Annotated in this window: 51 protein-coding genes (1 of these 51 only partly in view); 10 read left to right on the top strand and 41 right to left on the bottom strand. The window is 72.2% G+C overall.

Annotation, left to right across the window (positions count from 1 at the left end):
• The 4 genes from asnB to ACFY0I_RS33340 all read right to left on the bottom strand — a co-directional run.
• Positions 1-1,436 carry the 5' portion of an asparagine synthase (glutamine-hydrolyzing) gene (gene asnB, locus ACFY0I_RS33355; protein ID WP_388902760.1) on the bottom strand. 409 nt of this gene lie to the left of the window's left edge, so the window shows 1,436 of its 1,845 coding nt (coding positions 1-1,436); the start codon lies at positions 1,434-1,436; its stop codon lies off the left edge, out of view.
• 308 nt (positions 1,437-1,744) lie between these two features.
• A complete protein-coding gene (locus ACFY0I_RS33350; protein WP_388902757.1) occupies positions 1,745-3,301 on the bottom strand; it encodes a PH domain-containing protein in 1,557 nt (518 codons plus the stop codon).
• Positions 3,298-3,798, bottom strand: a complete 501-nt coding sequence (locus ACFY0I_RS33345) for a PH domain-containing protein (RefSeq protein ID WP_388902754.1) — start codon at positions 3,796-3,798, stop codon at positions 3,298-3,300. Before ACFY0I_RS33345 ends, ACFY0I_RS33350 begins: the two co-directional genes overlap by 4 nt.
• Before the next feature lie 4 nt (positions 3,799-3,802).
• Positions 3,803-4,351: a hypothetical protein gene (locus ACFY0I_RS33340; protein WP_388902752.1), complete on the bottom strand. Its 549-nt coding sequence runs from the start codon at positions 4,349-4,351 to the stop codon at positions 3,803-3,805.
• Positions 4,352-4,523: 172 nt separating this feature from the next.
• On the opposite strand from ACFY0I_RS33340, the gene ACFY0I_RS33335 reads away from it, so the two are divergent.
• A complete protein-coding gene (locus ACFY0I_RS33335; RefSeq protein WP_388902783.1) occupies positions 4,524-5,813 on the top strand; it encodes a sensor histidine kinase in 1,290 nt (429 codons plus the stop codon).
• Positions 5,806-6,438 carry a response regulator gene (locus ACFY0I_RS33330; protein WP_388902750.1) on the top strand — a complete coding sequence of 211 codons (633 nt, stop codon included), beginning with the start codon at positions 5,806-5,808 and terminating at the stop codon, positions 6,436-6,438. The genes ACFY0I_RS33335 and ACFY0I_RS33330 overlap by 8 nt, the downstream gene beginning before the upstream one ends.
• Before the next feature lie 201 nt (positions 6,439-6,639).
• On the opposite strand, the gene ACFY0I_RS33325 is transcribed toward ACFY0I_RS33330, so the two are convergent.
• The 5 genes from ACFY0I_RS33325 to ACFY0I_RS33305 form a co-directional block, all read right to left on the bottom strand.
• Positions 6,640-9,507 (bottom strand): AAA family ATPase, encoded by a 2,868-nt coding sequence (locus tag ACFY0I_RS33325; RefSeq protein ID WP_388902748.1) that lies wholly within the window; start codon positions 9,505-9,507, stop codon positions 6,640-6,642.
• A 217-nt stretch (positions 9,508-9,724) separates the two neighbouring features.
• A complete protein-coding gene (locus tag ACFY0I_RS33320) occupies positions 9,725-10,492 on the bottom strand; it encodes a thioesterase II family protein (protein WP_388902747.1) in 768 nt (255 codons plus the stop codon).
• A gap of 218 nt (positions 10,493-10,710) precedes the next feature.
• Complete coding sequence (locus ACFY0I_RS33315; RefSeq protein WP_388902781.1) at positions 10,711-11,109, bottom strand: hypothetical protein; 399 nt, start codon at positions 11,107-11,109, stop codon at positions 10,711-10,713.
• Positions 11,110-11,138: 29 nt separating this feature from the next.
• Complete coding sequence (locus ACFY0I_RS33310; RefSeq protein ID WP_388902745.1) at positions 11,139-11,750, bottom strand: RNA polymerase sigma factor; 612 nt, start codon at positions 11,748-11,750, stop codon at positions 11,139-11,141.
• Positions 11,751-12,070: 320 nt separating this feature from the next.
• Positions 12,071-14,008 carry an FHA domain-containing protein gene (locus ACFY0I_RS33305; RefSeq protein WP_388902743.1) on the bottom strand — a complete coding sequence of 646 codons (1,938 nt, stop codon included), beginning with the start codon at positions 14,006-14,008 and terminating at the stop codon, positions 12,071-12,073.
• Positions 14,009-14,178: 170 nt separating this feature from the next.
• On the opposite strand from ACFY0I_RS33305, the gene ACFY0I_RS33300 reads away from it, so the two are divergent.
• A complete protein-coding gene (locus tag ACFY0I_RS33300) occupies positions 14,179-15,798 on the top strand; it encodes a serine/threonine-protein kinase (protein ID WP_388902741.1) in 1,620 nt (539 codons plus the stop codon).
• Between the two features lie 19 nt (positions 15,799-15,817).
• Positions 15,818-16,279, top strand: a complete 462-nt coding sequence (locus tag ACFY0I_RS33295; RefSeq protein ID WP_388902738.1) for a hypothetical protein — start codon at positions 15,818-15,820, stop codon at positions 16,277-16,279.
• Here ACFY0I_RS33295 and ACFY0I_RS33290 read toward each other — a convergent pair.
• The 8 genes from ACFY0I_RS33290 to ACFY0I_RS33255 form a co-directional block, all read right to left on the bottom strand.
• On the bottom strand, positions 16,260-17,258 hold the full coding sequence (locus ACFY0I_RS33290; protein ID WP_388902737.1) for a TIGR03842 family LLM class F420-dependent oxidoreductase: 999 nt from the start codon (positions 17,256-17,258) through the stop codon (positions 16,260-16,262). The genes ACFY0I_RS33295 and ACFY0I_RS33290 overlap by 20 nt on opposite strands.
• 13 nt (positions 17,259-17,271) lie before the next feature.
• Positions 17,272-18,672, bottom strand: coding sequence for a dihydropyrimidinase (gene hydA, locus ACFY0I_RS33285; protein ID WP_388902735.1), 1,401 nt, complete (start codon positions 18,670-18,672; stop codon positions 17,272-17,274).
• 10 nt (positions 18,673-18,682) lie between these two features.
• Positions 18,683-19,936, bottom strand: coding sequence for an aspartate aminotransferase family protein (locus ACFY0I_RS33280; protein WP_388902779.1), 1,254 nt, complete (start codon positions 19,934-19,936; stop codon positions 18,683-18,685).
• Positions 19,937-19,974: 38 nt separating this feature from the next.
• Positions 19,975-20,817 carry a nitrilase-related carbon-nitrogen hydrolase gene (locus ACFY0I_RS33275; RefSeq protein WP_388902733.1) on the bottom strand — a complete coding sequence of 281 codons (843 nt, stop codon included), beginning with the start codon at positions 20,815-20,817 and terminating at the stop codon, positions 19,975-19,977.
• A gap of 167 nt (positions 20,818-20,984) precedes the next feature.
• The gene (locus ACFY0I_RS33270) at positions 20,985-22,742 is read right to left on the bottom strand and encodes a hypothetical protein (protein ID WP_388902731.1); all 1,758 of its coding nucleotides are present in this window, start codon (positions 22,740-22,742) and stop codon (positions 20,985-20,987) included.
• Between the two features lie 45 nt (positions 22,743-22,787).
• Positions 22,788-23,168, bottom strand: a complete 381-nt coding sequence (locus tag ACFY0I_RS33265; RefSeq protein ID WP_388902730.1) for a PPOX class F420-dependent oxidoreductase — start codon at positions 23,166-23,168, stop codon at positions 22,788-22,790.
• A gap of 204 nt (positions 23,169-23,372) precedes the next feature.
• Positions 23,373-23,744: a hypothetical protein gene (locus tag ACFY0I_RS33260; protein WP_388902728.1), complete on the bottom strand. Its 372-nt coding sequence runs from the start codon at positions 23,742-23,744 to the stop codon at positions 23,373-23,375.
• Positions 23,745-24,418: 674 nt separating this feature from the next.
• Complete coding sequence (locus ACFY0I_RS33255) at positions 24,419-24,670, bottom strand: helix-turn-helix domain-containing protein (protein WP_388902726.1); 252 nt, start codon at positions 24,668-24,670, stop codon at positions 24,419-24,421.
• Positions 24,671-24,735: 65 nt separating this feature from the next.
• Here ACFY0I_RS33255 and map point away from each other — a divergent pair, with 65 nt between their 5' ends.
• Positions 24,736-25,503 carry a type I methionyl aminopeptidase gene (gene map, locus ACFY0I_RS33250; protein WP_388902724.1) on the top strand — a complete coding sequence of 256 codons (768 nt, stop codon included), beginning with the start codon at positions 24,736-24,738 and terminating at the stop codon, positions 25,501-25,503.
• 21 nt (positions 25,504-25,524) lie between these two features.
• Here map and ggt read toward each other — a convergent pair whose 3' ends face one another.
• The 7 genes from ggt to murJ all read right to left on the bottom strand — a co-directional run bounded on the left by ggt (position 25,525) and on the right by murJ (position 34,078).
• Positions 25,525-27,324 (bottom strand): gamma-glutamyltransferase, encoded by a 1,800-nt coding sequence (gene ggt, locus ACFY0I_RS33245; protein ID WP_388902721.1) that lies wholly within the window; start codon positions 27,322-27,324, stop codon positions 25,525-25,527.
• Positions 27,325-27,441: 117 nt separating this feature from the next.
• Complete coding sequence (locus tag ACFY0I_RS33240) at positions 27,442-28,194, bottom strand: hypothetical protein (RefSeq protein ID WP_388902720.1); 753 nt, start codon at positions 28,192-28,194, stop codon at positions 27,442-27,444.
• 180 nt (positions 28,195-28,374) lie between these two features.
• Complete coding sequence (locus tag ACFY0I_RS33235) at positions 28,375-29,634, bottom strand: cytochrome P450 (protein WP_388902717.1); 1,260 nt, start codon at positions 29,632-29,634, stop codon at positions 28,375-28,377.
• Between the two features lie 71 nt (positions 29,635-29,705).
• Entirely contained in the window at positions 29,706-30,224 is a 519-nt protein-coding gene (locus tag ACFY0I_RS33230; protein ID WP_388902714.1) for a hypothetical protein, read from the bottom strand.
• The gene (locus ACFY0I_RS33225; protein ID WP_388902712.1) at positions 30,221-31,669 is read right to left on the bottom strand and encodes an ATP-binding protein; all 1,449 of its coding nucleotides are present in this window, start codon (positions 31,667-31,669) and stop codon (positions 30,221-30,223) included. Before ACFY0I_RS33225 ends, ACFY0I_RS33230 begins: the two co-directional genes overlap by 4 nt.
• 6 nt (positions 31,670-31,675) lie before the next feature.
• Positions 31,676-32,356, bottom strand: a complete 681-nt coding sequence (locus ACFY0I_RS33220; RefSeq protein ID WP_388902710.1) for a response regulator — start codon at positions 32,354-32,356, stop codon at positions 31,676-31,678.
• Positions 32,357-32,395: 39 nt separating this feature from the next.
• The gene (gene murJ / locus ACFY0I_RS33215; protein ID WP_388902778.1) at positions 32,396-34,078 is read right to left on the bottom strand and encodes a murein biosynthesis integral membrane protein MurJ; all 1,683 of its coding nucleotides are present in this window, start codon (positions 34,076-34,078) and stop codon (positions 32,396-32,398) included.
• A 300-nt stretch (positions 34,079-34,378) separates the two neighbouring features.
• Between murJ and ACFY0I_RS33210 the strand changes: the two genes are divergently transcribed.
• A complete protein-coding gene (locus ACFY0I_RS33210; protein WP_388902708.1) occupies positions 34,379-35,599 on the top strand; it encodes an Ig-like domain-containing protein in 1,221 nt (406 codons plus the stop codon).
• Positions 35,600-35,743: 144 nt separating this feature from the next.
• On the top strand, positions 35,744-37,333 hold the full coding sequence (locus ACFY0I_RS33205; RefSeq protein WP_388902706.1) for a CocE/NonD family hydrolase: 1,590 nt from the start codon (positions 35,744-35,746) through the stop codon (positions 37,331-37,333).
• 40 nt (positions 37,334-37,373) lie between these two features.
• On the opposite strand, the gene ACFY0I_RS33200 is transcribed toward ACFY0I_RS33205, so the two are convergent.
• The 12 genes from ACFY0I_RS33200 to ACFY0I_RS33145 form a co-directional block, all read right to left on the bottom strand.
• The gene (locus tag ACFY0I_RS33200) at positions 37,374-38,252 is read right to left on the bottom strand and encodes an amino acid ABC transporter permease (RefSeq protein ID WP_388902704.1); all 879 of its coding nucleotides are present in this window, start codon (positions 38,250-38,252) and stop codon (positions 37,374-37,376) included.
• Positions 38,249-38,893: an amino acid ABC transporter permease gene (locus tag ACFY0I_RS33195; protein ID WP_281204081.1), complete on the bottom strand. Its 645-nt coding sequence runs from the start codon at positions 38,891-38,893 to the stop codon at positions 38,249-38,251. The genes ACFY0I_RS33200 and ACFY0I_RS33195 overlap by 4 nt, the downstream gene beginning before the upstream one ends.
• A gap of 17 nt (positions 38,894-38,910) precedes the next feature.
• Positions 38,911-39,819, bottom strand: a complete 909-nt coding sequence (locus tag ACFY0I_RS33190; protein ID WP_388902701.1) for a glutamate ABC transporter substrate-binding protein — start codon at positions 39,817-39,819, stop codon at positions 38,911-38,913.
• An 11-nt stretch (positions 39,820-39,830) separates the two neighbouring features.
• Positions 39,831-40,574 (bottom strand): amino acid ABC transporter ATP-binding protein, encoded by a 744-nt coding sequence (locus tag ACFY0I_RS33185; RefSeq protein WP_388902698.1) that lies wholly within the window; start codon positions 40,572-40,574, stop codon positions 39,831-39,833.
• Between the two features lie 145 nt (positions 40,575-40,719).
• Positions 40,720-41,160 (bottom strand): DUF6278 family protein, encoded by a 441-nt coding sequence (locus ACFY0I_RS33180; RefSeq protein ID WP_388902695.1) that lies wholly within the window; start codon positions 41,158-41,160, stop codon positions 40,720-40,722.
• A gap of 124 nt (positions 41,161-41,284) precedes the next feature.
• Positions 41,285-42,064, bottom strand: a complete 780-nt coding sequence (locus ACFY0I_RS33175) for an exodeoxyribonuclease III (RefSeq protein WP_388902693.1) — start codon at positions 42,062-42,064, stop codon at positions 41,285-41,287.
• Positions 42,065-42,094: 30 nt separating this feature from the next.
• Positions 42,095-42,727, bottom strand: coding sequence for an MBL fold metallo-hydrolase (locus ACFY0I_RS33170; RefSeq protein ID WP_388902690.1), 633 nt, complete (start codon positions 42,725-42,727; stop codon positions 42,095-42,097).
• Positions 42,728-42,772: 45 nt separating this feature from the next.
• The gene (locus tag ACFY0I_RS33165) at positions 42,773-43,363 is read right to left on the bottom strand and encodes a hypothetical protein (protein WP_388902688.1); all 591 of its coding nucleotides are present in this window, start codon (positions 43,361-43,363) and stop codon (positions 42,773-42,775) included.
• Positions 43,360-44,556: an ROK family glucokinase gene (locus ACFY0I_RS33160; protein WP_388902686.1), complete on the bottom strand. Its 1,197-nt coding sequence runs from the start codon at positions 44,554-44,556 to the stop codon at positions 43,360-43,362. The genes ACFY0I_RS33165 and ACFY0I_RS33160 overlap by 4 nt, the downstream gene beginning before the upstream one ends.
• 16 nt (positions 44,557-44,572) lie before the next feature.
• A complete protein-coding gene (locus tag ACFY0I_RS33155) occupies positions 44,573-45,463 on the bottom strand; it encodes an ATP-binding cassette domain-containing protein (RefSeq protein WP_388902684.1) in 891 nt (296 codons plus the stop codon).
• Entirely contained in the window at positions 45,430-46,467 is a 1,038-nt protein-coding gene (locus tag ACFY0I_RS33150) for an ABC transporter permease (RefSeq protein WP_388902682.1), read from the bottom strand. The genes ACFY0I_RS33155 and ACFY0I_RS33150 overlap by 34 nt, the downstream gene beginning before the upstream one ends.
• Positions 46,464-47,471, bottom strand: a complete 1,008-nt coding sequence (locus ACFY0I_RS33145; protein ID WP_388902680.1) for a sugar ABC transporter substrate-binding protein — start codon at positions 47,469-47,471, stop codon at positions 46,464-46,466. The genes ACFY0I_RS33150 and ACFY0I_RS33145 overlap by 4 nt, the downstream gene beginning before the upstream one ends.
• Positions 47,472-47,613: 142 nt before the next feature.
• On the opposite strand from ACFY0I_RS33145, the gene ACFY0I_RS33140 reads away from it, so the two are divergent.
• Entirely contained in the window at positions 47,614-48,618 is a 1,005-nt protein-coding gene (locus tag ACFY0I_RS33140; RefSeq protein WP_388902678.1) for a Gfo/Idh/MocA family oxidoreductase, read from the top strand.
• Positions 48,619-48,652: 34 nt separating this feature from the next.
• On the opposite strand, the gene ACFY0I_RS33135 is transcribed toward ACFY0I_RS33140, so the two are convergent.
• From ACFY0I_RS33135 to ACFY0I_RS33125, 3 genes are all read right to left on the bottom strand, one after another.
• Entirely contained in the window at positions 48,653-49,837 is a 1,185-nt protein-coding gene (locus ACFY0I_RS33135; protein WP_388902675.1) for a cytochrome P450, read from the bottom strand.
• Between the two features lie 56 nt (positions 49,838-49,893).
• Positions 49,894-50,808, bottom strand: coding sequence for a DMT family transporter (locus ACFY0I_RS33130; RefSeq protein ID WP_388902673.1), 915 nt, complete (start codon positions 50,806-50,808; stop codon positions 49,894-49,896).
• A gap of 177 nt (positions 50,809-50,985) precedes the next feature.
• The gene (locus ACFY0I_RS33125; protein ID WP_388902670.1) at positions 50,986-51,603 is read right to left on the bottom strand and encodes a dihydrofolate reductase family protein; all 618 of its coding nucleotides are present in this window, start codon (positions 51,601-51,603) and stop codon (positions 50,986-50,988) included.
• A 195-nt stretch (positions 51,604-51,798) separates the two neighbouring features.
• On the opposite strand from ACFY0I_RS33125, the gene ACFY0I_RS33120 reads away from it, so the two are divergent.
• A complete protein-coding gene (locus ACFY0I_RS33120) occupies positions 51,799-52,536 on the top strand; it encodes an SDR family oxidoreductase (protein ID WP_388902668.1) in 738 nt (245 codons plus the stop codon).
• Positions 52,537-52,668: 132 nt separating this feature from the next.
• On the opposite strand, the gene alc is transcribed toward ACFY0I_RS33120, so the two are convergent.
• Together alc and allB are read right to left on the bottom strand one after the other, a co-directional pair.
• The gene (alc, locus tag ACFY0I_RS33115) at positions 52,669-53,787 is read right to left on the bottom strand and encodes an allantoicase (RefSeq protein WP_388902665.1); all 1,119 of its coding nucleotides are present in this window, start codon (positions 53,785-53,787) and stop codon (positions 52,669-52,671) included.
• A gap of 2 nt (positions 53,788-53,789) precedes the next feature.
• On the bottom strand, positions 53,790-55,133 hold the full coding sequence (allB, locus tag ACFY0I_RS33110; protein ID WP_388902663.1) for an allantoinase AllB: 1,344 nt from the start codon (positions 55,131-55,133) through the stop codon (positions 53,790-53,792).
• A gap of 327 nt (positions 55,134-55,460) precedes the next feature.
• On the opposite strand from allB, the gene ACFY0I_RS33105 reads away from it, so the two are divergent.
• A complete protein-coding gene (locus tag ACFY0I_RS33105; protein WP_388902662.1) occupies positions 55,461-56,264 on the top strand; it encodes an IclR family transcriptional regulator in 804 nt (267 codons plus the stop codon).
• Positions 56,265-56,317: the final 53 nt, after the last annotated feature.

Below are 56,317 nucleotides of genomic sequence, written 5' to 3'. Positions count from 1 at the left end.
TTGCGGTCGAGCATCATCCGCAGGAAGCGGGTGAGGTGCAGGTACGACATGACGCGCATGCGCTGTTCGTGCGGGCTCTCGGAGTCCACGCGGTCGATCTCGGCGAGGGCGGTGGCGTAGTTGTCGGCGACGGTTTCCAGCGGGTTCAGCGCGATGAGGGTGTCGAGGTTGTACATCTCGACGGGTTGGGTGTTGGGGGTGGCGCCGATCATGCCGGCGGTGATCCAGGGGAAGGTGTCGCTGTTCTGGACGGTGGGGTTGTGCAGCCAGCCGTAGCCGCCGAAGACCTCGTCGGCCGCTTCTCCTGACAGGGCGACGGTGGAGCGTTCGCGGATCGCCTTGAACAGGAGGTGGAGGGAGACGTCCATGTCGCCGAGGCCGGCCGGGCTGTCGCGGGCGATGACGACCTGGCGGCGCACCTCGGGGTCGGCGACGGAGGCCGGACCGAGGACGATGTCGGTGTGGTCGGTGCCGGCGTGGCGGGCCATGGCGGAGGCGAAGTCGGCGTCGTGGCTGCCGTGGACGCCGGTGGGGACGAAGTCGTCCGATGCCCCGCTGAAGTCCACGGCGAAGGTGTGCAGCGGCCGGCCCTCGGCGGCGCGGTGCTCGGCGGCGATCCCGGTGACGGCGCTGGAGTCGAGGCCGCCGGAGAGCAGGACGCAGGTGGGGACGTCGGCGACGAGTTGGCGGCCGACGCTGTCGTCGAGGAGGTCCCGGACGTGTTCGACGGTGGTGTCGAGGTCGTCGGTGTGTTCGCGGCTCTCCAGCCGCCAGTAGGTGTGGCTGCGGATGCCGGCGCGGTCGACGGTGACGACGGTGCCGGGGACCACCTCCCGCACGCCGTCCCAGATGGTTTCGCCGGGCGGCCGGTGGAGGGCGACGAACTCGCGCAGGCCGCGGGCGCTGACGACGGGCTTGGCCAGGGGGTTGGCGAAGATCGCCTTGGGTTCGGAGGCGAAGAGCACGCCGTCGGTGGTGGGGTGGTAGAAGAGCGGTTTGACGCCCATCCGGTCGCGGATCATGACGAGTTTGCGGGTGCGGGCGTCCCAGATCGCGAAGGCGTACATGCCGTTGAGTCGGGGGGCCATCGCCTCGCCCCACTCCAGGTAGGCGTTGAGTACGACCTCGGTGTCGCTGGACGTGCGGAAGTGGTGGCCGCGTCCGCGAAGTTCCTGGCGGAGCTCGACGAAGTTGTACACCTCTCCGCTGTAGGTCAGGGCGACGCGGCCGTCGGGGGTGGTGGTGTGCATCGGCTGGACGCCGCCGGCCAGGTCGATCACGGCGAGCCGGCGGTGGCCGAGTGCGGCGGGGCCCTCGATCCACCTGCCTCCGGCGTCGGGTCCGCGCCCGATCAGGGTGTGGACCATGCGGTCCAGGGTCGACGCCTCGTGGGCCAGGTCCCTGTCGTAGGCGATCCAGCCGGCGATGCCGCACATGTGGTGCTCCTCAGTGTCGCGGCGCTTCCTCCCGACGCCCGACGGACGCGCCTGTTCGGCCTCGACGCTAGGTCCGGACCGCGACGGCCCACATCCCCTACGAGCCCCTATCGCAAAGAACAAGGCAAGTCGAGGTAAAGGGAGTTCATGCCCTGAGGTGTGGAGGTAAAGCCGCAATAAAGGGAAGCCCGGGGCTGCCACAAGAAGGTATCCGCACGCAAAAGCGGAGGGGCGGTCACGAGGACCGCCCCTCCGCTCGCGGGGCCGACCACCGCCGGAACACCGCCTGTCGGGTCACCGCCGCGGTGCTACCCCCTGCCGGCTCCCGCCGGAACCCGCTCGATGAACGGGGCCAGCAGGCCGGGTACGGCGTCCTCCGCGAACGCGAGGCCGTCCGAGACGGCCACGTCGCGGACCTTGTACACGCCGCTGCCCGCCGCCGTCGCCGCACCCAGGGTGAGCAGGCCGGCCCGGCGCTGGAAGACGGAACGGGTGATGGACCAGCCGATGATCCCGTCGCGCTGGAGGGCCGCGGTGCGCCGGGTGAAGGTTCCGGCGCGGGTGACGAGATAGGGGCCGTGCAGGGCGTGACCGAGGTTGCGGTAGGCGTCGAAGGCGAAGGCCAACCCGACGGAGAACAGGACCAGGGCGGTGATCCAGCCGGTGTGCACGAGCACGGGGGTGAGCCACAGACCGAGCCCGACGAAGGGCACGGCGATCAGCACGGACCAGATCAGGGCGCGGTTGATCCTGCGCCGCAGGGCGGCGCGGGGATGCGGCGCGAGTTCCGCCTCGGTGGTCGGGGAGACGTCCTCGCCGAGGACGTCGGCGGCGATCCGGCGGGCCAGGGCCAGCGGCACGGGCGGAGTGAGCCGGCTGCGGCTGCTGTTCTCGTCCTCGTCGCCGAGGCCGCTGGCGACGGCCTTGAGGCGGGCCCCTCCGGCCCAGCGCAGCAGCAGCGGCTCGGCCACTTCGGCACCGCGCAGCCGCTGTTCCTCGATGCTGACGGAGCGGGTGATGAGCAGACCGCGGCGGACCCGGAGCATGCCCGTCTCGGGGCGGTCGAGGTGGTAGCCGCCCCAGCCCTCTATGAAGGTGGCCGTCGAGCCGGCGACGCCGGTCAGGACGATGATGGCGAAGGCGAGCAGCAGCCCGTACCAGAGCGGTACCGAGCCGAAGCGCTCCTCGATGTCCTTGACGATGCCGAGTTCGAGGGGGTCGACCTTCATCTCGTGCAGCGTGCGGTAGACGGTGCCGACGGCGATGAAGACACCGCCGACGCCCCACAGGGTGAGTGGCGCGTAGCGCAGCCACGCCCAGTCGAGCGCGGCGAGGGTGGCGTCGGTGTCGGGGTCGGCGGTCGCCAGGCCCTGGCGGGCGTGGCGGAGTTCGCTGAGCCGGCGGCGCAGTTCCTCGGCGTCGCGGGTGCTGAGGCCGTCCAGGGAGAGGCCGCCGCCGGAGGTGGCCTGGTCGCCGGTGGAGATCTTCAGGGAGGTGAGGCCGAAGATCCGGTGGAGGGGGTTGGCGGTCAGGTCGACGCTGCGGATGCGGTCGACGGGGACCGAGCGCTCGCTGCGGAAGAACCGCCCCTTGTGGAGTTCCACCCGGTCCTCGGTGATCCGGTACCGGGTGGTGAGCAGGCGCATCAGGCTGATGCCGGAGATGACCAGGCAGGTGATCAGGAACGAGGCGAAGGTGATCAGGACCTGGAGGGTGATCTCGCCGGTGATGACGGTGGTGGCGCCGAAGGTGGCCAGCGGTGTGGCGACGACGCTGAGGTTGACGAGGAACAGGCGCGGGTTGAGGCGCCCCCATCCGTCGCTCTCGGTGTGCTCCTGCTGTCGTACTGCGGTGTCCGGTGTCACGTGGCGTCTCCCGGTACGGCCTGGGTGGACGTGGTCAGCTGCTCGACGAGCTCGGTGGCGGTCCGGCGGTCGATGCCCTTGATCTTCACGGCGCCCGCGGAGGAGGCGCTGGTGACGGTGATCCCGGAGAGCCCGAACATCTGCTGGAGCGGGCCGCGGAGCATGTCGACGGTCTGGACCCGGGAGAGGGGAACGACGCGCCACCTCTGCCAGAGCCAGCCCGAGGCGGCGTAGACGGCTTCGTCGGTCATCTCCCAGCGGTGCACCCGGTAGCGCCAGATCGGCATGACGCCCATGTACAGCAGGCCGGGGACGAGCGCGACGAGGAAGAGCGGGCCGAACACGAAGCGTGCGGGCGTGATGGTGAGCCACAGCACGCCGAACACGAGCGGGAGCGGCAGGGCGAAGAGGGACGACTGGAGGGTCCACCAGCCGATGGCCCGGGTCTCGACCCGGTTGCGAGGAGGACGGAGCCTCAGTTCTTCGTTGTGCAGCACTGCGTCACCCTTGTTCCTGGAACGATGTCGATCGGTCGGTGTCCGTTGCCGTGGCGGCCCGTACGGCGCGCAGCCGGGACAGCAGGACCGCCGTCCGGGCCGCCACCGCCGACAGCGACATCAGCGCGAGCGAGCTCACGAGCACTTCGCTGCCGCTGAGTTGGTATGCGGTGGTCAGGCGGGCCGTCTGCGGGCCGAACCAGTGCTCGCAGCCGTACGCGAAGAGGAGCTGCACACCGGTGAGGAGGATCCAGACCGCGGCGTAGGCCGCGCCGCCGGTGCTGCGAATGTCTCCCGCGAGGGCCCGGTGGGCCGGGAGCAGGGCGCCTGCCGCGAGTCCGCAGATGGCTCCCACCCCGATGCCGGCGAGGTGCAGCGACGTGTCGTTGCCCGCCGTCGGAAAGGAGTGTACGCAGGCGCCGACGGCGAGGACGGCCACCAGTACGGGGCACGCGATCCTCACCCGGGTGACGCGCCGGCTGCCGCAGTCGGTCGCGAGGATGACGGTCAGGATCGCTCCGCAGGTCAGGAGTGCCGTCGTGAACTGGCCCACGTGTACAGCCCCGTCCTTCCCGATGTCCGTGACGACCCGTTGTCACGGATCCCTTCCGCTGCCTCCAACGTAGGGCGGGGCGCACGCGCCCGGTGCCGACCGATCGGTGGGAACGGCTGTCAACCGATCGACGGACACCGGCGGAGCTCGTGGTAGGACTGGTTCCGTGCACATGTACACGCAGCGGGAGGTTCCGCGGAACGTCCAGGGACGCGGGCTCGACTCGGGCGTCCGTTGGTTCGGTCTGTGGGACGGCTATTTCGCCGTTTCCTACCTCGTCACGGTCGTTCTGCTCTTCACCTCCGCCGAGGACCAGGTCCACCGGGCGTTCGCCATCGGCGCGCTGACGCTGATCGTGCCCTGGTACGCGGGGCTCGGTCGGAAACCGATGATCCGCCGGACGCACGGGCGGCGCAACCTCGTGTTCTCCGCCGGCCTGTTCCTGCTGTTCGCGTCCTCCAGCGCCCTGGACCTCGGCGGCTCCTTCGCGCTGTTCGCGGTGGTCCCGATGCTCATGATGAGTCTGCCGATGCCACCGGCGATCGTGTTGGTCGTCCTGGCCAACCTGTGGCCGGTGACGGTGGTGTGGTTGCGGGGCGGGCAGTTCGATCCGCACATCCTGTCGGTGCTGCCCATCTCGCTGCTGGGCACCGCCCTGTCGGTGCTGCTCGGGGTGTGGATCACCCGCGTGGTGCAGCAGAGTTCGGAACGGGCTGCGTTGATCGACGAGTTGCGGCTCAGCCGGGAACGGGAGGCTCACCTGTCCCACCAGGCCGGCATCTCGGCCGAGCGGGAGCGCCTGGCCCGGGAGATCCACGACACCCTGGCGCAGAGCCTGACGAGCATCATCAGTCTGGTGCAGGCGGCCGAGTCGGAGGTGGCGGTCAACCCCGAACGGGCGCGGTCCCGGCTCGGGCTGGCCGGGCGGGTGGCCCGGGACAGCCTGGACGAGGCCCGCGGCTTCGTCTCCAAGCTGACCCCGCCGCCCCTGCGGGAGAGCTCGCTGATGCAGGCCGTACGCCGACAGGCCGACCTGCTGATGGAGGAGACCGGCCTGGCGGTGCGGTGCACGGCCGGGGGCGAGGAGCAGCCACTGCCGATGGCCGTCAGCGTGGTGCTGCTGCGCTCGGCGCAGGAGGCGTTCGCCAACGTGCGCAAGCACGCCGGGAAGGCCCGTAGGGTGGACGTGACGGTGGCGTACGCGCCGGAGGCGGTACGCCTCGTGGTCCGCGACGACGGCGCCGGTTTCGACGCGCGGGCGTGGCTGGACGCACCGCCCGCCGCGACGGACGACGCGGGCGCCGGGAACGGCGCGCGGGGCGGTTTCGGGTTGCGCGGGATGCGCGCCCGGGTGAGGGAGATCGGCGGCATGGTGCGGGTCGACAGCAGCCCGGGAGCGGGCACGACCATCGAGATCACGGTGCCGCTGGGCCCGCTGGGAGAGGAGCCGGACGATGAGTGAGCCGACGCCGATCGGGGTGTTGCTCGCCGACGACCATCCCGTGGTCCGGGAGGGCCTGTCCGCCATGCTGGAACTCGACGAGGGCATCCGCGTCGTGGGCCAAGCCGGTTCGGGCGAGGAGGCGGTACTCCAGGCAGGGCGACTGAAGCCGGACATCGTCCTGCTCGACCTGCGGATGGGCGCGATGGACGGGGTGGCGGCGACGGGACACATCCTTCGGGAGTCACCGCGGACCAAGGTGGTCATCGTGACCACGTACGAGGACGACGCCGACATCCTGCGCGCGGTGGAGGCGGGAGCTGCGGGGTACCTGCTCAAGGGCAGTTCCCGGGACGAGCTGGTACAGGCGGTGAAGGCGGCGGCCCGTGGCGAGACGGTGCTGACGCCCTCGCTGGCGCCGAAGTTGTTCCGGGCGCGCGTGGCGGAGCCGCCGGTGCTGTCCGAGCGGGAGCGCGAGGTGCTGCAACTGGTCAGGCAGGGCCGGACCAACGCGGACATCGGGCGCCGGCTGTTCATCAGTGAGGCGACGGTCAAGACGCACCTGCTGCGGTCGTTCAAGAAGCTGTCGGTGTCGGACCGCACGGCGGCGGTGATGGCCGCCCTGGAACGCGGCCTGCTGTCCTGACGACCCCGCCCGCGGGCGATCCGTCCACGGGTGGTCCGGGGATGGGCGGGTGCCACGTCGACGGCGGGTGCCACGTCGACGGCCCGGCGCGGGGGCTGCGGACGGGGCGTGAGCGCGGCACGAGGGGCCGGGTGTCCGGGGTCGCACGGCCCCGGACACCCGGCCCCTCCCGTGTCGGGCCCCCCGCACGGGGCCCGGGCCTCAGGCGATGCCGGGCAGGCTCAGGTCCCACAGGCGGGCGGGCAGGTCCCGGCGCCGCTTGACCTGGAGCTTGCGGTAGATCCGGGTCAGGTGCTGCTCGACCGTGGAGACGGTCACGTACAGCTTGGTGGCGATCTCCCGGTTGGTGTGTCCGCGCGCCGCGAGGAGCGCCACCCGGGCCTCCGCCTCGGAGAGCACCTCGGCCTCGCTCGGCGCTTCGGCCTCGCGGCCGACCACGGGGGCGGGCTCGCCGTCGCCCTGCCCGGGGGTGAACTCCTGGCACAGGGGCTGCGCCCCGCAGGACTTGGCCACGTGCCAGGCCTTGCGCACGAGCATCCGGGCCCGGTTGAAGTCCCCGGCCGCCCGATAGGCACTGCCCAACTCGCCGAGGCTGCGGGCCAGTTGGAGCCTGTCCTCGCCCTGTTCCAGGATTTCCACGGCTTCGGTGAGCCGCTTGAGGCGGTAGCCGAGGTCGCCGCTGGTGCGGGCGAGCGCGAACAACAGGGGTCCCCGCGGTCGGCTGCCGGCCGGCCCCGTCTCGCGTTGCCGCTGCGCTTCGACGTACTCGCGGGCCCGCGGCACGTTCCCGATGGCCAGCCACGCCTCGGCGGCGTCCAACCGCCACGGCACCGGCTCCGCGGCTTCCATCTCCCAGGCCTGCATCAGTTCGCCGCAGGTCAGGAAGTCGCGCAGGGCCGCGTGGTAGCGGCCGGTGGCGAGGTGACAGCGGCCTCGGGCGCGCAGGTAGTGCAGCCCCGTCCGCGTTTCCAACATGGTCTCGGGCACCGGCTGTTCGAGCAGGCCCATGGCCTCTTCGAGGTTGCCCATCCGGGTCTCGGCCTCGATGAGGACGCCCAGCGGCAGGGCGATGCCCACGCCCCAACACGGCACGGATATCAGGGACATGGCCTGGCGGGCCTGGGCGGCGGCGCCCGGCAGATCGCCCTGGCGCAGCGCCACCTCGGCCCTGACCGCGCCGAGGACGGCCTGCCAGGTCGGCGCGTTGCTGGTGGAGCATTCGCCGAGCAGCCGGTCGATCCAGGTCAGGGCCAGGTCGAGGCGGCCCGCGTAGACGAGGGCCAGTACGGCGAGGACGAGGGAGGTCAGGGTGCGGTCGCTGAGGTGGTAGCGCTGCAGGACCCGGGTGGCCTCGGCGACGGCCGCCTCGCCCTGACCGCCGCGCAGCGCGGTCCGCATCGCCTCGGCGGCCGGGACGTGGGCGTCGTCGGGCATGTCGTGCGCGGCGGGCCGGCCGGCGGCGGGCGCGCGCGGATCGGGCGTGGTGGTGTCGGGTGTCTCGGAGGAGGTGAACACGTCCCGCACCGGGGGGCTGATCAAGGACAGCCAGTTCCGCGCGGCGGCGAGGGTGGCGGGTTCGTAGGCGAAGGGCCGGCCGGTGGTGCGGGCCTGGTCGGCGGCGGCCTGCAGGCCGTGTATCGCCTCGGCGGCCTGTCGGGCCTCCCCCATCCAGGCCAGGCAGGACACGGCGTGCAGGAGGTCGCGGTCGGTGAGCCGGCCGGCGCAGAACTCCCGTGACAGCTGCCGCAGGTGGCCTTCGGCGGCGGCCGGGCTGCTGCGCCAGACGATGCTGACGAGGCGGGACTTCAGGGCGGTGCGGCGGGACCCCTCCGGGCAGGAGTCGACGGCCAGTTCCCCGCAGCGCAGGGCCAGTTGGGGGTCGTCCTCGACGAGTGCGTACTCGGCGGCGTCCTGCAGGACGGGGATCGCCCACTCCGCCACCGGTTTGCGGGCGGCGAGGAGGTGGCGGGCGACGTCGAGGGCCGCCGCTCCTTCCTGGTGCAGGATTCGCGCGGCGCGCTGGTGGAGCGCGGACAGCGCTCCGGGCGGGGTCGCGGTCAGGACGGCGGCGCGGGTCGCGGGCCGGCGGAACGCTCCGTCGCGCAGGATCCCGCACCGGCCGAGGTCCTGGAGGGCCAGTTCGGCCGTCTTGACGTGGACGTCGGTGATGCGGCTCAGCAGGGCGGGCGGGCAGGCGTCGCCGAGGACGGCGATGCCGCGGGCGATGGCCGGCATCTCGGGGTCACCGCGGTGGAGGCAGTCGAGCACCGCACGCTCGAAGGTCTCGGCGGGCACGAACGGCTGGAACGGCTCGCTGTCGCCCAGGGTGGCCAGTCCGTCCTCCAGCAGTGCCTTGACCAGCAGCGGGTTTCCGCCGGTGGCCTCCTGGCAGTCGGCGGAGAGGCGTTGGGCGGCGGCGGTGGAGAAGTGCCCGGCCAGCAGGCGGCCGGTGCCGTCCGCGCTGAGCAGCGGCAGTCGGATGCTGGTGCAGTTGGGCTGGCGCTTCAGTTCCGCGTGGAAGTCGAGCTGGGCGGGCAGCAGCCGGACGGCCTCGGTCAGCACGATGAGGACGCCGGCCTGCCGGACCCGGCGGGCCAGGCACAGCAGGAAGGCGCGGGAGAGGGCGTCGCCGTGGTGGACGTCGTCGACGGCGATGACGACGGTCCGGCCCCGGGCGATCCGCAGCAGCGAGGCGCACACGTGGGGCAGGACCCGCATGCCGGCTTCGACGGCGCCCGTCGCGTCATCGGCACGCGTCGCCTCGGCGCTCACACCGTCGAGCAGAGCGGTGGCCTCGGCGTGGACGGCGGGGTCCAGTGGCGCGGCGCTGTCGAGGATCCGACGCAGGATCCCGAAGGGGAGGTAGCGCTCGGCTCGGGAGCCGGCCGCCTCCAGGACCAACGCCCCTTCGGAAAGCGCTTGTTCGGTGAAACACTCCAGCAGGGTCGTCTTCCCGCCGGCGATGGGCCCACTGATGACGGCGACGCGTCCGCGGCCCCGGCGGGCGCTGCCGAGCAGGTCGTTCAGCGTCTCCCACTCGTGTTCGCGCTCGACCAGCCTTGCCGCCACGGCCTCGTTCCCTTCCCCCGGACCACCTGAGCTTGCCCTGCACTGCACTGCGTCGTGCCTCCTCGCACCCCCGCCGGGCGGGCGGGGTGGTTTCCTGGCACCGCGGGCGGATCGGCCGGCCCTCCGTGCGGGGAGGGCTGCCGACCCGGACCCGGGTCCCGTTCGTCCGTAAGCCGCCGGGTGGGCCGCTGGTCACGCGGCCTGCTCGGCGTGCGGCTCAACCCTTCCGGACGGGGGCCGCTGCGAGCTCGTCGGAAACAATCTTCAAGATCCGCGCCTGTTGTCCGGCGAGATAGAAATGGCCGCCGGGAAAACGGTGGATGTCGAATTTCCCGGTGGTGTGGCCTTCCCAGGCGTCCGCTTCCTCGGCGCTGGTGCGCGGGTCGGACTCGCCGGTCAGCACGGTGATGGGGGTGTTCACCGTTTCCCGGGGGTCGGCGCGGTAGTTCTCGATCGCCGTGTAGTCGCTCCGAATGGCGGGGAGCACCATGCGAAGGATCTCCTCGTCGCCGAGAATCGCGGAGTTGGTTCCACTGAGCTCTCGCATTTCGGCCACGATGCCGTCGTCATCACGCAGGTGAACGGTTTCCTGGCGGAAACTAGACGGTGAGCGGCGGCCCGAGGCGAAGATGCGGACGGGGCTCACCCCGTGGTCGCGTTCCAGCCGGCGCGTCACCTCGAAGGCCAGGACGGCGCCCATGCTGTGGCCGAACAGCGCCACCGGCCGGTCCAGCCAGGGCAGGAGTGCGCTGGTCAGGGCGTCGGCATAGACGCCGATGTCAGTGATCCCCGGCTCGTGCCGGCGGTCCTGACGCCCGGGGTACTGGACGCTGAGGACGTCCACCGCCGGGGCCAGGGCCTGGGACATGGGGAAGTAGAAGGAGGCGGACCCACCGGCGTGCGGAAGGCAAACCAATCGGATCGGGCTTTCGTCCGCGGCATGATAGCGGCGGATCCAGCCGTCGGCATTCTGCTTGTCGATCAAGGGATGAAAACTCCGTGTTCCAGTCCGTAAGCAGCACATGAACTCGACGATCCGAGTCTCTTTGCGACTTCCGCACACGCGTTCCGTTGCTCTATGTCTAGCAGAGCGACAATCTCGCCAGTACCCCTAGGTTTGGAACCCCCCGAACCCCTATGGCGGCCGAAAATCGCCTCCTGCACGCACCGTTCGGCCGAAACCGTTCGTAATTCAACTGTTGATCACGGAATGACCTGCCCGCGCGGCGCCGGTTGCGCCTTCGTGAGGGTGCATATGCCGACGCCGCCGCCGTCGCCTTCCGGACATTGCCGTTTCAGCCGGCCGCGGGAAATGGTCTGCACCAAGCCGACCATCCAGCAGGTGGGGCAACCGCGGAAGGCGATCAGGGCCAACGGCGCCGCGAGCAGGGAGACCGGGCCGACGACGGGCACCAAGGCGATCGACCCGCCGATCAACCCGAAGCCGATCGCGCCGCGCAGCAGGTGGCGCGGCACGGACCTGCTGGCGAAATTCGTCCCGGAGGCCGGGACAGCGGTGGTGGTCGGGACGGGGACACCGGTGGTGGTCGGGACCGGGGCACCGGTGGTGGCCGGGGCCGGCGCGGACGGCGCGGGCTTCATGATGTTCACGGTCGGCTCTCTCCTTCGTCCTACGGGTTGTTCGCTCGATCGGGTTGCCGGCCGGTGGTCCCACCGCCCGGCCGGCCGGGGACCTGGTCGGCCGCCGCCAGCGAGTGACGCACCGTCGCGCGCGCCCGGTGCAGCCGCGACTTCATCGCGGCGCTGCTCAGGCCGAGCGCGTGCGCGACGGTCCTGCCGGGCAGGCCCTGCACGTCCCGCATGATCAGGACCTGCCGCTGGTCGTGGGGCAGGGCGCCGACCGCGGCCGCGATCCGCGCCACCTCCAGTCCGTGCAGCACCGCGTCCTCGGCGGACGGTCCGACGGACGCCTCCGAACCGGCCGACGCCTCCGCCCCGCGCGGGACGAGCAGACGTACCTGCCGGAGGCATTCGTTGCGCACGATCCGGAACATCCACGAGGCGAGCGCGCCCGTGGCCCGCAGGGTGCCGATCCTCCGGTACAGGATGATCAGGGCCTCCTGGGCCGCGTCCTCGGCATCCTGCCGCGAGGCGCACAGGGACAGGGCGAACCTGCGCACGTGGGGCTGGGACTCCCTGACCACACTGGTGAGCGACGTGACGTCACCGTCCTGGGCGGCCCTGATCAGCCGCTCGTCCGGCCAACGGAAACGCTGGTTCATGTACTCCTCACATCCACCGGATGCCGCAGCGCGCGGGCGCGGCTCAGGCTCGGCTCCGGTAGCGCCGCAGCAGGTGCCAAGCGCACGCGCCCATGAGCAGGACTCCGACCCCTACGACAGCGGTGATCATCATTGACGTTCCTCCCGGTTCCGCCGGCCCGTTCGACCGGCACACACACAAGAGGTGAGAAGAGGCGAAGAGGATTCACTTCCGGCCGAACTTTTTTCGCACCGGGTCCGGACGGGCGCGCGGGAAGGGGCCGGCCCGCCGGTACCCGAAGGCGTGGGGTACCGGCGGGCTCCCGTGGGCCGGAGACGGCCTATGCGCCGATCGGGGAGGGACTCCGGGGGTCGGCCGGGCGGGGCACGAAGACCGGGGAGTCCGACTGGTAGAACAGGTCGATGTCGGCCTCCTCGCCACCGACGATCAAGGTGTCCCAGGCGCCGCTCTCCCGCAGGGTGCGCAGGGTCGCGGGGGCGATCGCGGCCAGGTGGGAACGCAGCTCCCCGTCCGTCGGCAGGCCCGGCATCCGCGGGGCCAGTCGTCCCCGGATCTCGCCCATCCGCTCCAGCAACGCCTCCAGGTCGCTCCCGTCCGCGCCGTCGCCCGGAGCCCCGCCCGGGCCGCCGGGCACGGCAGCGCCGGCGGCCTGCGCGCCGCGCGCGATGATGTCCCTGATGGCGCGGGTGACACCCTGCTCGTCCGTGGTGACCATGGCGTTCCAGGCCCGGCTCTTGTGCCGGTACTGGAGCATGGACATCGCCGCCTCGTGGCGGATGAAGTCGGCGTCGCGCAGCGGCTTGCCCTGCCAGGCGCGACTGAGTGAGCGGGCGAGCGAAGTGGCCGACGCCAGACCGCTGTTGAGGCCCCGGCCCGGCCAGAAGTGGATGGCGTTGGCGGCGTCGCCCAGCAGGAATCCGTACGTGCCGGGGCTGGTTGCCGTCGGTCGGTGCAACTGCGCGGTGAAGCGAGGGCGTTGCACCATGTCCAGTCGGAACGAGGTGATCGCGGACAGGTCGTCCTCGGCCACCCCGAACAACCTCAGGCCCTGCCGGATCTCCTTCCACAGCGGGGAACCGCGCAGCAGGGCGGGCAGGAAGAGGGTGCCGTGGGTGGGGCAGCGGAACTCGTTGTCCTCCTCCTGCCGGCTCATCAGGCAGGGTCGGGCGGCTATGCACTCCTCGAAGACGTGACGCACCGGGTCGATGCCGATGACGTTCCTGGCCTCCTCCCGGGTGAGCCGCATGTTCAGGAAGCCCTCGCCGCGCAGCGAGTTGAGCAGGAAGCGGTTCTGCGACACGGTGAGCAGCACGCTCATCGGGTCCGGCAGCTTCGACTTGACGCGCAGCCCCAGGACGACGTCCTGGAGGTGCTCGCCGTCGAGGGAGTAGATGGAGGCGTCGGCCGCGCCGAAGCGGTCGGCGTAGTGCTCACGGGTGCGGGAGCGACCGCCCTCGCAGACCACCAGGACGTGCTCCTGTGTGAGCCGGTTCTGCTGCTCCGCCACGTCGAACCGCTTGGGTACGAGTCGGATCGACGGTTTCCGGTTGGCCAGGTCCAGCAGCCGGTCCTCGATGTGGGCGATCCGGATGTTGCGGGGCGGGCGACCGTCGACCGAGTCCGGGCCGACGGGCCACATCTCGGAGTACTGCCCCTCGTCGTCGAACAGTGCGGAGAGCACCTCGTCGGGCAGGGCGAGGTACTGCCGGCTCTGGACGGTCACCACCTGCTGCCGACGGAAGTTGCCCTGGGTCTCGTCCTTCCAGACGACCTCGGAACCCTTCCTGGTCCAGCGCCCGTCGAAGAGGGTGATGGCCGTGCGCCCGGGCAGCATCCCGTCCAGCGCCAGGGCGAAGGCGAGGCCCACCGGGCCGCCGCCCGTGATGGTGACCCGTAGCGTTCCGGGGTCTGCCGTGCTCGCCCGGGGGACGTCCAGGAGGGAGAGGTCCATGACCGTCTCCAGGGCGTCCTGGGCCTCGTAGAGGAACGTTTCGTCACCGATCCGGATGCAGTCGCTCGGCCGCAGTACGTGCCGCTGGACGCGCTGGTCGTTGACGAACGTGCCGTTGCGGCTGTCCCGGTCGTAGAGGACGAACCCGGCGTCCTCCGTGATGACCTCGGCGTGCAACCGGGAGGCACTGGGGCTGACGATCACGACGCTGTTGTCGCTCTTGCGCCCGAAGCTGAGGGGCTCGCCGCCCAGCACCACGCTCTGCCCGGCGAAGGGACCCGTGCGCCCAACGATGACCGATGGCACTCCACACTCCTTGAAGAAGACGCCTGCTGACCTCGTACGACAGCAACACGCCCACCCGAAGGTGTTCGGTTCAACCATTTCTTGAATTTCTTTGCGCCCCGGTGAACCGGAAGGCCCGGTCCGTACGTGATGTTTCGCGTCGGCCGGCGACCAAAGGGAGAACTGCCCCCATGCACAACGATGATTCCGAGACCGCGACCGTGACGGAGACCGCGCTCGCGGCCACCACCACGGCATCCCCATCGGGCACGGAGGGCACGAACACGACGGCCGGCACCAGGGCCACCGGGGCCACGGTGAACCCGGCGCAAACGGCGCGGACGGCGGCCACCGCCGGGGCCGCACCGGCCGGGGAGCGGCTCATCGCGGGTCGCTACCGGCTGCTGTCCCGGCTCGGCGAGGGCGGCATGGGCACCGTGTGGCGCGCCCGTGACGAGACCCTGCACCGGGAGGTCGCCGTCAAGGAGGTCCGGGCGCCGGCCGGTCTGTTGGCCGATGCCATCGCGCGGATGTACAGCCGGTTGGAGCGGGAGGCGTGGGCGGCCGCCCGAATACCCGACCGCAACGTGGTGACGGTCCACGACGTGGTCATGGAGGACGACCGGCCCTGGATCGTGATGGAACTGGTCCGTGGGCAGTCACTGGCCGATCTGCTGCGCGCCGAGGGGCCGCTCACGCCGCGGCACGCCGCGCACATCGGCGCGGAGGTCCTGAACGCGCTCCGCGCCGCGCACGCCGTCGGCGTCGAGCACCGGGACGTCAAGCCGGCCAACGTGCTGCTCGCCGACGACGGGCGGGTCGTGCTCAGCGACTTCGGCATCGCGGTGGTCGAGGGCAGCACCGCCCTGACCATGACGGGCGAGGTGGTCGGCTCCCCCGAGTACCTGCCGCCGGAGCGGGCGCTCGGCCGTCCCTCCGGCCCCGAGTCGGACCTGTGGTCCCTCGGAGTGATGCTGTACACGGCCGTGGAGGGGGTCTCCCCGTTCCGGCAGGACACCGCGCTGAGCACCCTGCGGGCCGTCGTGGACGAGGAACCGCCGGCGCCGACCCGGGCCGGCCCGCTCGCGCCCGTCATCGCCGGGCTGCTCCGCAAGGAGCCCGCCGAGCGGACCCCCGCCGCCCAGGTCACCGAGTCGCTGCGGGAGATCGCGCACGAACCGGACGCCACCACGACCGCCGCCCGCGTCCTGGCGACACCGGTCGCCGCGCCCCCGGAGGCCGCTCCGGAGCCCGCGCCGGAGCCGGCGACGGAACCCACGACGACGGCCGCGCCGACCGCCGAAGCCACCGCGACGACACCGGCAACGCCCGCGACGCCCGCGACCACGCTCTCGCCCCCGCCCCGCAAGACCCGTACGGCGGTCCTCGTCGCGGCCGGCGCCGCCGTCTGCGCACTGATCGCCGGCGGGGTTGCCCTGGCGCTGACCCTCGGCGACGGGGACGCCGCCACCGGTTCCGGCGTACGGATGTCGGTGGCGGGCGCGAACACCACCTACACCGGCAGCTGCCCCACCCCCGAGAACCGGGCCCCGGCCTTCACCGCGACGTTCACCGCCTCCGAGCCGACCCTGATCTCCTACCGATGGGTGTCCGGTGACGGCTCCGTGGTGGATCCCCACTGGCGCACCATGTCGATCGGGTCGAAGGACAACCCGACGGGCCACGACACCGTGCGCCTGACGACGTGGGCGAAGGCGGGCAACCTGACCACCGGAATGGCCGTGGAACTCCAAAGCCCCACCCGAACCACCTCCAACCCGGTCCCCTTCTCCATCACCTGCACGGGCTGACGCGGTGTCGGATGCGGTCATGGGCGTACTGCTGCTCTTCAGTGTGCTGACCGCCGCCGGCATGGCGGTGTTCGGCGTGGCGATGAACCACCCGTCTCCCACCGCGTTCAGGTTCTGCGCGGTCCTCCCTCTGGTCCTCGCTCCCTCGGCGGGGGCCGTGTACTGCGGTGGCCTGCTCTTCGTCCGCTTCGGAGGCCCGTTCCCGGAACGGTGCGAGGACCGGAGCGGCGCCGGCGCCGAGTTGACGACCGTCCGCCATGCGAAGTGGCCCCTCAGTGACGCCTGCGTCTACTCCGACGGCTCGATCGTGGAGCACGTCCCCACAGCGATCAACGTGCTCGTCAGCGTGTTGGCAGGCCTTGCGCTCGTCCTGATCGCCGCCGCGACGGTCCTGCGCCGGCGAACCCGAAAGGCCGCCGACGAAACGGTGGTCGGCCTCTCGGGAACCGGCGACGAACGCGTCAGCCGAGCGCCGGGATGATGTCGGAGCCGTACGCGTCGATGGTGGCCTCCCGGGCGTCGTGCATGTCGTAGACGGCGAACTGGTCCACGCCCAGGGCGCGCAGGGCGCGGAGCTTCTCGATGTGCGCCTCGGCGGGGCCCAGCAGGCAGAAGCGGTCCACGATCTCGTCGGGGACGAAGTCGGCCGACGGGTTCCCGGTGCGGCCGTGGTGGCTGTAGTCGTACCCCTGACGGGCCTTGACGTACTCGGTGAGCTCGTCCGGGACCATCGAGGAGTGCTCGCCGTAACGGGAGACCAGGTCGGCGACGTGGTTGCCGACCATGCCGCCGAACCACCGGCACTGGTCACGGGCGTGGGCGAGATCGTCCCCCACGTACGCCGGGGCCGCCACACAGATGCTGATCGAATCGGGGTCGCGGCCGGCCTCCACGGCGGCCTCGCGGACCGACTTCACCATCCACTCGGTGAGATAGGGGTCGGCGAGCTGGAGGATGAAACCGTCCGCCTTCTGCCCGGCCAGCGCCAGCGCCTTCGGCCCGTACGCCGCCATCCAGACGGGCAGCCGCCCGTCCTTGATCCACGGGATCCGCAGCGGCTTGCCGTCGACCTGCGCCTCGCGTCCTTCGGCGAGGTCGCGGATGACGTCGATGGCCTCCCCCAGCCGGGCCAGGGTGTTGGGCGCGCGACCGGCGACCCGCATCGCCGAGTCGCCGCGGCCGATCCCGCAGACGGTGCGGTTGCCGTACATGTCGTTGAGGGTGGCGAAGGTGGAGGCGGTCACCTCCCAGGTACGGGTGCCCGGGTTGGTGACCATCGGGCCGATGGTCATCCGCTGGGTGTTCGCCAGGATCTGGCTGTAGATGACGAACGGTTCCTGCCACAGCACGGCCGAGTCGAAGGTCCAGCCGTAGCGGAACCCGTTGCGCTCGGCGCGCTTCATCAGGCTGACGACCTGGGAGGCGGGCGGGTCGGTTTGCAGGACGAGGCCGAAGTCCATGGCAGGACTCTCCTTACAGGTACTGGCAGGTGGAGCGGTGGACGAAGGCCCCGTGACCGGTCCGGCCGGTGTACTCCCGCCGGTCGATGACGAGTTCGCCGCGCGAGAGGACCGTTTCGACGCGTCCGGTGATCCGCCTGCCCTCGTACGCCGAGTAGTCCACGTTCATGTGGTGCGTCTCGGCGGAGATGACCTGCTCGGCGTGCGGATCGTAGAGGACGATGTCGGCGTCGGAACCCGGCGCGATGGTGCCCTTCTGCGGGTAGAGGCCGAACATCCGGGCCGGGGTCGCGCAGGCGATCTCGATCCAGCGGCGGCGGCTGATGTGCCCGTCCAGGACGGCCTGGTGGAGGAGGTCCATGCGGTTCTCCACCCCCGGCAACCCGTTGGGGATCTTCGAGAAGTCCCCGCGGCCCAGCTCCTTCTGGCCGCGGAAGCAGAACGGGCAGTGGTCGGTGGAGACCACCTGGAGGTCGTTGGTGCGCAGCCCCCGCCACAGCGCGGCCTGGTGCTCGCGCGGGCGCAGCGGGGTGGAGCACACGTACTTGGCGCCCTGGAAGTCGGGCTCCGCGAGGTTGTCGGTGGACAGGAAGAGGTACTGCGGGCAGGTCTCCCCGAAGACCGGCAGGCCCTTGTCGCGGGCCGCGGCCAACTCCGCCACCGCCTCCTGCGCGGAGACGTGCACCACGTACAGCGGGGAGCCGGCCACGCGGGCGAGCTGGATGGCGCGGTGGGTGGCCTCGGCTTCGAGGAGGACCTTGCGGACCTCGCCGTGGTGGCGGGGGTCGGTCTCGCCCCGCGCCAGGGCCTGTTCGACGAGGACGTCGATGGCGATGCCGTTCTCGGCGTGCATCATGATCAGCCCGCCGTTGCCCGACGCGCGCTGCATGGCGCGCAGGATCTGGCCGTCGTCGGAGTAGAAGACGCCGGGGTAGGCCATGAACAGCTTGAACGAGCTGACGCCCTCCTCGACGAGGAGGTCCATTTCCTTGAGGGTGCCCTCGTTGACGTCCGAGAGGATCATGTGGAAGGCGTAGTCGATCGCGCAGTTGCCGTCGGCCTTGGCGTACCAGGTGTCGAGGCCCTCGCGCAGGGAGCGGCCCACGCTCTGCACGGCGAAGTCGACGATGGTGGTGGTGCCGCCCCAGGCCGCCGCGCGGGTGCCGGTCTCGAAGGTGTCCGAGGCCGCGGTGCCGCCGAAGGGGAGTTCCATGTGGGTGTGCGCGTCGACGCCGCCCGGGATGACGTACTTGCCCGAAGCGTCGATGGTGCGGTCGGCCGTCCAGGCCCGGGCGGCGTCCGAGCCGTGTGCGGCGAGCGCCGCCACCCGGCCGTCCTCGATGAGGACGTCCGCGTGGAGCTCGTCGGCGGCGGTGACGACCAGCCCGCCGCGGATCAGGGTGCGGATGCTCATGTGAATCCCCCTACGTGATGCTGCGGAGCGCCTGTTCGAGGATGGCGGCGCCCTCTTCCGCCTCGGCGACGGTGAGGGACAGCGGCGGCGCGATGCGCAGCACGCTGGTGTCGTGGCCGCCGCCCTTGCCGAGCAGCAGGCCGGCCGCGCGGGCTGCCTCCAGGACGGCGGCGGCGGCCTCCGGGGCGGCCCGGTCGGTGCCGGGTTCGGTGAGTTCCAGTCCGGCCATCAGGCCCCGGCCGCGGACCTCCCGTACGGCGGGCACGTGGGCGGCGATGGCGCGCAGCCGTTCCAGGAGCAGGCCGCCGACGCGGCGGGCGTTGCCCTGGAGGTCGTGTTCCAGCAGGTAGGAGAGGTTGGCGAGGCCGGCGGCCATGGTGATCGGGGAGCCGCCGAAGGTGGAGATCGAGTTGGCGTCGAGGCAGTTCATCACCTCGGCGCGGGCGACGACGCCGCCGATGGACATGCCGTTGCCGATGCCCTTGGCGAAGGTGAGGATGTCCGGCGGGCCGTTCTGGCCGTGGGCCTGCCAGCCCCAGAAGTGTTCGCCGGTGCGGCCCCAACCGGTCTGCACCTCGTCGCTGATCCACAGGATGCCGTGCCGGTCGAGGACCTCGCGGAACGCCCCGTACAGTCCGTCGGGCGGGGAAGTGAAGCCGCCGACGCCCTGGATGGGTTCGGCGATGAGCGCGGCCACTCCCCCGCGGGCCTGTCCGAGCACGTCCTCCAGGTCGGCGACGGCCGCGGCGGTGAACTCGGCGTCGGGGAGCGCCGCGAAGGGGCCGCGGGAGCGGACGGCGCCGTGCACCCAGTACGTCTGGAGCGGCGAGAGGCTCGTCGGGGACCAGCCGCGGTTGCCGGTGATGGAGACGGTGGAGAAGGACCGGCCGTGGTAGCTGTTGCGCATGGCCAGGATCTGGTTGGAGCGGCGGTACGTCGTCGCGAGCAGCAGGGCGGCGTCGTTGGCCTCGGTGCCGGAGGTGGTGAAGAAGACCCGGGCGTCGGGGATGCCGGACAGTGCGGCGACCCGTTCGGCCAGCTCGATCATCGGCCGGTTCAGGTAGAGGGTCGAGGAGTGGATGATCCGGCCGGCCTGTTCGGAGACGGCCTTGGTCACCTCGGGCAGGGCGTGCGCGGTCATCGTGGTGAGGATGCCGCCGAAGAAGTCGAGGTAGCGGTTGCCGTCGGCGTCCCAGACGTGGCGGCCCTCGCCGTGCGTGAGCTCGATGGGGCGGTCGTAGTAGAGCGCGAGCCAGTCGGGCATGACGGTGCGGTGGCGGCTGTGCAGGGGAATGGGGTTGGTCACGGCTGTACGAGCCCTCCGTAGGCGTCGGGGCGGCGGTCGCGGTAGAAGGCCCACTGGTCGCGGACCTCCTTGATCAGGTCGAAGTCCAGGTCGCGGACGAGGAGTTCCTCCTCCTTGTCGCTGGCGACGTCGCCGACGAACTTGCCCCGCGGGTCGACGAAGTAGCTGGTCCCGTAGAAGTCGTTGTCGCCGTACTCCTCGCGGCCGACGCGGTTGATCGCGGCGATGAAGTACTCGTTGGCGACGGCGGAGGCGGGTTGCTCCAGCTGCCACAGGTGCGCGGAGAGGCCGCGGTGGGTGGCGGACGGGTTGTATACCAACTGGGCTCCTGCCAGACCCAGTTCGCGCCATCCCTCGGGGAAGTGGCGGTCGTAGCAGATGTAGACGCCGATCCGGCCGACGGCCGTGTCGAAGACGGGCCAGCCGAGGTTCCCCGGACGGAAGTAGTACTTCTCCCAGAAGCCCTTGACCTGGGGAATGTGGTGCTTGCGGTACTTGCCGAGGTAGCTGCCGTCGGCGTCGATGACGGCGGCGGTGTTGTAGTAGAAGCCCTCGGACTCCAACTCGAAGACCGGTACGACGATCACCATGCCGGTCTCGCGGGCCAACTCCTGCATCCGGCGGACGGTGGGGCCGTCGGGGACGGCCTCGGCCCAGCGGTAGTGCTCGGGCTCCTGCACCTGGCAGAAGTAGGGGGCGTTGAACACTTCCTGGAAGCCGATGATCCGCGCACCCTGGGCAGCCGCCGCGCGGGCGTGCTCCTCGTGCTTGGCGATCATCGACTCGGTGTCACCGGTCCAGGTGGCCTGGACGAGTGCGGCGCGGACGACTTGGGCCATGAGCTGCTCCTCGCGACGGGAACGCCGACTTCTACGCACGTAGACGGGGTGCGTAGGGAGTCGAAGGTAGGCCGCGTCCCAGCCCGGGGCAAGACCGCCGTGCGCAGTTGGAGTAGTCGATCAAGTTACGTCGCCACACGGTCGTTTACGGTCGGCAGGCGGGCGATTCAGGTGCCCGGCAGCCCGGCCACCCTCAGGGCGTGCGCCAGGTCCCGGTGTCGGGTCCCTTGCAGGGACCGGGCCTCGTGGAGCAGCCTCGGCACGAACCAGCCGGGGTCCCGGCGGGCGAGGGCGGCGGCTTCCTCCGCGGTGCGCAGTCCCACGAAGGCCCCGAGCAGGGCGTGGGCCTCGCGCTCCCGGCCGGCGGCCCCCAGGGCGAGCGCGGCGTCGGCCACCTCGGCGGCGGGGCGGGCGACGCCCTGGCGCAGCAGCCGGCCGCAGTCGGTGTCGCGGCCCGCGTCCCCGAGCGCGGCCGCGACCTCGGCGAGCCGGACGGGCGGCAGCGAGGCCGCCTCCCACAGCAGGGTCGCCCAGTCGGAGGCGAGGCCGGCCCGGCCGAGCCCGGCGGCGAGGGCGGGCAGCAGCGCGGCGGGCCAACCGGCGGCCTCGCACAACAGGGCGTGCGCCTCACCGCCCAGGCCGCGTGCGCGCAGGTCGAGGAGCCGCGCCACGAAGCCCCCGACCGACGCCTCCCCCGCGCCGGGGGCGGGCGCGGCGTAGGGGGCCGGGGGCCGGGCGGTGTCCCCGTACGGAGCCGGGGACCCGGGGGCGGGGGCGTCCGTGTACGGGGACTGGGGGCCGGGGGCGTGGCGAACCGGGGCATCGGGTCCGGAGGCGTCCGCGTACGGAGCCGGCGCACCGGGGCCCGCGGTGCGGGGGTTCCGGGAACCGGGGTCCGGAGCGGGCGCGTCCGGGGCGTCGGATGCGGCGGCGCGGGGGTCCGGCGCGTCGGTGGCGGCGTTCCGGATGCCGAAGCGCGCCCCGCGGGGCGCCGGGAGCACCCCGCCCGGGGCGGGCGCGTCCGGATCCGCCTGCCCCGGCGGCGGGGCGAAGGGCAGGGGCTGCGCGTTCGCGGCGCCCGCGTACCGGGCGCCACCGGACCGCCGCGCCCCACCGCGCAGCCACCGCCCCTCGGCCCGCCCCACCGGCACCCCGGCGGAGGCGTCGGATTCCTCCGGGGGCGGCTCCGCTGCGGAGAACGCCGCGGGGTGCGGGCGGGCCTCCCGCTGGCGGGGCACGGCGGGCAGCGGCTCACCGGCAGCGCCCCGGCCGGGCGCCTCACCCCCACCGGGGCCCGCAGCCCCGTCGAACCCGTACGCCCCACCGGGCCCCACGGCCCGGCCCGGGCCCCCCGCGCCGCCGGCCCTCGGCGCCGCGGTCGGTGTCGGGGCAGGTCGGGTCGGGTGGGGCCCGGGGGCCGACGTGCGCAGGCGGGCCGTCAGGTCGGTGTGCCGCGAAGCCGCGCGGGCGGCGTCGTCCCGGCTCCAGGACAGCTCCCGCTCGAGCGCGGCCGTTTCCGCCGGGTCACCGCCCGCCGAGCCGAGCCGCCCGGTCAGGATCCGTACCGCCGCCTCCGACACGGCCCGCTGCTCGGCGGCGGCCGCGAAGAGCGCGGGCAGCTCCCGCGCCCCGTCCGGGGTGGCGTCCCGGGCGGCGACCGCCGCGGCCCGCAGCCCGGCGGCGTACTGCGCTTCGCGCGCCACCGACCCGGCGCCCGCCGCCCCCGCGCGGTCGGCGAGGTCGGCGAGCAGGGAGTCCAGTACGTCCCACGGCGGCACCGCGACGCCCTCCAGACAGGCCCGCATCCCCTCGGGATCCCGCCTCAGGAACTCCCCGTACCAGCCTGCCCCGGGATCCAGCCTCTGGGTCAACCCCCGCAACCAGTTGGCGAGTTGCCCGATCACCAGTGAAGTCGGCGTCTCCATGACCGCATTGCATCCCACCCGTGTTACGGGCGGGCTACGGGAATCTCAAAGCTTGACGGCGATCCCGGTGTGCGGACGCTTCCCGCCCCGCGCCAGGGCCGCGGGTACGTCCAACATCCAGAACTGCCACGTGTACTTGCGCATCATCAGCCGGCGCACCCGCTTGAGCCCCTCCCCGTCCAGGAGTCGCGCGTGGCCCTCCAGCACGGGGGCTCCTTCCACGACGCGCCCGCGCACGTCACAGGCGACGACGGTGACCTTCCCGTTGTTGCGGATGCGCTTGACCTTCCAGGAGTCGCTGCGCGTCCACACGTACAGCTCGGCGCCGTCGGCGACGGCCCAGACGGGGGTGGCGACGGGGGTGCCGTCCTTGCGGAAGGTGGTGAGGCTCACGTACCGGGCTCGGCCCAGCTGTTCAAGGGACATGGGGGGAGCCTAAGGGGTGTCGCCGGACCGGGCCGGGAGAGCGTCGAGCCACCCGGCTCCCCGGCCGCCGAACCTGGCCGTCGCCCGGCCGTCGACAGCGGAGCCCCGCCACCCTCGGGGGCGGTACCGTCCGACCACCGGAGCGGGTGGAGACCCGGCGGGCGTGCCGCACACCGCCGGGCGCGCGCCGACGTCGGCCCGCGGCTACTTCCGCGTCCCGCCCTGGTGCGGGAGGACCACGTCGCCCGGGTCGGGGGCGGGGGGCCGGTCGTCGGGGACGGAACAGGCGGCGAGGAGCAGTCCGCCCGCGAGGAGGGCGCCGAGCAGCCCGAGGCCGAGCCGTTTCGACGCGTTGGCCGCGCCGGGCGCGTTGAGGTGGTGGACGGGTACGGACCCGGGTACGGGTACGGCCGCATCGAGCTCCGCCGCCCTCACGCTCCGGGCCGCCGTGCCGGTCGTGGGCGCCGCGGAGATGCTTCCTGCCGCCGCGGTGGAGCCGCCCGCCGCGGAGCGTGTGCTGGCTGCGTTCGTTGCGTTGGCGGCGTGCGTTGCCTTCGTTGCGTTCGTTGCTGACACGCCTTCACGCTTCCCCCGAGTTCCGGCGCTCCCCCACCGATTGGGCTGATCGGCCGCCGGACTCTCCCCGGGCGGCGGCCCGGGACCGCGCCCTGTCGGATCATCGCACCGGGGGCGTACGGTGGCCGGGCGCGGTGCCCGCTCCCCCACCCGCCGGGGTCGGCGTTCCGCCGGAAGGAGTGCCCGATGGCCGGCGGCCGGGCCGCGCACGTGTGTGGCGACTGCGCTCACGAGCGGGGGGTTCACGTCCCCTCGCTGGGCCGGTGTCTGGGCGTCGCGGACGAAGCTCCCTGCGCCTGCCGACTGTTCCGCCGCGCGGGCGCCCCGGAGCCCGCCGGGTGGGAGAGCGCCGAGCCGGGGCCGACGGAACCGCCGTGCCCGGAGTGTCGGTCGCCGTTCGGCGCGTGCCGGTGCGAGTCCTGGTGGGAGCGGCAGCGGTCGCCGTTCGCGCCGTGCGGGGGCTGAGCCGGTGACGGCGGCGGCCCGGTGAGCGGGGGCGACTGGTTCCTGTTGGGCCGGGCTCCGGGCGCGGACATCGACGTGGCGTCAGGCGCGAGGCGCGAGGCCTGAGGCCTGGGGCCTGAGGCATCAAGCGTCAGCCGCCAGGCATCAGCCCCCGGCCCCCCGGACGGGCCCGGCCGCCGGCGCCGGACACCGGCGCACGGCGTCGCGCCTCAGACCGGTACGAAGGCGCAGCGGCGCATCACGTCGTCCAGGGACAGCCCCAGGGCGCCCGCGAGCGCGGCCACCGTGAAGAAGGCGGGCGTCGGGGCCCGGCCGGTCTCGATCTTGCGGAGGGTTTCGGCCGAGAGCCCGGCCCCCGCCGCGACCTCGACCATGCTGCGGGCGCCGCGGGCCTCGCGCAGCAGGGCGCCCAGGCGCTCGCCGCGTTCACGCTCTTCGGGTGTCAACGGGGTACGGACCATGCGGCCAGCATACCCCCGACCCCCCATTACTATCCCGGTAAAGTTATACCGGTATAGTTATTGGCATGGTGAATTTGAAGACGGACCGTGAGATCGACGAGATGCGCGAAGCCGGCCGGGTCGTCGCGCACGCCCTGGCCGCCGTGCGGGCCGCGGCCGCCGTCGGGGTGTCCCTGCTGGAACTGGACCGGACGGCGCGCGAGGTGCTGCGGGAGGCGGGTGCCACCTCGCCCTTCCTCGGCTACCGGCCCCGGTTCGCGCCGGTGCCCTTCCCGGCGGTGGTGTGCGCCTCGGTCAACGACGCGATCGTGCACGGCATCCCCGACGAGTACCGGCTGCGCGACGGCGACCTCGTCAGCATCGACTGCGGGGCGCAGCTCGGCGGCTGGGCCGGCGACTCGGCGATCAGCTTCACGGTGGGCCGGGCCCGCCCCGCCGACCTGCGGCTGATCGCCACGGCCGAGGAGGCCCTCGCCGCCGGCATCGCCGCCGCCCGACCGGGCAACCGGATCGGTGACATCGCGCATGCCGTCGGCGGCGTCTGCCGCGCCGCCGGCTACGGCATCCCCGACGGTTTCGGCGGCCACGGCATCGGCCGCAGCATGCACGAGGACCCGGGCGTGCCCAACGAGGGTCCGGCGGGGCGCGGGATGAAGTTGCGCGCCGGCATGGTCCTGGCCATCGAGCCGATGCTGACCGCGGGCGGCACGGACGACTACACCTGCGACGCCGACGGCTGGACCCTGCGCACCGTCGACGGCAGCCGCGCCGCGCACGCGGAGCACACGGTCGCGATCACCGCCGACGGTCCCAGGATCCTCACCGCCCCGTAGCTCCCGGGGCCACGGCGGTGTCTACGACCTCCCCTGCGGGTGGACGACCATCGCGGATCCGCCGCCGCGACGGGTGGTCTCGGCCGCCGCGAGCCAGCGGCCGTCCGGCAGTCGCTGGACGCCGGTGGCGGCGCCGATCTCGGGGTTCTGCCGGAAGCCCTGGCCGAGCGCCTCCAGTTCGGCCCGCAGGGGGCTGTTCCACAGGCCCGGTTCCAGCTCGGTGGTGGTCTGGTTGCGCTGGCTGGCGCGCGGGGCCGCGATGGCGTCGACCAGCGGCAGGCCCCGGTCCAGGTGGCCGAGCAGGGTCTGCAGGACGGTGGTGATGATCGTGGCACCGCCCGGGGAACCGACGGCCAGCACCGGGCGCCCGTCGTCCAGCACGATGGTCGGGGACATCGACGAGCGCGGCCGCTTGCCGGGGCCGGGCAGGTTCGGGTCCGGGACGCCGGGAGCGGCCGGCGCGAAGGAGAAGTCGGTCAGCTCGTTGTTCAGCAGGAAGCCCCGCCCCGGGACGGTGATCCCGCTGCCGCCGGTGGACTCGATGGTCAGGGTGTAGGACACGACGTTGCCCCAGCGGTCGGCGACCGTCAGGTGCGTGGTGTTCTCGCCCTCGTACGTGGTCGGCGCCGCCTCGCCCGTGGTGGCGCAGGGCGCCGGCCGGCGCGGGTCGCCCGGGGCCAGCGGGCTGGTCAGCGCCCGGTCGGGCCGGATCAGGCAGGCCCGGGAGTCGGCGAAGCGCTGCGAGAGCAGGTCGCGCGTCGGGACGTCCACGGCGGCCGGGTCGCCCACCCATCGGCCCCGGTCGGCGAAGGAGATCCGCGAGGCCTCGATGAAGCGGTGCAGGTACTGGCTCTCGGAGAGCTCGCGGACGTCGCTGCGCTCCAGGATGTTCAGGGCCTCGCCGACGGTGGTGCCGCCCGAGGAGGAGGGCGCCATGCCGTAGACGTCGAGACCCCGGTAGCCCACCCGGGTCGGTGCCTGCCGCTTCGTCGCGTACGCGCGCAGGTCGGCGGCGGTCAGGTCGCCGGAGCGGACGGTGCGCACGGCCGCCGGGTCGACCGGGGGCTTGCGGACGGTGCGGACGATGTCGTCGGCGATCGGGCCCCGGTAGAGGGCGCCGGTCCCCTTGCGTCCGAGTTCGGCGTACGTGTCGGCCAGGTCGGGGTTCTTGAAGGTGGAGCCGACGACCGGCAGCGCCCCGCCCGGCAGGAACAGCGCGCGGGTGTCGGGGAAGTCCCTGAAACGCTCCTCGTTCGCGGCCGTCTGGGCCCGGAAGGTGGCGTCGACGGTGAATCCGTCGCGGGCCAACTTCTCCGCGGGCTTCATGAGGTGGCGCAGCGGCCGGGTGCCCCAGGAGTCCAGGGCGCTCTTCCAGGTGGCGGGGGTGCCGGGCACTCCGACGCCGCGTCCGCTGGTCTGGCCCTCGGCGAAGGGGATGGGGACGCCGTTCTCCTGGAAGAGGGTGTCCGTGGCCGTGGCCGGGGCGGTCTCGCGGCCGTCGATGGTGTGCACGCGGCGGGTACGGGCGTCGTAGTACACGAAGTAGCCGCCTCCGCCGATGCCCGCCGAGTACGGCTCGGTGACGCCGAGCGCGGCGGCGGTGGCGACGGCCGCGTCCACGGCGTTGCCGCCGGCGCGCAGTACGGCGATCCCGACGGCGGAGGCGTCCTGGTCGACACTGGCGACGGCCCCGCCGTACCCGGCGGCGACGGGCACCTTGGGTGGGGCACCGGAGGACGACGGCGGGGCTGCCGCGCCGGTGGAGACGAGCGCTCCGACCAGGGCGAGCAGCGGTAACGAACGTGCGGCAGGACGGTGCATGGCGGACCTCCGGTCGACAACGTCCGCAGAGCCTAGCGCTCGCCCCGCCGCTCCGTCAGGGAACCGCCCGGCCCGCCCCGACCGGAGCCGCGGCGGACACGGCCCCGACGGGTGGTCCTACCGGGTGCCGCCGGCGGTCAGCGCCTCCAGGGCCAGGCCCATGGCACGGTCGAACCCGGCGCCGATGAGGGCTCCGTCGGTGGGCAGGCCGAGGCCCGGGTGGTCGCTGGCGACGAGGAGGGTGGCGGCGCGCATCCCGGAGAGTCGGGCCGCGGTGAGGACCGCCGCGGTCTCCATGTCGATGCCGGACACGCCGGTGCGCCGGCACTCCTCGACGAGCGCCGAGTCCTGCGTGTAGACGGCGTCGAGGGTGTGCACCAGGCCGTCGCGCAGCGTGCCCGGGGCGGTGTCGTGCAGGGCCCGTACGAGCTGGTGGTCGGCGACGGCCGGGTAGCGGCCGGGGCACAGGGCGGCACTGGTCCCGTCGGCGGAGACCGCGCCGGTGGGGACGAGCAGGTCGCCGCAGCGGAGGTTGTCGGCGACGGCTCCGCAGTAGCCGACGCCGACCAGGGTGCGCACGCCGCGGCCGGCCGCCGCCTGGATGGCCATCGCCGCGGCGGGCGCGCCGAGCTTGGCGTTGAGGACGGCGATCCGCCGGCCCGCGTACACGCCGATGGAGACCGTGCGGTAGCGCTCCTCGATCTTCAGGTGCTTGTCCCACACACCGCGGTCGTAGAGGTCGGGGTTCTCCAGCGGCAGGACCGCCTCGGACGGGAGGGGGCCGTCGACATCGGCGAAGAGCCAGTCGTCGGCGATGGAACGGAAGGCGGTTCCCCAGTCCGGCCGGTCCCCGGTCGGTGCGTCAGGCATGTTCACAGCTTTCTCCACGGGTCGGTACGTCGACGCCGCTGCCCCTGGCGGGGCGGACCCCGTCCCCGCGCGGTCCCTGCCGGGTGGATGTCCGTCTCCGGCCGCGTGAACGACGACGTGCGCACCATTGTGCTCGGCCCGCCGTCCGGGGCCCTCGGCGGGGTTCGGCCGGCGGCGACGTCACACGGGCGGCCCGGTCACCCGCAGGGGGAGGCGGGTGATCCCGTTGATGAAGTTGGATACCAACCGACGTGGTGGGCCCGTCAGTTCCGGTGCGGGCAGCAGGGTGCGCCATTCCTCGTGGAGGGTGCGCAGTTGGAGACGGGCGAAGTGGGCGCCGAGGCAGACGTGCGGCCCGTCGCCGAAGGACACGTGCGGGTTGGGCGAGCGGGCCGGGTCGAGGCGGTGCGGGTCGACGAAGACGCGTTCGTCGTGGTTGGCGGAGGCGTGGAACACCACCACCTTGTCGCCCGCCCGGATCCGGGCGCCGGCGAGGACGGTGTCCCGGACGGCGGTGCGGCGGAAGCTGAGCACGGGCGGGTGGACGCGCAGGAGTTCGTCGACCGCCCGGTCCATGGGCGCGCTGCCGTCGGCGAGCCGGCGGTAGGCGTCGGGGTGCCGGGCCAGGGCGAGGAGCCCGCCGGGGGCGGCGCTGCGCACGGTGTCGTTGCCCGCGACGGTCAGCAGGAAGAAGAACATCTCCAGTTCGGCGGGTTCCAGCCCGGCCTGTGCGAGGGCGGTCATGACGTCCTCGCCGGGGCGGGCGCGCTTGTACGCGGCCAGGTCCCGGGCGTACGCGAACATCTCGCCGAGCAGGGCCGGGGAGCGGGGGTTCAGCGGGGTGCCGTCCGGGCCGGTGACGGGTTCGGGGGCGTCCTCGGGGTCCTGGTAGCCGATGATCCGTACGGTCCACTCCAGCAGCAGGGCCCGGTCGGCGGGCGGGACGCCCAGCAGGTCGGTGAGGTTCAGCAGGGCGTATTCGTCGGTGACGGCGGCCACCAGGTCGGTGCTGCCGTCCTCGGCGCGGTCCCGGGCGGCGGCGAGGAGCGTACGGGCCCGGTCGCGGGCCCGGTCGGTGAAGGCGTCGACGCGGGCGGGGGTGAAGGCACGGGCGACGAGGCGGCGCAGCCGGCCGTGCCCGGGGGGATCCTGGTTGAGCATGGTGCTCCGCAGGAACGGCAGGTCGGCCGGGTCGGGGTCGCGGATCTGGGTGGCGCCGGCCCAGGAAGAGTACGTGGCGTGGTCGCGCAGCACGCGGACGACGTCGGCGTGCCGGGTGACGGCCCAGAAGCCGGGGCCGGCGGGCCAGCCCTGGATCTCGGGCTCGGCCTGCCAGGAGACGGGGTGCCGGTCGCGCAGCGTCCGGTAGCGCTCGTGCGGGACGCCTTCGGCGTAGACGCGGGGGTCGAAGACGTCGGGGACGTCGGCGGCGCGTTGCATGGTCCACACGGTGGCGGGCGGGCGGGACGTCCGCAAGGGGGCCCGGGGCGGGAGGTTCCGGCGGCGACGGGTCAGTGGTCCGGGTGGCAGCGTTCGGGGTCCAGGGCGGTGTCGGGGCCGTGCAGGAAGACCTCGTAGCCGGAGCCGGGACCGGAGGCGGCGCTGCACACGAGCTGGCCGCGGGCGACGGCGTCCAGGCCGGCGACCGGGAAGGGGACGCGCAGGTCCAGCCCGTCGTCGCCGACGGGGACGACGGACACGGCGGCGACGTCCGGGCCTTCGACGGCGGGCAGTCGGGTGCCGAGCCCGGCCCGGTGCTCGGTGCGGCCGGGGCCGCGCAGCAGCCCGAGGACGCCGCTCAGCGGGGTGCTGTCCGCGGTCCGGGGTTGCGGCGAGGGCACCAGCCGCCCGTCGGGGCCGACGAAGAAGGCGAGCGGCCCGCCGGCGGGCGCGGCGACGGCGACCCGGGCGGGCGCGCCGCTCTCGACGACGCCGGTGGGGGCGATCCCGCAGGCCGTGAGCAGCAGGGGGCCGGTGAGGGCCAGGGCGACGGCGGTCGGGCGGCCGGGAAGGGGCGGGCGGCGGTTCACGTGACGGCCTCCAGGGGCATGTCGACGGTGAACACCGCTCCGGCCGCGAGGGCGTTGGCGGCGCGCAGGGTGCCGCCGTGGAGGCGGACGTTCTCCAGGGTGATGGCGAGGCCGAGGCCGCTGCCGGCGGAGCGGGTGCGGGCGACGTCGGCCTTGAAGAACCGGTCGAAGATGTGCGGCAGTACCGCGGGGGCGATGCCGGGGCCGCTGTCGCTGACCTCGATCAGCAGGCGTTCCCCGGCGGGGTGGGGCTGGGTGCGCACGGAGATCCGTACGGGTGCGGAGCCGTGTCGCAGGGCGTTGCCGACGAGGTTGGCGAGGATCACGTCGAAGCGGCGCGGGTCGAGACGGGCCCGGATGTCCGGGGGGAGATCGGCGGTCACCCGGTCGTCGTCCCAGTGGCGCAGTTCCAGGGTCTTGCCGACGGCTTCGGCGACGTCGACGTCGTCGAGGTTGAGTTCGGCGGCGCGGGCGTCGAAGCGGGAGATCTCCATCAGGTCCTCGACGAGCACGGCCAGTTTCCCGGTTTCGGAGCTGATCAGGCGCAGCGCCTTCGCGGTGTCGGGGTCGAGCTGTTCGGCGTCCTCATCGAGCACTTCGGTGACGGCGAGCATCCCCGCGAGGGGGGTGCGCAGTTCGTGGGAGACGTCGGAGGCGAAGCGGCGGGCGCGGGCCTCGGCGTCGCGGAGTTCGGCGACCGATTCCTCCAGGGCGCGGGCGGTCTCGTTGAAGGTGCGGGCGAGGCCGGCGAGTTCGTCGGAGCCGCGGACCTCTATGCGGGTGTCCAGCCGGCCGCGACCCAGGTGGGTGGCGGCGCGCCGCATGTCCCGTACGGGTCGCAGGACGCTGCGGGCGGCGAGCAGGGCGGGGATGACGGCGATGGCGAGGCCTGGGATGGCGCCTTGGCGGGCGGCCTCGACCATGGCGTCGACGGTCTGTTCCTCGGCGCCGAGCGGCATGACGGCGTAGAGGACGACGCCGGTGGGTCGGGCGGGGCCGTCGCCCGAGTCCATGACGGCGGGCATGCCGATGGTGAGGTAGGACTCGCCGCGGCCGTCCTCGACGCGTTGGAAGGCGCCGTGCGGGTTGGCGGCGACCTGCCGGCGGAGCCGGTCGGTCAGGACCGCGGAGGTCGCGGGGGTGACGTTGGAGGAGGCGCGCAGGGTGCCGTACTCGCCGAACACCACCCAGGGGTGCGGTTTGCCGCGTTTGCCGATGTCGGTGACGAGGCGTTGGAGCTGCTGCTGTTCCATCGGCAGCACGAGGGTCTGGCCCTCCAACTGGTCCCGCAGGGTGCTGACGGCGGTGTCCTGGCTCTGGGTGAGGACCGCCGTGCGGGCCCTTTGGTAGGTGAGGGCCGCGGTGCCCACCGCGCTGATCGCGGCGACGAGGAGGAACGCGGCGATGAGGCGGGTGCGCAGGCCGAGGGGGGCGAGGTCGCGCACGGCCGGCTACAGCGGTCCGAAGCGGTAGCCGAAGCCCCGCACCGTCTGTATGTAGCGGGGGCCGGCCCCGGGGTCCTCGATCTTGTTGCGGAGCCGGCGGACGCAGGCGTCCACCAGTCGGGCGTCGGCGTGGTAGCTGTGCTCCCACACGTACTCGAGCAGTTGCCGGCGGGAGAAGACCTGCTCGGGCGAGGCACTGAGGTGGAGGAGCAGTTTGATCTCACTGGGGGCGAGGGCGACGCGCTCGCCGTTCTTCGCGACGGTCAGTCCGGCCCGGTCGACGGCGAGCTCGCCGTGCTGCTCGACGCCGGAGCGGGCGCCGGCGTCGCCGAGGCGGCGGAGCACCGCCTTGATGCGGGCCTCGATGATCTCGGTGCGGACGGGTTTGACGACGTAGTCGTCGGCCCCGGCCTCGAGGCCGACGACGATGTCGAAGTCGTCGCCGCGCGCGGTGAGCATGATGATCGGGACCTCGCTGGTCTCGCGGATCCGGCGGCACACCTGCACGCCGTTGATGCCGGGCAGCATGAGGTCGAGCAGGACGAGTTCGGGGTGGAAGCCCGCCATGAGGGCGAGCCCCTCCTCGCCGGTCTCCGCCGCGCTCACCTCGTGGCCGCGGCGGCGCAGCCCGAGTCCCACGCCTTCCCGGATGGAAGGGTCGTCCTCGATCAGCAGTACGCGTGGCATCCGGTCAGTATCCCCAGAAGGTCGGTGGCGTTCCTCCCGCTAACGGCCGATCCGGCGCCGCAGGGAGTTCAGCAGGTCGGTGATCTCCGTCAGGCGCAGCGGCCCGGCGAGGACAACGACGACGAGCACGATCGTGGCGGTTCCCGCGCCGGCGGCGACGACGTCGCCGAACCGGTCCGCGCCCCGGGCGGCGGCGTACCCGGCGGCGCCGGCGGGCAGGCAGGCGGCGAGCAGTCGCAGGTGGGTCCGTACGGCGGAGCCGGCGGGCGCGGTACGGGTCGCCGGGCGCGGGCCGAGCCGTCGGGAGAGGGCGTACGCGGTGACGGCGGCGCCCGCCGCGAAGGCGACGGTGGTGGCCGCGGCCATGCCGGTGACGGCCCAGCGCGTGGGGAGCAGGAAGTACGCGGCGGCCGACAGGGCGGCGTTCAGCCCGGCGATGACCAGGTTCAGGAAGAACGGGGTCCGGGTGTCGGAGAGGGCGTAGAAGGCGCGGGAGAGCACGTACTGGCCGGAGAAGGCGATCAGGCCGGGGGCGAAGGCGATCAGGATGCCGGCCATGACCTCGATGTCGGCGGGGGTGGTGGCTCCGTGGCCGAAGACGCTGCCGATCACCCAGGGGGCGAGGACGGCGAAGGCGGTGGCGGCGGGCACGACGAGCGCGGCGCTGGTGCGCAGCGCGTACGAGACGTCCCGGCGTACGGCCGTGAGGTCGCCGTCGCCGGCGGCGGCCGCCATGCGGGGGGTCAGGGCGGTGACGAGGGAGACGGTGATGATGCCCTGCGGGACGATCCACAGCTGGTAGGCGTTGCTGTAGGCGGTGTAGCCGACGCCGGCGGCGAGGCCCGCCCGGTCCGCGACGTCCCCGGCGGTGGTGGACAGGCGGGTGACGACCCAGTAGGCGATCTGGTTGGTCAGGACCAGCAGGACGAGCCAGCCGGCGTTGCGCAGGGGGCGGGCGAGGCCGCTGCCGCGCCAGTCGAAGCGGGGGCGCCAGCGGAAGCGGGCCGCGCGCAGCGAGGGGATGAGGGCCAGTGCCTGGAGGACGATGCCGGCGGTGGTGCCGATGCCCAGCAGCCGGGTCTCGGAGGCGGTGAGGCCTTCGGGGGCGTCGTGGGAGAGGGCGAGGAAGAGGCCGAAGACGCCGATGATGACGAGGTTGTTGAGGACCGGTGTCCACATCATCGCGCCGAAGCGGCCGCGGGCGTTCAGTACTTGGCCGAGCAGGGTGAACAGGCCGTAGAAGAGGATCTGCGGGAGGCAGAACCGGGCGAGGGCGACGCTGGTGTCGAACCGGTCGCCGCCGTAGGGGGTGTACGCGCCGATGATGGCCGGGGCGGCGACCACCGCGACGGCGGTGAGCGCGACGAGGGCCGCGGTGCAGGCGGTGAGCAGCCGGTCGGTGTACGCGGCGCCGCCGTCCGCGTGTTCCCTGGCCGCGCGCACCAGCTCCGGGACGAAGACGGCGTTGAGGGCGCCGCCGACGAGCAGCATGTACAGGATGTTGGGCACGGTGTTGGCGACGGCGTAGGAGTCACCGAGCCATTGGGTGCCGAGTGCGGCGACGACGACGGCGGAGCGGACGAATCCGGTGGCGCGGGAGACGATCGAACCGGCGGCCATCAGGGCGCCGCTGCGCAGGAGCGAGCCGCCGGCCTTCGCGGGGCCCTCCGTGTCGACGGCGCCGACGGGCGCCTCGGCCGGACTCGTTCCGGTGGCGGTCATCGGGGCCTCCAGGTCGGTGACGCCCGACGGGGCGTCGTCGGGCGGGCGGAAGTTGGAGCGTACCCGCCGGTCCGGCATGCCCCTGACATCGCTCTTGGGGCAGGGAACCTCCGTCCGGTAGGGCCTTTCGGTCCTGATGTCGGGGCGAAGGTCCCGGACCGGGCGGGGGAGGGTCGGCGTGGGCGGGCCCGGGTGCGCGTCGACGGAGATCGTCCGGATATTTTCCGCAAAAGGCGCAACCCGAAGGCGCCCCGTTCGCTCCTTGCTTACGGACGATCGTTACTTTCGGAGGGGTTTTCGTTGAGCCGCACAAGCCGTACCGCACTGCCGCGCCGTCGGAGCCGTCACGCCGCACCGGCGGCCACCGCCGCACTCCTGGCCGCCGCACTGACCGCCTGCGGGGGCGGCTCGGACGCCGGCGCGAGCGGCAAGGGCGAGATGAAGCAGAAGCCGGCCATGGCGGTTTCGGTGAACCTGACGGGAGACCAGGTCAAGGCGGGCGAGCCCGTCACCGTGACCGTCGCCGAGGGCAAGCTCGCGCAGGTGAAGGTGACGGACGGCAAGGGCGGGGAGCTGCCCGGGCGGATATCCGCCGACGGGAAGAGCTGGACCTCCGAGCGCAACGCCTCGCCGGGCACCGAGTACAAGGTGGAGGCGCAGAACACCGACAGTCAGAGCGCCGACGCACAGTTCAAGACCTCGGCCGCGGACAAGGTGAACAAGGTCTCGATCAACATCCCCAAGGGCAGCACGGTGGGTGTCGCGATGCCGGTCTCGCTCGTCTTCGACAACCCGGTGAAGAACAAGGCCGAGGTGGAGAAGCAGCTGAAGGTCACGGCCTCGGACAACACCGAGGGGTCGTGGGGCTGGTTCAAGGACTACTCGGGCAAGGACCGGGTGGACTGGCGGCCGAAGGAGTACTGGAAGTCCGGTACGGACGTGAAGGTCGAGATGAACCTGAACGGCGTGGACTCCGGGCAGGGCGGCGGGCTGTTCGCCCGTGACTACAACACCGAGTTCAAGATCGGCAAGGATCGGCGGATCGAGGTCAGCCTCGACACGAAGAAGCTGTCGGTGACCGAGGGCGGTCAGGTGGTCAGCACGATCCCCGTCTCGGCGGGCACTCCCGGCGGCCAGAAGGCCTCGTGGTCCGGGAAGATGGTGCTGATGGCGAAGGAGGGCACCATCCGGATGGACTCCCAGACGGTGGGCCTCGGTGACAGCTACGACAAGATGGTCGACTACTCGATGCGGTTGACCTGGTCGGGCATGTACGCGCACGCCGCCCCGTGGAACACCGCCAACTTCGGCAACGCCAACACCAGTTCCGGCTGCGTGGGCATGAGCGACGCCAACGCGAAGTCCTTCTACGGGCAGGTGCAGGTCGGCGACCCGTTCGAGGTCGTCGGCAAGGGATCGAAGGGCAACGCCGAGCTCGGCAACGGCTACGGCGAGTGGAACCTGTCCTGGGACGAGTGGAAGGCCAAGAGCGCGCTGGGCGGCGGCGCGCAGAACGGTTGACCCGGAGGGACTCCTTCCACCCCTTCGGCCTGTTGACTATTGGTCAATTGTTACCACCACGTAACTTACCCACGGGTTACCCCAGGTAAGCCCCTCCCGTTACCGTCGGGTCACTTTGACACCGGCGCACGTGAGGAGCGACCGATGCCAGTCCGCACCACCACCGCAGCAGCCGTGGCGGCCCTGCTCGCCGCCGCCGCCCTGGGCCTGGCCCCCCACCAGGCCCAGGCGGCGTCGGCCGCCGCACCCGCCCCGGCCGCGGCAGCTCAGCCGGAGCTGCGCTTCCACGACATCCCCGGCTCCGGCGGCATCACCCTCAAGGGCAACGTCTTCACCCCCGCGGGTGCCACGCCCGGCCGCACCTACCCGCTGATCGTGCTCCCCACCAGCTGGGGCATGCCGCAGATCGAATACATCGCCCAGGCCCGCAAGCTCGCCGACTCCGGCTACGTCGTGGTCGGTTACACCTCGCGCGGCTTCTGGCTCTCCGGCGGAGAGATCGAGACGGCCGGCCCCGCGGACGTCGCCGACGTCTCCGCCGTCATCGACTGGGCCCTCGCCACCACCCCCGCCGATCCCGAACGCATCGGCCTGGGCGGGGTCTCCTACGGCGCCGGCATCAGCCTGCTGGCCTCCGCGCACGATCCTCGGATCAAGGCCGTGGTCGCGCTCAGCGGCTGGGCCGACCTCATCGAGTCCATCTACTCCGGACGCACCCAGCACCTCCAGGCCGCCGGCCTGCTCGGCGCCGCCGGCGCCATCACCGGCCGCCCCGGACCCGAACTCCGCCAGATCCTCGGCGACTTCCTCGGCTCCAAGCTGGACAAGGAGCAGGCGATGATCGACTGGGGCCGCAAGCGGTCACCCGCCGAGAAGGTCGACCGGATCAACGCCAACGGCGCCGCCATCATGCTCGGCAACGCCTGGGGAGACACCATCTTCCCGCCCAACCAGTACGCCGCCTTCTACGAGAAGCTCACCGGCCCCAAGCGCCTGGAGTTCCGCCCCGGCGACCACGCCACCGCCGAGGCCACCGGCCTGCTCGGGCTGCCCAACGACACCTGGACCAACGCTCACCGCTGGTTCGACCGCTACCTCAAGGGCGAGCGCAACGGGGTGGACACCGAGGCCCCGGTGCAGATCAAGTCCCGCAGCACCGGCGGCTACGAGGGCTACGCCGACTGGAAGTCCGTCGGCTCCGGCGGCACCGAGCGGATCGCCCTCTCCGACAGCGAGCACGTCTTCGCCAACGTGGACTCCGGCGCCAACGGCGGCATCGTCATGCTCTCCAACCTCCTCGACCAGTTCCTGAAGACGCCCCCGGTCGCCTCGATCCCCCTCCTCCCCCGCTCCTTCGCCGCCGTCTGGCAATCGCAGCGCTACGAGGAGGAGCGCCGCATCCGCGGCACCGTCCGCCTCCACACCACCGTGACGCCCACCAAGGGCGACGGCACCTTCGTCGCCTACCTCTACGACGTCGGCCCGCTCGGCCTCGGCAAGCTGGTCAGCAACGCCCCGTACACCTTCCACGGCAAGACCCCCGGGCAGGCCTTCGGGGTGGACCTGGAGCTCTTCTCCACCGCCTACGACGTGCCCGCGGGCCACCGGCTCGCCCTCGTCGTGGACACCGTCGACCCGCTCTACATCGAGCACAACCCGACCGGCGCGCAGCTGACCTTCTCCTCGCCGCGCACCGATCCGAGCTGGGTCTCCGTGCCGCTGCGCGAGCAGTGATCCACGGCTGCTGCCGGGCGGTGGGTGCGCCCGCGCGCCGCTACCTTCCCGGCAGCAGCCCTCCCGGACCGGCGTCCGGGACGGCGACCGCCTCGGTCTTGGGGTTGCCCCGCTCGCGCCGGGCCACCCAGGTGGCGAACCAGGAGAGCAACATGCACATGCCGATGTAGATCGGCGAGATGATCATCACGACGGGGATGAACGGCAGGTCGTAGTCCAGGTTGGAGGCGATCAACTTCCCCGCGTGCAGGAACTCCTCGTAGGTGATCAGGTAGCCCAGCGAGGTGTCCTTCAGTGCCACCACGAGCTGGCTGATGATCGTCGGTAGCATCGCCCGCACGGCCTGCGGGGCGAGGACGTACGTCATGACCTGCGTCTTGCGCATGCCGAGCGCGTACGCCGCCTCCCGCTGCCCCTTCTCCACGGAGTTGATTCCCGTGCGGAAGACCTCGGCCAGGACCGACCCGTTGTACAGGGTCAGCCCCGCGACCAGGGCGGGCAGCGGCTGCACCTTCAGCGCCACGAAGATGAAGAAGATCATCACCAGCACCGGCATGGCCCGGAAGAACTCCACGCACAGCGTGGCCAGCCAGCGCGCGGGCCGGTGGACCGAGAGCCGGCCGCAGGCGAGGACCGCGCCGAGCAGGAGGGAGAGCACCGAGGCGTAGACGAAGGCCTTGAGGGTGTTCCACAGACCCCTGAGCAGCAGCTCCTGGATCCCCTGGTAGGTGAAGGGGCTCCACTTGGCGGCGGTGAACTGCTCGGTGTCGAACAGCAGGTAGAGGATCCAGGCCAGCAGGGCGAGGATGAGCACGGTGGAGCCGATCCCGTAGAACAGGTGTCGGCGTTGGGCCCGTGGGCCGGGCAGGTCGTAGAGGGCGGAGGACCCCAGGTCCCCTTTCAGCCCGTGCGCGGTCATCGGGCGACTCCGTAGCGCTTCTCCAGCACGTGGAAGAGCAGGCTGATGGACAGGGTGATGATCAGGTACCCCACGGCGATCCAGACGAAGGTCCAGATGATGCTGTAGCCGAGTTCGTTGAGGGTCTTGTAGGTGCCCAGCAGCTCGTTGACGCTGAAGGCGCCCGCGATCGCCGAGTTCTTGGCGAGGGCGATCAGCGTGGAGCCGATCGGCGGGATGACCGAGCGGAAGGCCTGCGGCAGGATCACCGAGCCCAGGTTCTGCTCGAAGGACATGCCGAGGCTGCGGGCGGCCTCGCCCTGGCCCTTGGGCACGGTGTTGATGCCCGAGCGCAGCACCTCGCAGATGAACGCGGAGGTGTAGCAGCCCAGGGCGAGGACGGCGAAGAGCTGGAAGGGCAGGACGATCCCGAAGCGGGGCAGGCCCAGCAGCACGGCGAAGAAGAGCAGGGTGAGGGGGGTGTTGCGCAGCACGGTCACCCAGACCGTGCCGAAGACGCGGAAGGATCCGACGGGCGCGACCCGGAAGGAGGCCATCAGGAAGCCCAGGACCAGGGCCAGGAGGCTGGCGTAGACGGTCAGCTCCACGGTGCCGAGGAAGCCCTCTCCGTAGAGGGCGAAGTTGTCGGTGAGTACGTCCATGGCGGTGCGGTCTCCCCTCAGCCCGCCGGATAGCGGTCGATGGCGGGCGGTGTCGGGGCGGGCTCGCCGGAGAGGCCGAGGGTGGCCTCGTAGGCCTTCTTCCAGTTGCCGTTCTTCTCGTTCTCCTCCAGCGCGTCGTCGAGGGCGAAGCGCAGGGCGTTGTCCGAGCGCGGTACCCCGATGCCGTACGGCTCCTCGGAGAAGGGGTCGCCGACCACCTTGAGCTCCTCGGGGACCTTGGCCGCGTAGCCCAGCAGGATGGAGTCGTCGGTGGAGACGGCGTCGACCTGGTAGGTCAGCAGGTTGTCCACGCAGACCGAGTAGGTGTCGTAGGCGACGAGGACGGCCTTGGGGTACTCCTTCTGGAGCCGCTGGTAGGGGGTGGAGCCGGCGGCCGAGCAGACCTTCTTGCCCGCCAGGTCGTCGGGGCCCTTGATGTCCTTCTCGTCCTTGCGGACCAGGAGGGACTGGCCGGCCATGAAGTAGGGCCCGGCGAAGCCGACCTGCTTCTTGCGGTTGTCGTTGATCGTGTAGGTGCCCACGTAGTAGTCGATCTGGCCGTTCTGCAGGGCGGTCTCGCGGTTGGCGGAGGCGATGGTCTTGTACTCGATCGTCTTGGGGTCGAAGCCGAGGGCGGCCGACATCATCTTGGCGATCTCGACGTCGAAGCCGGAGTATCGGCCGCTCGCGGGGTCCTTCTCCCCCATGTACGGCTGGTCCTCCTTGACGCCGACCACCAGGTGGCCGCGCTTCCTGGCCCTCTCCCAGGTGGGTGACTGCGGCAGCTGGAAGCCGGTGGCGACCTTGTAGACGGGGAGGTCCTCGGGCTGCGGTCCCTTGACCGGGGGGCTGCCGGGCCTGCCGCAGCCGGCCACGGCGAGGAGCAGGACGAGCAGGAGGGCGCCCAGCGCGCGGGTGTGTTTCATCGGGCGGCCCCTCAGTGCTTGAGGATCTTGGAGAGGAAGTCCCGGGCCCGCTCGCTCTCGGGGGCGGTGAAGAAGGCCTCCGGGGTGCGGTCCTCGACGATCCTGCCGTCGGCCATGAAGACGACGCGGTTGGCGGCGGAGCGGGCGAAGCCCATCTCGTGGGTGACGACGACCATCGTCATGCCCTCGGCGGCGAGCTGCTGCATGACCTCCAGCACCTCGTTGATCATCTCCGGATCGAGCGCCGAGGTGGGCTCGTCGAAGAGCAGGGCCTTGGGGCTCATGGCCAGGGCCCGGGCGATGGCAACGCGCTGCTGCTGGCCCCCGGACAGCTGGGCGGGGTACTTCTCGGCCTGGTCGGCGAGGCCGACGCGGTCCAGCAGTTCCCGGGAGCGCTTGTCGGCCTCGTCCTTCTTGCGCTTCCTGACCTTGATCTGCGCGAGCGAGACGTTCGCGAGGACGGTCTTGTGGGCGAAGAGGTTGAAGGACTGGAAGACCATCCCGACCTCGGCCCGCAGCCCGGCCAGTTCCTTGCCCTCGGCGGGGAGCGGCTTGCCGTCGAGGGTGATCGTGCCCGACTCGATGGTCTCCAGTCGGTTGATCGCCCGGCAGAGGGTGGATTTCCCGGAGCCGGAGGGGCCGATGACCACCACCACCTCCCCGCGGCCGACGGTGAGGTTGATGTCCTGGAGGACGTGCAACGTCCCGTAGTGCTTGTTGACGTCCCGCAGCTCGATCAACGGATCGACGGCCATACGCTGCCCTGCCCACTTGTCGGTGTGTCGAGGTCAGCGCAAACTATCCAGCCGCCGAAGGCGACTTCCCCCCGACACGCCTAAAAGGTACATAAAGCACACCGGGTGCGTCGCGGTACGGGCCCGGGGCGGCGGGCGGCTGGGGTCAGCCTTCGGAGGCCTCGGCGTAGGCCTGGCTGAGTTCGGGGGACCCGGTCATCGCCCAGGACACCCCGGACCCGATCACGTCCAGCTCGCGTCCCGATGCCAGCCGGATCATCGGCAGGCCGTTCGGCCAGACCTGCCAGGCGGCGTGCGGGATGGTTCGGACGATCACCGTCCCGAGGTAGAACCCGGCGTCGTTGCCCAGCCAGGGCACGGCCTCGGGGTCCCGCCGCCAGCGCGGCATCAGTTGGTCCAGCGCCTCCAACGAGGCGGGGGTCCCGTCGAGTTCGAGCCCGGCCGCCCTCGCCTGGGCCCGCAGCATCTCGCACTCCGAGAACAGTTCGGCGATTCCCTCGGGATCGTCCGCCAGGGCGACGGCGAGCCCCGGACCCTGTTCCGTTTCGTGCCGGTTCAGCCAGTTGGCCAGGAAAGGGATGTGCATGCCGTCCAGCGTGGCACCAGGAACGGCCGCCGGCCACAGGGCGCGCCTGTCCGGCCGGGATCGCAGGACCCGGGCCGGGCTCGCGAAATCCCGGGCCGGGCTCGCGGCGTCCCGGCCCGGGTCCTCAGACCTCCAGGTCGACGACGACCGGGGCGTGGTCGGAGGCGCCCTTGCCCTTGCGCTCCTCGCGGTCGACGTAGGCGTCCTTGACGGCCTTCACGAAGGGCTCGTTCCCGTAGACGAGGTCGATGCGCATGCCGCGGTTCTTGGGGAAGGCGAGCATCCGGTAGTCCCAGAAGGTGTACGGCCGGTCGTACTTGAGGGCGCGCGGGAAGACGTCGGACAGGCCGGCGGCGCGCAGCGCCTCCAGGGCGGCGCGCTCCGCGGGGGTGACGTGCGTGAGGCCCGCGAACACCGCCGGGTCGTAGACGTCCTCGTCGGTCGGCGCCACGTTGAAGTCGCCCAGCACCGCGAACGGGCGCGATCCGGCCGCGTCTTGCGCGATGGCGGTGGTGAGGGCACCGAACCAGTTCAACTTGTAGCCGTAGTGGTCGTGCTCGACCTCGCGGCCGTTGGGCACGTAGACCGACCAGACGCGCACGCCGCCGCAGGTGGCGGAGATCGCGCGGGGCTCCTGCACGCCCTCGTAGTCCGGCCCGTCCGGCAGGCCCATCACCACGTCCTCCAGGCCGACCTTGGAGAGCAGGGCGACGCCGTTCCACCGGCCGGTGGCGTTGACGACGGACTCGTAGCCCAGCTCGCGCAGCTCGGCGGCCGGGAACTGCTCCGCCGAGCACTTGGTCTCCTGGATGCAGAGCACGTCCGTGCCGGAGCTCTCCAGCCAGGCGAGCAGCCGCGGCAGCCGGGCGGTGATCGAGTTGACGTTGTACGTGGCGATGCGCATGCGTCCCAACCTACCGCCCCGCACCGACAGTCACAGGTCGGTGTGGTCCCCGGCGGTGAGTCGGCCGTGGGGGGCGCCGGACAGGGCGTTCAGGGCCGTGTCGTAGACGGGGCGGGCGATGTCGGCGAGGTAGGCGTCGTGGATGTCGATGGTCCGCCCCGGCTTGACCTCGCGGACGTAGTCGATCACCTCGGCGATCTTGTTCCAGGGGGCGTGCACCGGGATCATCAGCGTCTCGACGGGCACCCCGGGCACCGTCAGGGCGTCGCCGGGGTGGAAGAGCGAGCCGTCCACGAGGTAGCCGACGTTGGTGACGCGCGGGATGTCGGGGTGGATCACCGCGTGCAGTTCGCCGTGCGCCTGCACCTCGAACCCCGCGGCCTCGAAGGCGTCGCCGTGGCCCACGGTGTGCACGCGGCCGGGGTAGGCGGGCGCGAGCCGCTGCGCGACGGCGCGCAGCGTCCACAGCCGGGCGGCCGGGTTCGCGTCGAGCGCGGCCCGCAGCCGGCCCTCCTCGAAGTGGTCGGGGTGCTCGTGCGTGACCAGCAGGGCGTCCGCCCCGAGGCCGGCGTCGGGTTCGCTGAAGGCGCCCGGGTCGATGACGAGCGTGCGCCCGTCCTTCTCCAACTGGACGCAGGAGTGCAGCCGCTTGGTGAGCTTCATGATCCCAGGCTAGGCCGGCCGGGGTCCCGTGGTCCCGCCCCGGGCCTACGGGATCGTGGTGGAGACGACGTAGACGCGGGGGTTGGACGGGTTGGTGAGGTCGACCGTGACGTCCCGGGTGGGGCGGGGGTCCCGCGCGTCCAGGGTGACCCCGTACCACTGGTGCTTCGGGCTCCAGCTCCAGCCGGCGACGCCCGCGTCGTGCGTGGAGATCGACACTCCGGGGGTGAGCGCCGCCCGGTCGGTGCCGATGTCGGTCAGGAACGCGTCGAGCTGCTCGGGTGAGACGCCGAACTGGACGTAGAGCCGGCTGGTGCGCCAGTTGTTGGTCTCCAGGTACCCGACCAGCGAGGCCATCAGCGGGATGGGCACCTCGTAGATGCTGCGCTGCACCTTGGACGGCCAGGCCTCGCGCACCTTGACCGCGCCGACCTTCGCGGCCTTGTCGCGGCCGCTCTGGCGACTCTGTTGGGCGGAGACGGCGAGGTAGCCCGCCGGGACCCCGACGAGCAGCAGGATGATGATCGCGGTGATCCAGCGGCGCCGGACCACGTGTCTGCGGTCCTCGACGGTGGGCGCGGGCGTGTCGCCGGACCCGGGGGGCGGGGCCTGGCGGGGCAGGGAGGGCGGGGTCACTGCTGTCCTGTGTCCTTGGGGCCCGGGGCGTCCGGGGCGTCGGTGGAGCCGGTGGCGGTGCGCCGGCCGAGCTGCGCGTAGCGCTCGTAGCGTTCGTGGCGCTCGACGCGGCGGCGGGTGGCGCGACGGAAGCGGCGGGCGACGAGCCGGGCGAGGTCGGCGGCGCCGACCATGCCGGCCTCCGGGCCGAGCTGGGCCTTGGCGATGCGGGCCTCGGGGCGGTAGCCGCGGCCGGTGAGGTGGCGCCGGAAGGCGTCCCGGGCGGGGCCGATGAGCAGGTCGTCGGCGGCGCTGACACCTCCGCCGATGACGAAGCAGGAGGGGTCGAGGGCGGCGGCGAGGTTCGCGATGCCGACGCCGAGCCACTGGCCGATGTCCTGGAGGAGTTCGACGCACATGGCGTCCCCCTCGCGGGCCAGCTCGGTGATGAGCGGGCCGGTGATCTCCGCGACGTTGCCGCCGACGCGGGCGATGATGTTGTACGCGACCGGGGAGTCGGCGGCGGCCAGCTCGCGGGCTTCGCGGACCAGGGCGTTGCCGGAGCTGTACTGCTCCCAGCAGCCGCGGTTGCCGCAGGGGCAGCGGTGGCCGCCGGGCACGACCTGCATGTGGCCGAACTCGCCGGCGACTCCGTAGCGGCCCCGTTTGACCTGGCCGCCTTCGAGGATCGCGCCGCCGATGCCGGTACCCAGCGTGATCATGACGAGGTGGTCCTCGCCGCGCCCGGCACCGAAGCGCCATTCGGCCCAGGCGGCGGTGTTGGCATCGTTGTCCACCATGACCGGGACCGCGAGCCGCGACTGGAGGGCGTCGCGCAGCGGCTCGTCGCGCCAGGCCAGGTGCGGGGCGAACAGGACGCGGGAGCGGTCGGCGTCGACCCAGCCGGCCGCCCCGATGCCCACGGCGTGGACGTCGTGCCGGTCGGACAGGTCCAGCACCAGCTCGACGATGGTGTCCTCGACGACCTTGGCGCTCTTGGACTTGTCGGGGGTCTCGGCGCGGATCTTCTCCAGGATGACCCCGTCGGCGTCCACGACACCGGCCATCACCTTGGTGCCGCCGATGTCGATGCCGACGGTCGGGACGCGCGGGGCGGTCAGCAGCGACCTGCGCTCACGGGTCCCGACGGTCCGCAGGACGGTGCCCCGCGCCGCCCCCCGGTGGGCGAGCGTGAAGTCCCGGTACGTGCTCATCGAGTCGTGTCGTCCCTCATGGTGCGGTGGTGCCCGGTGCGGCGCCGGGTGCGGCGTCCGGTCCTGATTCTGCCACCCGCTCCAGCTCGTGGCTCAGCTCGTCGAGCTCCGAGCCGCCCGCCATCTGGCGCGTCAGCTCGTCCAGGGTGATCGAGTCCCGGGTGTGGCTACCGGCCATCGTGCCGCGCTTGAGGAGCACGAAACGGTCCCCCACCAGGTACGCGTGGTGCGGGTTGTGCGTGATGAGGACGACACCGAGGCCCGCGTCGCGGGCGGCGGCGACGTACTTGAGGACGACACCGGACTGTTTCACGCCGAGGGCGGCGGTGGGCTCGTCCAGGACGAGGACCTTCGCGCCGAAGTACACGGCCCGGGCGATGGCCACGCACTGGCGCTCGCCGCCGGAGAGGGTGCCGATGGGCTGGTCCACGTCGCGCAGGTCGATGCCCATGCGCAGCAGCTCGGCGCGGGTGGTGCGGCGCATCAGGTCCACGTCGAGGCGACGCAGCGGGCCGCGTCCCTTGGTGGGCTCGGAGCCGAGGAAGAAGTTCCGCCAGACGGGCATCAGCGGGACGACGGCCAGGTCCTGGTAGACGGTGGCGATGCCGTGGTCGAGGGCCGCTCGGGGGTTGGCGAGGACGGTTTCCTCGCCCTCGATCTCGAAGGTGCCGGCGTCGTGCCGGTGCAGCCCCGCGATGATCTTGATGAGGGTGGACTTGCCGGCGCCGTTGTCGCCGAGCACACAGGTGATCTCGCCGGCCGAGACCTCCAGGGAGACGCCCTGGAGGGCGCGGATGTTGCCGTAGTACTTGCTGACGTCGGTCAGTCGCACCAGGGCCGTACCGGTCTGCGCGCCGGGCGCGGGTTCCGTGCTCACTTGCTCGCCTCCGCCCGCTTGCGCACCCATGCGTTCAGCAGCGTGGCCAGCAGCAGCATCCCGCCGAGGAAGAACTTGAACCAGTCCGGGTTCCACTGGGCGTAGACGATGCCGTTGCTGGTCATGCCGAAGATGAAGGCACCCACGGCCGACCCGATCGCCGAGCCGTAGCCGCCGGTCATCAGACAGCCGCCGATGACGGCCGCGATGATGTACAGGAACTCGTTGCCGACGCCTTCGCCCGACTGGACGACGTCGAAGGAGAACAGGATGTGCTGCCCGGAGATCCAGGCGCACAGCGCGACGCCCATGTAGAGGCCGATGCGGGTCTTGACCACGGGGACGCCGGTCGCGCGGGCCGCGTCGGCCCCGCCGCCCACCGCGAAGATCCAGTTGCCGGCGCGGGTGCGCAACAGGATCCAGGTGGCGACGGCGACCAGGACCAGCCACCACAGGATGGTGACCTTGAGCGTGACGGAACCGATGTTCCACTGGGAGGCGAAGAGCGCCCGGGCGGAGGAGAAGCCCTCCATGTCGGCGATGCTCTTGGTGGAGACCGAACCGCTGATCAGCTTGGTGAAGCCGAGGTTCAGGCCGGTCAGCATGAGGAAGGTGCCGAGCGTGATGATGAAGCTCGGCAGTTTGGTGCGGGTCAGCATGAACCCGTTGAAGAAGCCGATGGCCAGCGTCACCAGCAGCGACACCAGCACGCCGACCCACACGTTGGCCGTCATCTGGTAGCTGAACATCGAGCTGAACAGGGCCGACGTGGTGACCATGACACCGGCGGAGAGGTCGAACTCCCCGCCGATCATGAGCATCGCGACGGGCACCGCCATGATCCCGATGGTGGAGGCCGAGTACAGGATCGTGCTCAGGCTGGAGGCCCGCAGGAAGCTGTCGGCCGCGAAGGAGAAGAAGACGAAGACGGCGGCCGCGCCGACGACCGCGCCCAGCTCGGGGCGGGCGAGGAGGCGGCGCAGCAGGGAGGGCGGGGCCAGGCGCTCGTCGGCGGTGGGTACCGCGGCGCTCACCGGGTACCCCGCTTGATGTACTCCTCCAGCTCGGCGGCCTCGGCCCCGGTGACGATCTGCGGCCCGGTGAGCACCGGGCGGCCGCCGCCGAGGACGTCCGCGTTGTAGCGGTAGAGCCACAGCAGGTCCACGGCCTGGTAGCCCTGGAGGTAGGGCTGCTGGTCCACGGCGAAGCCGAGGGCGCCGGACTTCAGGTCCCGGGCGACGGATTCGTTGAGGTCGAAGGTGTCGACCTCGGCCTTGCTGCCCGCCGCGTCCTTCGCCTTGACGGCGGTCGGGGCGAACGGGGCGCCGAGCGTGACGATCGCGTCGACGGACGGATCCGCCTGGAGCTTCGCCTGGATGGCCGCCTGCACGGACGGCATGTTGGTGCCCTCGACGTACAGGTTCTCCAGACTCCCGCCGAAGGTCTTCTTCGCTCCGGCGCAGCGCTGCTCGTGGCCGACGTTGCCCTGCTCGTGCAGGACGCAGACGGCCCGCTTCTTGCCGCGCTTGGTGAGCTCCGCGCCGACCGCCTCGCCCGCGATCTCCTCGTCCTGACCGATGTGGGTGAGGGCCCCGTACGCGGCGGACTGGGCCGATCCGGAGTTGACCGTGATCACCGGGATGCCGGCCTTGACCGCCTTGCCGATGACGTCCTTGAGGGCGTCGGGCTTGGCGAGGCTGACGATGATGCCGTCGACCTTCTGGTCGATGGCGTTCTGCACGAACTGGGCCTGCTGCTGCGCCTGGTCGTCGTGGGAGTAGACGAAGTTGATGTTGTCCTTCGCCGAGGCCTCCTTGGCGCCCTTCTGCACGATGTCCCAGAAGGTGTCCCCGTCGCCCGCGTGGGTGACCATCGCGAACGTCCAGCGTGGTGTGGACACGGCCGGTCGGCCCGCATCGGCCTTCGCCCGCTCCTCGGCACGCTTGCCGCCGGTGCTGCTGCAGCCCGCGAGGGAGGCTCCCAGTACCACCGCGAGCACCGCGCCCACGACGCGTACCCCTGTCCGAACCCTAGCCACGTCGCCGCGCCCTTCCCTCGTCCGCCATCAATCGGTCATTCCGGTTCCAGCCGCCCAGTATCCGCCACAGTGGACCATGAAGGGCCATCGGGGCATGCTCGGGCAGATTGACAGGTCCCCCGTACGGGGTCAGGTTGAGTGCATGCGCATCGGGCTCATCGGAACCGGCCGCATCGGCTCGTTCCACGCGGCCACTCTGGCCCGCCACCAGGACGCCGGCTCGCTGCTGCTCGCCGACGCCGATCCCGGCCGGGCCGCACGGCTCGCGGACCGGCTGGGGGCCACGGCCGCGCCCAGCGTCGATCAGGTCTTCACGTGGGGGGTGGACGCCCTGGTCGTGGCCTGCTCGACGGACGGGCACGCCGAGCTGGTGCGGCGGGCGGTGCGCGCCGGCCTGCCGGTGTTCTGCGAGAAGCCGATGGCCCCCGACCTGGCCCGCAGCCTCACCGTGCTGCGGGAGGTGACGGCCGCCGGCGGGACTCTCCAGCTGGGCTTCATGCGGCGTTTCGACGCGGGCCTGCGCGCGGCTCGGGAGCTGGTCCGTTCGGGCGCGCTGGGCCGGCTGCACACCGTACGGACCATGACGTCCGACCCGGCTCCGCCGGCCGCCCCGTACCTGGCGACCTCGGGGGGCCTGTTCCGGGACTGCCTGGTGCACGACTTCGACATGGTCCGCTGGGTGACCGGGCACGAGGTCGTCGAGGTGTACGCGGCCGGTTCCGACGCGGGTCCCCCGCAGTTCCGCGAGAGCGGCGACGTCGACACCGCCGCGGCCCTGCTGACCCTGGACGACGGGACGCTCGTCACGAGCTCCGCGACCCGGTGCAACGGCGCCGGGTACGACGTACGCATGGAGCTGGCCGGGGAGCGGGACCAGGTTTCCGCCGGGCTGGACGACCGAACGCCGATCGCCTCCACCGAACCGCAGGGCCCGCCTGCGGCGAGCAAGCCGTGGGGCGGGTTCCTGGAACGCTTCGGCCCGGCGTACGAGGCCGAGATGCACGCCTTCGTCCGGCTGGTCCGGGGCGAGGGCCCCAATCCGTGCGACGGCCGGGAGGCGCTCGCCGCCTTCCGGGTCGCGGAGGCGTGCGAGCTGTCCCGCCGGGAGCGCCGGCCGGTGCGGCCGGCGGAGCTCCCGGATCTGTGAAGGGGCCCGGTTGCGGGCGGTCACGGCGCGGCGCCTACCAGCGCACCGGGTACTGCTTGACGCCCCGGACCAGGGCGCCGCTGATCCATTCGCGCTGTCCGGGCACCTCGGCGAGGTCCGGGAAGCGCTCCAGCAGGGCGCGCAGGGCGATGCGGCCCTCCATGCGGGCGAGCGGGGCGCCGAGGCAGAAGTGGATGCCGTGGCCGAAAGCCATGTGCCCCGGGCCCCGGCGGCGGATGTCGAAGACGTCGGGCTCCGCGAAGCGGGACGGGTCGCGGTCCGCGCCGGCCAGGGAGATCAGGACCGGCGAGCCCTCCGCGATGAAGGCGCCGCCGATCTCCAGGTCCTCGCGGGCGAACCGGAAGGTGGAGTTCTCCACCGGGCCGTCGTAGCGCAGGATCTCCTCGACCGCTCCGTCGATCAGCCCGTCGAAGTCGGCGCGCAGGGCCGCCAACTGCTCGGGGTGGGCGAGCAGCGCCCGTACGCCGTTGGTGATGAGGTGGCTGGTGGTCTCGAAGCCGCCGATCATCAGCAGGAAGGCCATGGCGACGAGTTCGCGCGGGGTGAGGCGGTCGCCGTCGTCGTCGCGGCTCAGGGTCCAGGCGCTGAGCAGGTCCTCGCCGGGGGCGGCGCGCTTGGCCTCGGTGAGCTCGGTGAGGTAGGCGGTCATCTCCCTCAGGGCGGTGTCCTCGGCCTCCTGGCCGCTCGGCGAGACGATCTCGACGGACCAGGCTCCGAACGGCTCGCGGTCGGCGTCGGGCACCCCGAGGAGTTCGCAGATGACCGTCATCGGCAACGGGTGCGCGAAGGCGGTGACCAGGTCCGCGCCGCGGGAGGGGTCCGCCGCCATCGCGTCGAGCAGTCCGTCGGTGATGTCCTGGACGCGGGGTCGAAGTTCCTCGACCCGGCGCGAGGTGAAGGGTCGGGACACCAGCCGGCGCAGCCGGGTGTGGTGCGGCGGGTCGGCGCGGTGCATGTTGTCGCTCGCGTCGGTGGTCTCGCGGTCGGCGTAGCTGCGGCCGGAGGTCAGCCAGTTCTTCGAGATGGCGGGGTGGACCAAGGCCTGCCGCGCCGCCTCGTCCCCGACGATGAGACAGATTTCCGTGCCGTCGGTCGCCTTGACCCGGTGGACGGGTCCTTCTTCCCGCATCCGCGCGTAGTGCGGGTACGGGTCTTCGTCGAAGTCATCGGCGATCGAACTGATGTCGAGAACGGGCATGACGGCCACACTAGGCCCGACGATCAAGCGGGTAGGAGCTGCTTTCGGACAATCGTTCAGGCCACGGCGCGACGTCCCCAGGCGGTACCGGCCAGTACGAGCACGACGCCCGCCGCACCGACGGCGCCGAGGTGCTCCCCGCCGATGGCGATGCCCGCCGCTGCCGCCCAGAGGGGCTCGGTGCCGAGCAGCAGGCTGACCCGGGAGGGCGAGGTGCGGCGTACGGCCCACATCTGCACGAAGAAGGCGAAGAGGGTGCAGAAGACGGAGAGGAAGGCGAGGCCGGCCCACTGGGCGACACCGAAGTCCGCCGCGGCCGCCCACGGGGACGAGCCCGTACCGGGCAGCGTGGCGAGCACGGCGAACACCAGGACGGCGCTGCCGAGCTGAACGGTCGTCAGGGAGAGCGGGTCCGCGTCCTGGACGGCCTTGATCCGGGCCATCAGCAGCACGTGCAGGGTGCGGGCGAGGGCGGCGCCGAGGATCAACAGGTCACCGAGGCCGGGGGCGGTGAACCCGGCGCCCTGGGTGAGCAGCACGACGCCCGCGACGGACACGGCGGCGGCGCCGAGGAAGGCGGGCGAGGGGGCGGTGCGACGGACGGCCGACTCGGCGAGCGGGGTGAAGATCATCGTCAGGCTGATGATCAGCCCGGCATTGGTGGCGGAGGTGTGCACCACCCCGTACGTCTCCAGCAGGAAGATCCCGCCGAGCACGAGGCCCAGCGCCCCCGCGCCGCGCAGCTGGGCGGCGCTCAGCGCGCGCAGCCGCGACCAGCCGGCGATGACGAGGACGGGCAGCACGAGCGCGAAGCGCAGCACGAGCACCGCGATCACGGTGTGGGTGGTGGTGATGCCCTTGGCGGCGAGGTAGCTGCCGCCCCAGACGACGGCGACGAGCAGCACGGGGAGATCGGCGAGCCAGGCCCGGCGGGGGGCGAGGGCGGGCGCGGGGGCGGCGAGGGTGGTCACCGGGGCGTCTCCAACGGTGGGAAGGGGTGGAGACTTCGGCGGCTCGCACGGGTGCGGGCCCACGGTAACCGAGTCGATCTTCCCGGTCGACCCTGTTTCCCGCGCCCCTCCCCCACGCCCGCCCCGCCCCTCCTGCGCCCGCCGGAGCGGGCTTTCGCCGGCGCCCGTCGGAGCGGGCTATTCGCCGATCGTGCCGAAGGTGGCGCGCCCCGCGATGCGGTAGGTGTGGACGGCGACGCCGCTGCCCGTGGTGCGGGAGGCCGCCAGCTCGAAGGCCGTCGGCAGGCCACCGGTGGAGAAGAGGCGGCGGCCAGTGCCCAGGAACACCGGGAAGGTCAGCAGGTTCAGCTCCTCGACGAGGTCTCGCGCGAGCAGCCACTGCGCGAGCTGCCCGCTGCCGTGCACCTGGAGTTCGCCGTCCGTCGCGTCCTTGGCCCGGACCACCTCCGCCTGGAGGTGTTCCCCGTCGATGACGGTGGCGCCGGCCCAGGCGGGCTCCTTGAGGGTGGTGGAGGCCACGTACTTCGGCAGGGCGTTCAGCGGGCCCGCGATCGGGTCGGTGGGGTCGGTCTGCCTCGGCCAGTACCCGGCGAAGATCTCGTACGTCCTGCGCCCGAGCAGGAACGCCCCGGCGCGGTCGAAGACCTCGGTCATGAACTCCCCCATGCCCTCGTCGGCGTAGGGGGCCACCCAGCCGCCGTACTCGAAGCCGCCGGTGGTGTCCTCCTCCGGGCCACCGGGGGCCTGGTAGACGCCGTCGAGGCTCTGGAAGGTGGTGAGGGTCAGTTTGCCCATGGCTCCGCGCTCCTTTGATCGTTCCGCTCCGGTTACCCCGTGCACCGGTTCAGACTCCCGGTCGGCCCCGAACTCATCGGTGCGGCGCGCGTGAACGCCACGTCCGATTCCCGCCAGCGCCCGACCTCGGCCTCCCATTTCATTGAACCCACAACGATTTATGGGGCCGACCAGCCCCGAACGGGAGGAAACACGATGAACGGTGTCAACACGGTGGCTCTGGTGACCGGCGGCAGCCGCGGCATCGGGGCGGCCACCGCCCTGCGCCTGGCGCGGGACGGCATGGACGTCGCGATCACCTACACCCGGGACGCGGGGGCGGCGGCCGAGGTCGTCGGCAGGATCGAGGCGCTGGGCCGCCGGGGCGTGGCCGTACGGTCCGACGCGGGCAGCCCCGACGGACCCGGATCGGCCGTCGAGGAGACGGTGCGCGCGCTCGGCCGCATCGACGTGGTCGTCAACAACGCGGGCGTCGGCGTCCTCGGCCCGCTGGAGTCCCTGGCCACGGAGGACGTGGACCGGGTTCTGGACGTCAACGTGAGGGGCGCCTTCCTGACCTCCCGGGCCGCGGTCGGGCGGATGGAGCGCGGCGGCCGGATCATCACCATCGGCAGCTGCATGACGCAGCGGGTGCCGGGCCCGGGCGGAACCCTGTACGCGATGAGCAAGGCCTCCTTGACGGGCCTGACCAAGGCGCTGGCCCGGGAGCTCGGCGAACGCGGCATCACCGCGAACCTCGTGCACCCCGGCCCGGTGGACACCGACATGAACCCGGCCGACGGGCCGTACGCCGGGCCGCAGGCGGCGATGACGGCCCTCGGCCGGTTCGGCGCGCCCGACGAGGTCGCCTCCATGGTGTCCTTCCTGGCCGGGCCGGACGCCGCGTACGTCACGGGCGGTGAGTTCTCCGTGGACGGCGGACACGCCGCCTAGGGCGTCCGACGACGGGGGACGGCGGGTCGGCGGGCACGCCGAAGGGGCGCACCGCATCGCGGTGCGCCCCTTCGGGCAGGGCGCGCGCCCCGGGGGTGTCGGCCCCCGGGGCAGTCGTCGGGAGGGGCTGCGTCAGCCGCCCAGCTCCTGGTGACGGGCGGCGTGCGCGGCCGTGCCCGTCTCCGTCAGCGAGCCGAACAGACGCAGGCGGGAGAAGCCGCCGTCCGGGAAGATGTCGATCCGCACGTGCGTGCCGACCGCCGGGGCGTCCAGCACGAAGCGGTGGTTGGTGTCGGGCTGCAGGCGGGTGCGCGGCAGGAACTCCGTCCACTCGCCCTCCTCGCCCGTCTTGACGGACAGCGAGGCCCAGCCGGCCGAGTTGCCCTTGAGGTACGCGGTGTCGATCTCGACGGCGCGGATCTCGGACTCGGCGACGAGCTGGTAGCGGATCCAGTCGTTGCCGTTGTCGCGGCGACGGGCGGTCTCCCAGCCGTCGTCCATCTTGCGGGAGCGGCCCGGGTTGATGGTGTTGGTCGGCGGGGAGTAGAAGCGGTTGGACGCGTCCTCCACCGAGCCGCCGTTCTCCAGGGCGACGACGTCGAACGTGCCGAGCGTGGCCAGCCAGCGCGGGTCCGGGACGACCTCGCCGTGGACGCGCAGGCGGGCGATGCCGCCGTCGGGGTGCTGGTTGACGCGCAGGTGCGTGAAGCGCTGCTCCGCGGTGACCTCGTAGCCGTTGGCCGCGTGGCCGCCGACCGCGGTGCGCGGGACGAGCACGGTCCACTTGACGTCCTCGCCGAGCAGCTCCTCCGGGGTCGGCGCGAGGGCGCCTTCCCAGTTGGTGCCCTCGATCGAGACGGCCTGCGGCATGTTGCCGCGGAAGTGGGCGGTGTCGACGACGATGCCGCGGATCACGCCGGGGGCGCCGAGGCGCACCAGGGCGTAGTCGTGGTCCTCGGGGGTCGGCCACGGCTGGGTGGCGGAGACGCCACGCCTGCGGCGGGTCTCCCAGCCGTCCATGACCTTGCCCTTGTGGCCGAAGTGCTCGGGGTCGAAGTGCGCGGCCTCGGCGATGAGGAGGTTCTCGCGCATGGCGAAGAACTCGTCGTTGGCGAAGGTGACACCGGCGCCCAGCTCACGGGCGGCGAGGTTCGCGTACTGGGTGAACGGGAAGTCCGCGGTGCGGTAGTCCGCGTACGGGTCGCCGCCCCCGTACGGGTTCGCGTTGCCGGTGAAGGATTCAATCGCCACTGTCAGTTCTGCCTTTCGAGGAGGAGGCCCTTGGGCTCGGTCGGGGTGCCGTGGTCGGCGATCTGCGTGCCGCGCAGCCAGGTGGACTTCACGACGCCGTGCAGGGTCTTGCCCGCGTACGCCGTGACCTGGTTGCGGTGGTGCAGTTCCGCGGGGTCCACGGTGAAGGTCTCTTCGGGTGCCAGGACGGCGAAGTCGGCGTCGCGGCCGGCCTCGATCGCGCCCTTCTGCGCCAGTCCGGCGAGGGCGGCCGGGGCGGCGGACATCCAGCGGACGACGTCCTCCAGGCTGCGGCCGCGCTTGCGCGCCTCGGTCCAGATCGCCGGAAGGCCCAGCTGGAGGGAGGAGATGCCGCCCCAGGCGGTGGCGAAGTCGCCGGTCTTCAGGTCCGCGGTGGAGGGCGAGTGGTCGGAGACGATGCAGTCGATGGTGCCGTCGGCCAGCGCGTCCCACAGGATGTCCTGGTTGGCGGACTCGCGGATGGGCGGGCAGCACTTGAACTCGGTCGCGCCGTCCGGGACTTCCTCTGCCGTGAGGGTGAGGAAGTGCGGGCAGGACTCGACGGTGATCTGCACGCCCTCGGCCTTGGCGGCGGCGATCAGCGGCAGCGCGTCGGAGGAGGACAGGTGCAGGACGTGGACGCGGGCGTTCAGTCGGCGCGCCTGGTCGATCAGGTTCTGGATCGCGGTGTTCTCGGCGTCCTTGGGACGGGAGGCGAGGAAGTCGGCGTACCTGGGGCCCGGGTTCTGCGGCGCGGACTCCAGGTGGTGCGGGTCCTCGGCGTGCACGATCATCAGGCCGCCGAAGCCGGTGATCTCCGCGAGGGAGGCGGCCAGTTGCTCCTGGTCGAGCTGGGGGAACTCGTCCACGCCCGACGGGGACAGGAAGCACTTGAAGCCGTAGACGCCGGCGTCGTGCAGCGGGCGCAGGTCCTTGACGTTGTCCGGCAGCGCGCCGCCCCAGAAGCCGATGTCCACGTGCGCCTTGGTCCGGGCGACCTCCTGCTTGACGCGCAGGTGGTCGACCGTGGTGGTCGGCGGCAGGGAGTTGAGCGGCATGTCGAGGATGGTGGTGATGCCACCGGCCGCGGCGGCGCGGGTGGCCGTCCAGAAGCCCTCCCACTCGGTGCGGCCCGGGTCGTTCACGTGGACGTGGGTGTCGACCAGGCCGGGGAGCAGGACGTCGTCGCCGAAGTCCTCCAGCCGGGCTCCGGCCGGTACCTCGGCCTCGTACGCCAGCACGGCCGTGATCTTCCCGTCGGCGACGGCCACCGAGGCGGCGCGCGTCCCCTCGGGGGTGATGACGCGCGTCGAGCGCAGTACCAGTTCCACAGCCGCGTCGGCCACCGGAACCTCCCCATCTACTTCCACAGAGCGAAATTCAACGTTCTGTTGACGGAGTCTTCACCCCGATCCGGAACCAGTCAAGAGCGACCGGAGGGACTGCTGACCCACTCGGGCCGCAATTGGATGTTTCCACAGGATGGAATTAAGATTTCACTATCCAGAATGTAGCTACCACCACCAGGAACCGGACGGGTAACTTCCCGAGGACGTCCACCACCAGGACAAACCCCCTCTGACCGGCGGGGACGGCGAGGGCCCGGCTCTAGGGCAGGCGCCGACCGACCGGTAGGCTGCTCCCTTGCCTGCCAGCACCGAAAGGACCGCGCCGTGCCGACGTCCAGCGCCAGCACCACCGACGCTTCCGCCAAGCCCACCGCCGCCGGCGGTGGCGTCCAGTCCCTTGAGCGCGCCTTCGATCTGCTCGAACGCATGGCCGATGCCGGCGGTGAAGTCGGACTCAGCGAGCTCTCCGCCGCCAGCGGTCTGCCGCTGCCCACCATCCACCGACTGATGCGCACCCTCGTGGCGTGCGGCTACGTCCGGCAGCAGCCCAACCGACGGTACTCCCTCGGTCCCCGGCTGATCCGCCTGGGCGAGTCCGCCTCGCGCCTGTTGGGCACCTGGGCCCGTCCCTACCTCGCCCGTCTGGTCGAGGAGACCGGTGAGACGGCCAACATGGCCCTCCTCGACGGCGACGAGATCGTCTACGTCGCACAGGTGCCGTCCAAGCACTCCATGCGCATGTTCACCGAGGTCGGCCGCCGGGTGCTGCCGCACTCGACGGGCGTGGGCAAGGCCCTGCTCGCGCACACCCCCGCCGAGGAGGTCCGCGCCCTGCTCGCCCGCACCGGGATGCCGGCCGCGACCGAGAAGACCATCACGACGCCCGACGGCTTCCTGGAGGCGCTGGAGCGGGTCCGCAAGGCCGGCTACGCGGTCGACGACAACGAGCAGGAAATAGGAGTCCGCTGCCTGGCCGTGTCGGTGCCGAACTCGCCGACCGCCGCCGCGATCTCCATCTCGGGACCGGCCGGCCGGGTCACCGAGGCCGTGGCCGAGTCCTTCGTCCCGATCCTCCAGGGCGTCGCCGCCGAGCTGTCGGTGGCCCTCCAGAGCCAGAACCCGGCCTGATCACCCGCGTACGAAGGCCCCCGCGGTCCCTCTTCGGAAGGGGCGGCGGGGGC

This window comes from Streptomyces sp. NPDC001568, from assembly GCF_042893755.1.
GTDB lineage: Bacteria > Actinomycetota > Actinomycetes > Streptomycetales > Streptomycetaceae > Streptomyces.
Note: the sequence above shows the minus strand (reverse complement) of the source record. Positions and strands in the feature narration are given on the sequence as shown.

What these genes read in the sequence shown, in the direction of transcription:
- ACFY0I_RS33335 (WP_388902783.1), top strand. Translation starts at nt 4,524, where the DNA reads ATGTACACGCAGCGGGAGGTTCCGCGGAACGTCCAGGGACGCGGGCTC.
- ACFY0I_RS33330 (WP_388902750.1), top strand. Translation starts at nt 5,806, where the DNA reads ATGAGTGAGCCGACGCCGATCGGGGTGTTGCTCGCCGACGACCATCCC.
- ACFY0I_RS33315 (WP_388902781.1), bottom strand. Translation starts at nt 11,109, where the DNA reads ATGAAGCCCGCGCCGTCCGCGCCGGCCCCGGCCACCACCGGTGCCCCG.
- ACFY0I_RS33310 (WP_388902745.1), bottom strand. Translation starts at nt 11,750, where the DNA reads ATGAACCAGCGTTTCCGTTGGCCGGACGAGCGGCTGATCAGGGCCGCC.
- ACFY0I_RS33300 (WP_388902741.1), top strand. Translation starts at nt 14,179, where the DNA reads ATGCACAACGATGATTCCGAGACCGCGACCGTGACGGAGACCGCGCTC.
- ACFY0I_RS33295 (WP_388902738.1), top strand. Translation starts at nt 15,818, where the DNA reads ATGGGCGTACTGCTGCTCTTCAGTGTGCTGACCGCCGCCGGCATGGCG.
- ACFY0I_RS33290 (WP_388902737.1), bottom strand. Translation starts at nt 17,258, where the DNA reads ATGGACTTCGGCCTCGTCCTGCAAACCGACCCGCCCGCCTCCCAGGTC.
- hydA (WP_388902735.1), bottom strand. Translation starts at nt 18,672, where the DNA reads ATGAGCATCCGCACCCTGATCCGCGGCGGGCTGGTCGTCACCGCCGCC.
- ACFY0I_RS33280 (WP_388902779.1), bottom strand. Translation starts at nt 19,936, where the DNA reads ATGCCCGACTGGCTCGCGCTCTACTACGACCGCCCCATCGAGCTCACG.
- ACFY0I_RS33275 (WP_388902733.1), bottom strand. Translation starts at nt 20,817, where the DNA reads ATGGCCCAAGTCGTCCGCGCCGCACTCGTCCAGGCCACCTGGACCGGT.
- ACFY0I_RS33270 (WP_388902731.1), bottom strand. Translation starts at nt 22,742, where the DNA reads ATGGAGACGCCGACTTCACTGGTGATCGGGCAACTCGCCAACTGGTTG.
- ACFY0I_RS33265 (WP_388902730.1), bottom strand. Translation starts at nt 23,168, where the DNA reads ATGTCCCTTGAACAGCTGGGCCGAGCCCGGTACGTGAGCCTCACCACC.
- ACFY0I_RS33255 (WP_388902726.1), bottom strand. Translation starts at nt 24,670, where the DNA reads ATGGTCCGTACCCCGTTGACACCCGAAGAGCGTGAACGCGGCGAGCGC.
- map (WP_388902724.1), top strand. Translation starts at nt 24,736, where the DNA reads ATGGTGAATTTGAAGACGGACCGTGAGATCGACGAGATGCGCGAAGCC.
- ggt (WP_388902721.1), bottom strand. Translation starts at nt 27,324, where the DNA reads ATGCACCGTCCTGCCGCACGTTCGTTACCGCTGCTCGCCCTGGTCGGA.
- ACFY0I_RS33240 (WP_388902720.1), bottom strand. Translation starts at nt 28,194, where the DNA reads ATGCCTGACGCACCGACCGGGGACCGGCCGGACTGGGGAACCGCCTTC.
- ACFY0I_RS33235 (WP_388902717.1), bottom strand. Translation starts at nt 29,634, where the DNA reads ATGCAACGCGCCGCCGACGTCCCCGACGTCTTCGACCCCCGCGTCTAC.
- ACFY0I_RS33220 (WP_388902710.1), bottom strand. Translation starts at nt 32,356, where the DNA reads ATGCCACGCGTACTGCTGATCGAGGACGACCCTTCCATCCGGGAAGGC.
- murJ (WP_388902778.1), bottom strand. Translation starts at nt 34,078, where the DNA reads ATGACCGCCACCGGAACGAGTCCGGCCGAGGCGCCCGTCGGCGCCGTC.
- ACFY0I_RS33205 (WP_388902706.1), top strand. Translation starts at nt 35,744, where the DNA reads ATGCCAGTCCGCACCACCACCGCAGCAGCCGTGGCGGCCCTGCTCGCC.
- ACFY0I_RS33200 (WP_388902704.1), bottom strand. Translation starts at nt 38,252, where the DNA reads ATGACCGCGCACGGGCTGAAAGGGGACCTGGGGTCCTCCGCCCTCTAC.
- ACFY0I_RS33195 (WP_281204081.1), bottom strand. Translation starts at nt 38,893, where the DNA reads ATGGACGTACTCACCGACAACTTCGCCCTCTACGGAGAGGGCTTCCTC.
- ACFY0I_RS33190 (WP_388902701.1), bottom strand. Translation starts at nt 39,819, where the DNA reads ATGAAACACACCCGCGCGCTGGGCGCCCTCCTGCTCGTCCTGCTCCTC.
- ACFY0I_RS33185 (WP_388902698.1), bottom strand. Translation starts at nt 40,574, where the DNA reads ATGGCCGTCGATCCGTTGATCGAGCTGCGGGACGTCAACAAGCACTAC.
- ACFY0I_RS33180 (WP_388902695.1), bottom strand. Translation starts at nt 41,160, where the DNA reads ATGCACATCCCTTTCCTGGCCAACTGGCTGAACCGGCACGAAACGGAA.
- ACFY0I_RS33175 (WP_388902693.1), bottom strand. Translation starts at nt 42,064, where the DNA reads ATGCGCATCGCCACGTACAACGTCAACTCGATCACCGCCCGGCTGCCG.
- ACFY0I_RS33170 (WP_388902690.1), bottom strand. Translation starts at nt 42,727, where the DNA reads ATGAAGCTCACCAAGCGGCTGCACTCCTGCGTCCAGTTGGAGAAGGAC.
- ACFY0I_RS33160 (WP_388902686.1), bottom strand. Translation starts at nt 44,556, where the DNA reads ATGAGCACGTACCGGGACTTCACGCTCGCCCACCGGGGGGCGGCGCGG.
- ACFY0I_RS33155 (WP_388902684.1), bottom strand. Translation starts at nt 45,463, where the DNA reads ATGGGTGCGCAAGCGGGCGGAGGCGAGCAAGTGAGCACGGAACCCGCG.
- ACFY0I_RS33140 (WP_388902678.1), top strand. Translation starts at nt 47,614, where the DNA reads ATGCGCATCGGGCTCATCGGAACCGGCCGCATCGGCTCGTTCCACGCG.
- ACFY0I_RS33135 (WP_388902675.1), bottom strand. Translation starts at nt 49,837, where the DNA reads ATGCCCGTTCTCGACATCAGTTCGATCGCCGATGACTTCGACGAAGAC.
- ACFY0I_RS33125 (WP_388902670.1), bottom strand. Translation starts at nt 51,603, where the DNA reads ATGGGCAAACTGACCCTCACCACCTTCCAGAGCCTCGACGGCGTCTAC.
- ACFY0I_RS33120 (WP_388902668.1), top strand. Translation starts at nt 51,799, where the DNA reads ATGAACGGTGTCAACACGGTGGCTCTGGTGACCGGCGGCAGCCGCGGC.